56 protein-coding genes (1 of these 56 cut by a window edge) are annotated in these 55,941 nt (G+C 64.7%); 27 read left to right on the top strand and 29 right to left on the bottom strand.

Going from position 1 to position 55,941, the window contains the following annotated elements; translation table 11 throughout:
• A complete protein-coding gene (locus E3O44_RS06590; RefSeq protein ID WP_134533697.1) occupies positions 1-1,413 on the top strand; it encodes an MFS transporter in 1,413 nt (470 codons plus the stop codon).
• A gap of 135 nt (positions 1,414-1,548) precedes the next feature.
• Here the strand turns inward: E3O44_RS06590 and E3O44_RS06585 are convergent, their stop codons facing one another.
• A complete protein-coding gene (locus tag E3O44_RS06585) occupies positions 1,549-2,109 on the bottom strand; it encodes an MMPL family transporter (RefSeq protein ID WP_134533695.1) in 561 nt (186 codons plus the stop codon).
• A gap of 18 nt (positions 2,110-2,127) precedes the next feature.
• Positions 2,128-3,051, bottom strand: coding sequence for a ketopantoate reductase family protein (locus E3O44_RS06580; RefSeq protein ID WP_134533693.1), 924 nt, complete (start codon positions 3,049-3,051; stop codon positions 2,128-2,130).
• Positions 3,052-3,189: 138 nt separating this feature from the next.
• On the opposite strand from E3O44_RS06580, the gene E3O44_RS06575 reads away from it, so the two are divergent.
• Positions 3,190-3,684, top strand: a complete 495-nt coding sequence (locus tag E3O44_RS06575) for a TetR/AcrR family transcriptional regulator (protein ID WP_241976107.1) — start codon at positions 3,190-3,192, stop codon at positions 3,682-3,684.
• 417 nt (positions 3,685-4,101) lie between these two features.
• Here the strand turns inward: E3O44_RS06575 and E3O44_RS06570 are convergent, their stop codons facing one another.
• A complete protein-coding gene (locus E3O44_RS06570; RefSeq protein ID WP_134533689.1) occupies positions 4,102-5,142 on the bottom strand; it encodes a GGDEF domain-containing protein in 1,041 nt (346 codons plus the stop codon).
• A 710-nt stretch (positions 5,143-5,852) separates the two neighbouring features.
• On the opposite strand from E3O44_RS06570, the gene E3O44_RS06565 reads away from it, so the two are divergent.
• Both E3O44_RS06565 and E3O44_RS19170 read left to right on the top strand, forming a co-directional pair.
• Positions 5,853-7,145, top strand: coding sequence for a DUF2252 domain-containing protein (locus E3O44_RS06565; RefSeq protein ID WP_198415879.1), 1,293 nt, complete (start codon positions 5,853-5,855; stop codon positions 7,143-7,145).
• Positions 7,146-7,719: 574 nt separating this feature from the next.
• Complete coding sequence (locus tag E3O44_RS19170) at positions 7,720-7,896, top strand: hypothetical protein (RefSeq protein ID WP_166792568.1); 177 nt, start codon at positions 7,720-7,722, stop codon at positions 7,894-7,896.
• Between the two features lie 628 nt (positions 7,897-8,524).
• Here the strand turns inward: E3O44_RS19170 and E3O44_RS06560 are convergent.
• The gene (locus E3O44_RS06560) at positions 8,525-8,824 is read right to left on the bottom strand and encodes an SHOCT domain-containing protein (protein ID WP_134533685.1); all 300 of its coding nucleotides are present in this window, start codon (positions 8,822-8,824) and stop codon (positions 8,525-8,527) included.
• 69 nt (positions 8,825-8,893) lie between these two features.
• Positions 8,894-9,493 (bottom strand): sulfocyanin-like copper-binding protein, encoded by a 600-nt coding sequence (locus tag E3O44_RS06555; RefSeq protein ID WP_134533683.1) that lies wholly within the window; start codon positions 9,491-9,493, stop codon positions 8,894-8,896.
• Positions 9,494-9,640: 147 nt separating this feature from the next.
• On the opposite strand from E3O44_RS06555, the gene E3O44_RS06550 reads away from it, so the two are divergent.
• On the top strand, positions 9,641-10,330 hold the full coding sequence (locus E3O44_RS06550; protein WP_134533681.1) for a response regulator transcription factor: 690 nt from the start codon (positions 9,641-9,643) through the stop codon (positions 10,328-10,330).
• Entirely contained in the window at positions 10,327-11,691 is a 1,365-nt protein-coding gene (locus tag E3O44_RS06545; RefSeq protein ID WP_134533679.1) for a sensor histidine kinase, read from the top strand. The genes E3O44_RS06550 and E3O44_RS06545 overlap by 4 nt, the downstream gene beginning before the upstream one ends.
• A gap of 6 nt (positions 11,692-11,697) precedes the next feature.
• Here E3O44_RS06545 and E3O44_RS06540 read toward each other — a convergent pair whose 3' ends face one another.
• Entirely contained in the window at positions 11,698-13,791 is a 2,094-nt protein-coding gene (locus tag E3O44_RS06540; RefSeq protein ID WP_134533677.1) for a copper-translocating P-type ATPase, read from the bottom strand.
• On the opposite strand from E3O44_RS06540, the gene E3O44_RS19950 reads away from it, so the two are divergent.
• From E3O44_RS19950 to E3O44_RS06490, 11 genes are all read left to right on the top strand, one after another.
• Positions 13,782-14,486, top strand: a complete 705-nt coding sequence (locus E3O44_RS19950) for a DUF6153 family protein (RefSeq protein WP_420897915.1) — start codon at positions 13,782-13,784, stop codon at positions 14,484-14,486. The genes E3O44_RS06540 and E3O44_RS19950 overlap by 10 nt on opposite strands.
• A gap of 154 nt (positions 14,487-14,640) precedes the next feature.
• On the top strand, positions 14,641-15,234 hold the full coding sequence (locus E3O44_RS06535; protein ID WP_338144726.1) for a DUF305 domain-containing protein: 594 nt from the start codon (positions 14,641-14,643) through the stop codon (positions 15,232-15,234).
• A 139-nt stretch (positions 15,235-15,373) separates the two neighbouring features.
• Complete coding sequence (locus E3O44_RS06530; RefSeq protein ID WP_134533675.1) at positions 15,374-15,739, top strand: BlaI/MecI/CopY family transcriptional regulator; 366 nt, start codon at positions 15,374-15,376, stop codon at positions 15,737-15,739.
• Entirely contained in the window at positions 15,736-16,824 is a 1,089-nt protein-coding gene (locus E3O44_RS06525) for a M56 family metallopeptidase (protein ID WP_134533673.1), read from the top strand. The genes E3O44_RS06530 and E3O44_RS06525 overlap by 4 nt, the downstream gene beginning before the upstream one ends.
• A gap of 110 nt (positions 16,825-16,934) precedes the next feature.
• The gene (locus E3O44_RS06520; RefSeq protein ID WP_134533671.1) at positions 16,935-17,912 is read left to right on the top strand and encodes a cytochrome c biogenesis CcdA family protein; all 978 of its coding nucleotides are present in this window, start codon (positions 16,935-16,937) and stop codon (positions 17,910-17,912) included.
• A complete protein-coding gene (locus E3O44_RS06515) occupies positions 17,909-18,580 on the top strand; it encodes a peroxiredoxin family protein (protein WP_134533669.1) in 672 nt (223 codons plus the stop codon). The genes E3O44_RS06520 and E3O44_RS06515 overlap by 4 nt, the downstream gene beginning before the upstream one ends.
• A complete protein-coding gene (locus E3O44_RS06510; protein ID WP_134533667.1) occupies positions 18,577-18,870 on the top strand; it encodes a thioredoxin domain-containing protein in 294 nt (97 codons plus the stop codon). The genes E3O44_RS06515 and E3O44_RS06510 overlap by 4 nt, the downstream gene beginning before the upstream one ends.
• A gap of 2 nt (positions 18,871-18,872) precedes the next feature.
• Positions 18,873-19,085 (top strand): hypothetical protein, encoded by a 213-nt coding sequence (locus E3O44_RS06505; protein WP_134533665.1) that lies wholly within the window; start codon positions 18,873-18,875, stop codon positions 19,083-19,085.
• Positions 19,086-19,424: 339 nt separating this feature from the next.
• Positions 19,425-20,012, top strand: coding sequence for a DUF3105 domain-containing protein (locus E3O44_RS06500; RefSeq protein WP_241976106.1), 588 nt, complete (start codon positions 19,425-19,427; stop codon positions 20,010-20,012).
• Positions 20,013-20,113: 101 nt separating this feature from the next.
• Complete coding sequence (locus E3O44_RS06495) at positions 20,114-20,317, top strand: SHOCT domain-containing protein (RefSeq protein WP_241976105.1); 204 nt, start codon at positions 20,114-20,116, stop codon at positions 20,315-20,317.
• 13 nt (positions 20,318-20,330) lie between these two features.
• Positions 20,331-20,912: a recombinase family protein gene (locus E3O44_RS06490; protein WP_134533659.1), complete on the top strand. Its 582-nt coding sequence runs from the start codon at positions 20,331-20,333 to the stop codon at positions 20,910-20,912.
• 51 nt (positions 20,913-20,963) lie between these two features.
• On the opposite strand, the gene E3O44_RS06485 is transcribed toward E3O44_RS06490, so the two are convergent.
• From E3O44_RS06485 to pdhA, 6 genes are all read right to left on the bottom strand, one after another.
• Positions 20,964-21,650, bottom strand: coding sequence for a cation efflux transmembrane domain-containing protein (locus E3O44_RS06485; RefSeq protein WP_134533657.1), 687 nt, complete (start codon positions 21,648-21,650; stop codon positions 20,964-20,966).
• Entirely contained in the window at positions 21,647-22,000 is a 354-nt protein-coding gene (gene cmtR, locus E3O44_RS06480; RefSeq protein WP_134533655.1) for a Cd(II)/Pb(II)-sensing metalloregulatory transcriptional regulator CmtR, read from the bottom strand. The genes E3O44_RS06485 and cmtR overlap by 4 nt, the downstream gene beginning before the upstream one ends.
• Before the next feature lie 875 nt (positions 22,001-22,875).
• Positions 22,876-23,661: a (S)-acetoin forming diacetyl reductase gene (locus E3O44_RS06475; RefSeq protein ID WP_134533653.1), complete on the bottom strand. Its 786-nt coding sequence runs from the start codon at positions 23,659-23,661 to the stop codon at positions 22,876-22,878.
• Between the two features lie 70 nt (positions 23,662-23,731).
• Complete coding sequence (locus E3O44_RS06470) at positions 23,732-25,021, bottom strand: dihydrolipoamide acetyltransferase family protein (protein ID WP_134533651.1); 1,290 nt, start codon at positions 25,019-25,021, stop codon at positions 23,732-23,734.
• Positions 25,018-26,034, bottom strand: a complete 1,017-nt coding sequence (locus E3O44_RS06465) for an alpha-ketoacid dehydrogenase subunit beta (protein ID WP_134533649.1) — start codon at positions 26,032-26,034, stop codon at positions 25,018-25,020. Before E3O44_RS06465 ends, E3O44_RS06470 begins: the two co-directional genes overlap by 4 nt.
• Positions 26,031-27,167 (bottom strand): pyruvate dehydrogenase (acetyl-transferring) E1 component subunit alpha, encoded by a 1,137-nt coding sequence (gene pdhA / locus E3O44_RS06460; protein WP_134533647.1) that lies wholly within the window; start codon positions 27,165-27,167, stop codon positions 26,031-26,033. The genes E3O44_RS06465 and pdhA overlap by 4 nt, the downstream gene beginning before the upstream one ends.
• Here pdhA and E3O44_RS06455 point away from each other — a divergent pair.
• The 4 genes from E3O44_RS06455 (at position 27,166) to fdxA (ending at position 30,024) form a co-directional block, all read left to right on the top strand.
• A complete protein-coding gene (locus E3O44_RS06455; protein ID WP_134533645.1) occupies positions 27,166-27,915 on the top strand; it encodes a TetR/AcrR family transcriptional regulator in 750 nt (249 codons plus the stop codon). The two genes, pdhA and E3O44_RS06455, sit on opposite strands and share 2 nt — an antisense overlap.
• A gap of 3 nt (positions 27,916-27,918) precedes the next feature.
• Positions 27,919-28,281 carry a DUF488 domain-containing protein gene (locus E3O44_RS06450; protein ID WP_134533643.1) on the top strand — a complete coding sequence of 121 codons (363 nt, stop codon included), beginning with the start codon at positions 27,919-27,921 and terminating at the stop codon, positions 28,279-28,281.
• A gap of 67 nt (positions 28,282-28,348) precedes the next feature.
• The gene (locus E3O44_RS06445; protein WP_134533641.1) at positions 28,349-29,689 is read left to right on the top strand and encodes an aminotransferase class III-fold pyridoxal phosphate-dependent enzyme; all 1,341 of its coding nucleotides are present in this window, start codon (positions 28,349-28,351) and stop codon (positions 29,687-29,689) included.
• Entirely contained in the window at positions 29,686-30,024 is a 339-nt protein-coding gene (fdxA, locus tag E3O44_RS06440; protein ID WP_134533639.1) for a ferredoxin, read from the top strand. Before E3O44_RS06445 ends, fdxA begins: the two co-directional genes overlap by 4 nt.
• Here the strand turns inward: fdxA and E3O44_RS06435 are convergent.
• The 4 genes from E3O44_RS06435 to E3O44_RS06420 all read right to left on the bottom strand — a co-directional run bounded on the left by E3O44_RS06435 (position 29,950) and on the right by E3O44_RS06420 (position 33,570).
• Positions 29,950-31,923 (bottom strand): heavy metal translocating P-type ATPase, encoded by a 1,974-nt coding sequence (locus E3O44_RS06435; RefSeq protein ID WP_134533637.1) that lies wholly within the window; start codon positions 31,921-31,923, stop codon positions 29,950-29,952. The two genes, fdxA and E3O44_RS06435, sit on opposite strands and share 75 nt — an antisense overlap.
• A gap of 77 nt (positions 31,924-32,000) precedes the next feature.
• Positions 32,001-32,240: a heavy-metal-associated domain-containing protein gene (locus tag E3O44_RS06430; RefSeq protein WP_134533635.1), complete on the bottom strand. Its 240-nt coding sequence runs from the start codon at positions 32,238-32,240 to the stop codon at positions 32,001-32,003.
• 143 nt (positions 32,241-32,383) lie between these two features.
• Positions 32,384-33,208: a Crp/Fnr family transcriptional regulator gene (locus E3O44_RS06425; RefSeq protein ID WP_134533634.1), complete on the bottom strand. Its 825-nt coding sequence runs from the start codon at positions 33,206-33,208 to the stop codon at positions 32,384-32,386.
• Between the two features lie 26 nt (positions 33,209-33,234).
• Positions 33,235-33,570, bottom strand: coding sequence for a DUF2249 domain-containing protein (locus tag E3O44_RS06420; RefSeq protein ID WP_134533632.1), 336 nt, complete (start codon positions 33,568-33,570; stop codon positions 33,235-33,237).
• Positions 33,571-33,698: 128 nt separating this feature from the next.
• Between E3O44_RS06420 and E3O44_RS06415 the strand changes: the two genes are divergently transcribed.
• The gene (locus E3O44_RS06415; RefSeq protein WP_134533630.1) at positions 33,699-34,037 is read left to right on the top strand and encodes a non-heme iron oxygenase ferredoxin subunit; all 339 of its coding nucleotides are present in this window, start codon (positions 33,699-33,701) and stop codon (positions 34,035-34,037) included.
• Positions 34,038-34,083: 46 nt separating this feature from the next.
• Here E3O44_RS06415 and E3O44_RS06410 read toward each other — a convergent pair whose 3' ends face one another.
• Together E3O44_RS06410 and moaA are read right to left on the bottom strand one after the other, a co-directional pair.
• Positions 34,084-34,782 (bottom strand): helix-turn-helix transcriptional regulator, encoded by a 699-nt coding sequence (locus E3O44_RS06410; RefSeq protein WP_134533628.1) that lies wholly within the window; start codon positions 34,780-34,782, stop codon positions 34,084-34,086.
• 44 nt (positions 34,783-34,826) lie between these two features.
• Positions 34,827-35,942 (bottom strand): GTP 3',8-cyclase MoaA, encoded by a 1,116-nt coding sequence (moaA, locus tag E3O44_RS06405; protein ID WP_134533626.1) that lies wholly within the window; start codon positions 35,940-35,942, stop codon positions 34,827-34,829.
• Between the two features lie 401 nt (positions 35,943-36,343).
• Here moaA and E3O44_RS06400 point away from each other — a divergent pair, with 401 nt between their 5' ends.
• From E3O44_RS06400 to E3O44_RS06385, 4 genes are all read left to right on the top strand, one after another.
• Positions 36,344-36,631, top strand: coding sequence for a DUF6457 domain-containing protein (locus E3O44_RS06400; protein WP_174775050.1), 288 nt, complete (start codon positions 36,344-36,346; stop codon positions 36,629-36,631).
• On the top strand, positions 36,631-36,870 hold the full coding sequence (locus E3O44_RS06395) for a MoaD/ThiS family protein (RefSeq protein ID WP_134533624.1): 240 nt from the start codon (positions 36,631-36,633) through the stop codon (positions 36,868-36,870). Before E3O44_RS06400 ends, E3O44_RS06395 begins: the two co-directional genes overlap by 1 nt.
• Positions 36,871-37,007: 137 nt before the next feature.
• Complete coding sequence (locus E3O44_RS06390) at positions 37,008-38,330, top strand: MFS transporter (RefSeq protein WP_134533622.1); 1,323 nt, start codon at positions 37,008-37,010, stop codon at positions 38,328-38,330.
• Between the two features lie 94 nt (positions 38,331-38,424).
• Positions 38,425-38,964: a chlorite dismutase family protein gene (locus E3O44_RS06385; RefSeq protein ID WP_134533620.1), complete on the top strand. Its 540-nt coding sequence runs from the start codon at positions 38,425-38,427 to the stop codon at positions 38,962-38,964.
• A gap of 10 nt (positions 38,965-38,974) precedes the next feature.
• Here E3O44_RS06385 and narI read toward each other — a convergent pair whose 3' ends face one another.
• The 6 genes from narI to E3O44_RS06355 form a co-directional block, all read right to left on the bottom strand.
• Complete coding sequence (gene narI, locus E3O44_RS06380; RefSeq protein ID WP_134533618.1) at positions 38,975-39,748, bottom strand: respiratory nitrate reductase subunit gamma; 774 nt, start codon at positions 39,746-39,748, stop codon at positions 38,975-38,977.
• The gene (gene narJ / locus E3O44_RS06375; protein WP_241976104.1) at positions 39,745-40,362 is read right to left on the bottom strand and encodes a nitrate reductase molybdenum cofactor assembly chaperone; all 618 of its coding nucleotides are present in this window, start codon (positions 40,360-40,362) and stop codon (positions 39,745-39,747) included. Before narJ ends, narI begins: the two co-directional genes overlap by 4 nt.
• Before the next feature lie 71 nt (positions 40,363-40,433).
• On the bottom strand, positions 40,434-42,098 hold the full coding sequence (gene narH / locus E3O44_RS06370) for a nitrate reductase subunit beta (protein WP_134533614.1): 1,665 nt from the start codon (positions 42,096-42,098) through the stop codon (positions 40,434-40,436).
• Positions 42,099-45,821, bottom strand: a complete 3,723-nt coding sequence (locus tag E3O44_RS06365; RefSeq protein WP_241976110.1) for a nitrate reductase subunit alpha — start codon at positions 45,819-45,821, stop codon at positions 42,099-42,101.
• Between the two features lie 144 nt (positions 45,822-45,965).
• The gene (locus tag E3O44_RS06360) at positions 45,966-46,703 is read right to left on the bottom strand and encodes a helix-turn-helix transcriptional regulator (RefSeq protein ID WP_134533610.1); all 738 of its coding nucleotides are present in this window, start codon (positions 46,701-46,703) and stop codon (positions 45,966-45,968) included.
• 4 nt (positions 46,704-46,707) lie between these two features.
• Complete coding sequence (locus E3O44_RS06355; RefSeq protein ID WP_166792566.1) at positions 46,708-47,475, bottom strand: helix-turn-helix transcriptional regulator; 768 nt, start codon at positions 47,473-47,475, stop codon at positions 46,708-46,710.
• 73 nt (positions 47,476-47,548) lie between these two features.
• Between E3O44_RS06355 and E3O44_RS06350 the strand changes: the two genes are divergently transcribed.
• A complete protein-coding gene (locus E3O44_RS06350) occupies positions 47,549-48,712 on the top strand; it encodes a TIGR04053 family radical SAM/SPASM domain-containing protein (protein ID WP_134533606.1) in 1,164 nt (387 codons plus the stop codon).
• Positions 48,713-48,820: 108 nt separating this feature from the next.
• Here the strand turns inward: E3O44_RS06350 and E3O44_RS06345 are convergent, their stop codons facing one another.
• The 5 genes from E3O44_RS06345 to E3O44_RS06325 all read right to left on the bottom strand — a co-directional run.
• Entirely contained in the window at positions 48,821-49,111 is a 291-nt protein-coding gene (locus E3O44_RS06345) for a hypothetical protein (protein ID WP_134533604.1), read from the bottom strand.
• A complete protein-coding gene (locus tag E3O44_RS06340; RefSeq protein WP_134533603.1) occupies positions 49,104-49,940 on the bottom strand; it encodes a slipin family protein in 837 nt (278 codons plus the stop codon). The genes E3O44_RS06345 and E3O44_RS06340 overlap by 8 nt, the downstream gene beginning before the upstream one ends.
• On the bottom strand, positions 49,937-50,596 hold the full coding sequence (locus E3O44_RS06335) for a hypothetical protein (protein WP_134533601.1): 660 nt from the start codon (positions 50,594-50,596) through the stop codon (positions 49,937-49,939). Before E3O44_RS06335 ends, E3O44_RS06340 begins: the two co-directional genes overlap by 4 nt.
• The gene (locus E3O44_RS06330; RefSeq protein ID WP_134533599.1) at positions 50,596-53,031 is read right to left on the bottom strand and encodes a nitric-oxide reductase large subunit; all 2,436 of its coding nucleotides are present in this window, start codon (positions 53,029-53,031) and stop codon (positions 50,596-50,598) included. The genes E3O44_RS06335 and E3O44_RS06330 overlap by 1 nt, the downstream gene beginning before the upstream one ends.
• A 297-nt stretch (positions 53,032-53,328) precedes the next feature.
• Positions 53,329-55,941, bottom strand: partial view of a multicopper oxidase domain-containing protein gene (locus E3O44_RS06325; RefSeq protein ID WP_134533597.1) — the 3' portion only. 63 nt of this gene lie beyond the right edge of the window; only the last 2,613 of its 2,676 coding nucleotides appear in the window; the start codon falls outside the window, past its right edge; it ends in the stop codon at positions 53,329-53,331.

Here is a 55,941-nt window from a genome sequence, read left to right as displayed (position 1 = left end):
ATGCCCCTCGTCGTCGCGATCCTCGCGTCATTCATCGCGTTTCTTGACGGCTCCATCGTGAACGTCGCGCTGGCCTCAATCGAAGACGAGTTCGGCGGCGGCCTAGCTGGTCAACAATGGATCGTGGACGCCTATTTACTCGCCCTGGGCGCACTCATCCTGCTCGCCGGCGCGATCTCTGACCGTGTCGGCCGGGTGCGTTCGTTGCGCATCGGGCTCGTCGTATTCGGATTCGCCTCGCTGATCTGCGCGGTCGCGCCAGGTGTCGGGTGGTTGATCGCTGCGCGCTTTCTACAAGGCGCCGGCGGTGCGCTTCTCGTGCCCAGTTCTCTCGCCCTCATCAACTCCACGTATGTCGGCCCGGTCCGGTCCAAAGCCATCGGCTCCTGGACCGGCTGGACCAGCGTCGCCTTTGTCCTCGGTCCTCTCGTCGGCGGAGTGCTCGTCGACTACATCGGGTGGCGATGGGTGTTCGCCGTCAACCTCCTACCCGTCGTCGTGACGCTGACCCTGATGCGTGCGCTGCGTGACCCGGCCCCTTCCGTTCCGGGTCGCCTCGACATCATCGGAGCGGCGCTGGTTGCTCTGGGACTAGGGGGCATCGTCTTCGCTCTCATCGAGCAACCACGACTGGGCTGGGCGAGCCCACTCTTGTGGTCGACTCTCATCGTGGGCGCCGCGCTCATAGTCGCATTCCTCGTCAGACAAGGCCGAGTCCCGAACCCTCTGCTCCCTCTGAGTCTGCTCCGTGCTCGAAACTTCGCCGCGGGGAACGCCACAACAGCTGCCGTCTACGCCGCCGTGGGCCTCGGAATATGGATTATCACCCTCTTCCTTCTCGAAGTTATTCAGCTGCCCGCCACCATCGCGGGCCTTGCAACACTCCCCGTGGCAGTCGCGTCCATTTTGTTCGCGCGACTTTTCGGAGCGTTGTCAGGCCGCTATGGTCCGCGCTTTTTCATGGCTATCGGCCCCATCATTGCCGCGTCCGGCTTCGCATGTATGCTCACCGCATCGGTCCAATTCAACTTCTGGACGCAACTCCTGCCAGGCATCGTCCTGTACGGATTCGGGCTGACCATCACGGTCGCGCCGCTGACCGCTGCCGTCCTCGGGGCTGTGCCCTCAGCGCAAAGCGGCATCGGGTCCGCCGTAAATAACGCGATCGCGCGCGTTGCGGGCCTGATTGCCGTAGCAATCGCCGGCCCAATCATTGGCAATCAGCTCGATATCGATGGCTTTCACCGACTCGTACTGACAACAGCGGGACTCCTCGCTGTCGGCGGAATTGTCGCGGCCGTCGGTATCCGTAACACCTCACACCGCGCCGTTGAAGCATCACAAGCGGCACAGTGCAGCGACCGCCCGGTTCCCGGAGCTGCGCTCGTAGCCACCGGGGATACCAATCCCTGATCGGTCACCGATGCAATCAGTCACAGCAAGCCACCGTCGTTTCCATGGACCTCAAGTAACGGATAGGTCAGCCTCTTATTTAGTGCTGCGGACAAGCACACTGGCACCTGTGCAGCGGCTATTCAGCAGGACTGTTCATATCTTGGAGCGAACTGCACTTCCCGCTGTGCCCATCAGGCCTAGGAAGCCAATTCCCGTGCTGTTGAGGGCGGCGAGGACGATGATCACGGTGATGCCGGCGAACCGTACCGCCGTGCCCGAAGTCCCGGTCGCGAGTCCAATCGACTGCCGCATCCGTATCCAGGCGCGAAGTTTCTGCCGATGGCGGTAACGGATGAAGAGCGAGTAGTCGATATCGACGGTGAGCCCGAGCATCAGACCGAGGATCGGCGTGGTCTCTGTCTGTTCCACGACGCCGGAGAATGACAAAACTACGAGGGCCCCGACCCCGGCAATGGCCGCGATAAGTGGCAAGCCAGCGGCGATCATCGAACCGAGCCTGATGAACAACATCATGGCAGCTACGACGACGCCGATAACCTCCGAGGCGTTGGAGAAGCGTTGCCATGGGAGTGTCCCGTCCTCTTTCCGAGCTGGAATAACGAGTGCGGACGCGACCGCGGATGTTCGAGGGCCGCGCCGATGCGCCGACCAATCGCCGACCGGTAGCCAACGGATAATCGGGCAGCAGCCCATGGAGATGTTTGCGGAACGTCACCGCTCGAGGCGAGGGGTCGGGATTTTCAGCTGGCGCGCTTCGCTCAGCGTGTCCTCGAGAACAGCAAGTGCCTCTGTGGCCTGCGGATCCGTGTGCGCCGCGAGGCTCCGTCGAGCGATCGGAATCAGCACGGTCGCCCATCCGGACAACGCAGCGACCAGGCCGGGCAGCCGGTACGGCAGCACGGCGTTGCGATGCCGACCGAGGTCGACACCCCGAGCTTCGAGAACGGGCAGCAGTTCGCGAGTGGTCAAGAACGCGGCGTGGAACGCTCGACGGTCTCCGACCATGTCCGCCAGCGACCCGCTCCGTAGGGCCTGGGCGAACATGCCGGCATCGGCGATGAAGTGGAGCCACAGCCAGCCTCGCATGTCCTTCTCCTGACGAACAGCGAGTCCAGCCTGCTGGAAGGCCGTGACCACGTCCTGCTCCCGCGCCGTCGGCATGGGGTCCGTCGTGCCGATGATGACGGACGGCAACATCGCGCCGAGCAGCACTCCGTCTTTCCCGAAACCTCCTCCCGCTTGCGGGAAACCGAAAACGACTCGATCAGCTGGGAGTGGCGCGACCGCGGCGAGCGGTTCCTTCCAGAGATTGCCGAACACCAGCACCGTCGCTGTACCCAGGCGGGGAGCGAGAAACGCGGCTGCCTCGGCGAGACGATGGTGCCCGACGCTGAGCACGATCAGATCGAAACCGTCGCTTGGATCGATCGATTCTCGCAGGCGAGTTCGGAATGATTCGAGCGCCCGACGGCCGAACGGCTTGCGGCGGCCGTCGATCCAGTCCAGGTGCACCTCGTTCCCCTGCTGGGCAGCGCGACCCGGGCGCACGTAGAACTCGACGTCGTGGCCGGCGGCGTGAAACACGCGACCATAAAGTGTCGCAATCACTCCGCGACCAAACATCAGAATGCGCATGACGGGCTCCTTCGATAAGATGGAGCTTGTCTCCACTTACCAATATATGGAGGCAATCTCCACTTGTCAATGAGAGGTCGCATTGTGGCTGAGGTACGAGCGCTCCGATCGGATGCGCGCCGCAACCGGGATGCAATTGTGACAGCCGCCCGTGAGGTGTTCGACCAGAACGAACAGGTACGCTTCGATGACTTCGCGGCGCGTGCCGGCGTGGGAGTCGGGACCCTCTATCGACACTTCCCCACCCGAGAAGCCCTGGCTGCAGCCGTGTACGTGGGTGAGGTGACCGCGCTCTGCGACCGGGCCCGCGACACGACTCGGTCCGCCGGCGAGAACCTCGACGCCTTCCTGCGCGGGTTCGTCGAGTACGTACTTGCCCACACGGGCCTTGCCCGCGCCCTTGCAGCAGTCGCCGACCCCGCAGCGCTAGCCGACGGTGGAATCGAACTCGAGGCCACCGTCGCGGACCTGCTAACTCAGGCCGCCGCCGACGGTGCCATCCGCAGCGACGTGACCGTCGGTGCGGTGATGATCGTGCTGCACGGCATCACGTCAGCAACCGGCCGGCCGCTCTGGGCGTCGGAAGCCCGTGCAGCTGTAGAGCTATTGCTCGCCGGACTACGAACACCCTGACTACTCTCTTCGCGTTTACGCGGGTGCTATCGATCGCGAGCGAGCTTCGCTCGTCCACGTTTTGGTCGTCTCGATAGCCGATTTGAACCGGATACGGTCAGCGCCAAAGCCTACGGGCGCCACTTCCACGAGGCATGGAAGTGGCTACCAGGAGCGTCGATGAAAGCTAAAGGATGCTGAGACGCCCAAGCTGAGACTCATGGGCAACGGGGAATTTTAGCTTCATTGTGCTCGCGATTGAAGCGCCACTAATTTCCACGAGTCCGGTTGGCTGCTGGTCAAGGAGGAACATTGCGGACGTAGCTCCGTCATGTTCGTCCACAGGGAGTATCCTCGCAGCCCTTTTCCACTGTTGACGCATCTGACAGTTGCGGCTGGTCAATGGCACCGGTTGCTGCGTTCAGCCGTGACATTCTGCTATGAACCGAGCCGAACGATATTGCGTCCGGCGGACTTGGCTGCACATAACGCCATGTCTGCAATTCGCAACAGGGCATCAATAGTTTCCGATTCCACGACCGCGCCACAGCTGCCTCCGATACTGGCTGTGACTGGCGGTATCGTGCCTTGATTTTCAATGGCCGCCCGGATGCGTTCGGCGATGATGGCGAGTTGGGCTGGTCCATCGACGATTGCAAAGACCGCGAATTCTTCCCCTCCGATGCGCGCGCACACGTCGCTGGGGCGCAAACAAGTTTTTATGACGGCCGCACATTCTTTCAATATGCCGTCTCCGATGGCATGGCCGTGGACGTCGTTGATCAGTTTGAATCGGTCCAGGTCGATCATCAGGCATCCGAGTTGCTGACCTGTCCTCACTGCCATGGCAGTCACAACAGAAAAGCGGATTTCGAGCCCGCGGCGATTGGAAACACCTGTGAGCGAATCAGTCAGCGACAGAGCGATGGCTTCGTCCCGAGACACCCGAAGGGAGTGACGCAGAAACAAGACGGAAGACGACGCCAACACCACCAACGACACAAAAATGAACACCGCCGCGAAGGGGATCGAGGACCGCGCAACGATGATGACCGAACCGACAATCGCACAAATACTGCTTTCTATCGAAGCCCGGATAGGGTCCTCGAATGTGCACAAAGCAATTGCTATTCCGAGGAGGCCGAAAGACATAATCACGCCCATCGGTGCGGGCTGAATGGTGATGGCGACGATGATGGTGAGACCGATCGCCATCGCAGTCGCAGCTACGCCGCCGATTACCGTCACGCGTTGTGCGTATCGCGCCCGCAATGCGACAATCACCCCCGTGGCCGCGCCAGCGAAAAGGAACCACCGGACAGACGGAGGGTCAAAGGTCGAGATTGACGTCAACACCGCCAAGAGGGCCGACAACATGAGGGCCGTCCACTGGAAGCCCACGAATCTCAGTTCCTCCGGCGGACTCAGGAATGCTCCGCTGATTGGAGGGGCCATTTTGCTCTTAGCGACGGTCATCATCGCCCATCATTGCCACCGGTGCGCTCGGCAATACGCACTCGACACTCGGCATCCAGACTGTCATCCAACGGAGACTCGCCGAAGTGGACGACCGATCTGCATCGGCTGGAGCATCTCGCAAATGCGGCTTCGATACCAGGCTCACGCGAAACACTTGAATTATGTCGACTTCCAGTTGCCCAAGTTCCCTGTAGCGGTCTTTGATGTGCGTGAGTGTTCCCATCTGGTGTTCCGCCTTCATGAAACACAGAATTCTGAGTGCCTCGCTCTTTTAGAATACGGGATTGCCAACGCGCTGACAGCCGAGTTACCTCCGGCCCAGATGCTGGCATCGGCCAATCAGAGAGTCCAGGTTCAGGTCCCGGGCGTCAGACACTCTTCACGGCAGAGCGTTGCGCCCGAGCGGCCCGTGTGAGCTGTCGGTTGGTCGGAAGGCATCGGCTGGCATGATTCGCCCACTGCTTCAGCCGACTTGATGTGTGCCTGTTCGCGACCCGCTCCTACGGCGGATCGCCCCTTGAATTAGAGCTCAACGCCCCTTAGATTGTCGAGCGAACCGGGACGATCGGCAAGCGGAGGGCGAGATGAAAGCTGCGCAGGAACATCCCGGCCAGTTGCCACCCGGTGCTGTGGTCGGACGGCATTTGCGTACTAGCACCCCTCGCTCTCGACATGGAGAATGGCGGGCTCTCGCTACACGGACCGACCCGATGGAGATCCTCCGCGCACAGGAGCACACGCGGGTTGCCGAACTCATCCCCATCCGCCACGAGCGAATGTCCGCATCCGCGTTCGCGTTCTTCCGAGGCGCGGCAGCCATCATGGCCACGGATCTGCTGAACTCACCCTCGACGGGACTGAAAGTGCAACTGTGCGGGGATGCGCACATCGCGAATTTCGGCGCCTTCGCATCGCCCGAGCGAAGGCTGGTCTTTGATCTCAACGACTTCGACGAGACGCTCGCCGGTCCCTGGGAGTGGGACGTCAAAAGGTTCGTGACGAGCGTTGAGGTCGCCGCGCGCGATCGGGGCTTCTCCCCCGAGGAACGGAGAACCGCAGTCCTCGAAGCAGCCAGTGCGTACCGGCAGGCCATGACATCCTTCGCCGACATGACCCCCCTTCAAATCTGGTCCGCATCCTATGACGTCGCGTCGCTGCTCCCGGAAATCCAACGGGAGCTGGGCGACGCGGCCCTGAAGGAAACAGAACGCGTCATCGAGCACGCGGAGGGCAAGGACAGCGCGAGGGCCGCCCGGAAATTGACACACATCGTTGACGGGCGGGTGCGGATACTCAATGATCCGCCCCTGATCGTCCCACTCGACCAGTTACTCCCGGACGTTGAAGCGCACCAGTTGGAGGACGGGATTCGCGAGGCACTCGCGAACTACCGGCTCACGCTCTCGCCCGACCGGCAGATTCTTTTCGACCGCTACGAGTTCGAAGACATCGCCCGCAAGGTTGTGGGCGTCGGCAGCGTTGGGACTCTGAGTTGGATCGTCTTGTTTCTGGGCAAGGAGCACGGTGACCCGCTCGTGCTGCAGCTCAAGCAGGCCGAGAAATCGGTGTTGGAGCCCGTCCTTGAACCGAGCCCTTACGAAAACCACGGCGAACGTGTCGTTGAGGGCCAACGGTTGATCCAGGCGACCAGTGACGTGCTGCTCGGCTGGCTGCGCACGAAGGGGCTCGACGGCGTGGAGCGGGACTTCTACGTTCGTCAACTCTGGGATTGGAAGACCTCTTCCGACCTGGCGTCGTTCGCTGCGCCGGGTCTCACCACCCATGGCCGCCTGTGCGCCTGGACGCTCGCCCGCGCACATGCACGCACGGGCAACCCCGTGGCGATTGCGTCCTACATGGGATCCGGAAGATCCTTCGACAAAGCCCTTGCCGCTTTCGCCGAAGCGTATGCGGACCAGAACGAAAAGGATTTCGACGCATTCACTGCCGCAACCGTCCGCTCCGGAGAACAGCCGACCGACCACCGTCCAAGCTCCCCCTGACCCAGGTATCAGTGAAATGCCCGGGTTGCGTTGTCTGACCGTGGGGAACGTCGATGTCTCGGAAGTCTCGTGAGATCGTTCTCCGACTGGATGATGTATCAGGACATAGGTGACATCAGCAGGACCGTTCCGCGGTTCTCTACCCTCAATCCAGGCGGCCGTGATCAAGTCCGAACCGGCTGGCCGAGGACACGAAGGAAGAGGCGAATCGCAGAGACTCCGAGCACCCTATCCATTTCCGCATCGGGCAATGTGAATACGGGAGAAGCATCACCACCAAACACGGCCGAATGGTCACCCACTTATTGGTGCAGAACTGTCACCGATGTCCTGAGACATAAAACCTCTACGGCGCCTCTCATCTGTCGGGAAACCGTTGACACTTATATATGCATCCGCTCGTTCAGAGCCCACCGACTTCGCGGATTTCAATCCGCCCGCAGTCACGGAGAAACGTTGCCCTCGAATGAGAGGTCACTCTCGTCCCCAAGCAAAGAAACTGATCCGGTGTCACGCGGTCCGCGACCGGCGTCGGATGGCGGGGTATGAGCCGCCCACCGATACACTCCGATCCATGGTCCTGTCACTCATCGGCGCCGGTCTGCTCCTGCTCGGCATCGTCGCCGTGGCGACCGGCGGGTTCCAGTTCCGGGTATCGCCGGGCGTGAGACGCCAGGCGAAGACCGGGATATCCGACCCGTCATTCCACAGGGTGAAGGCGCCGATCTTCTCGATACTGCGCGCAATGTAGGCGAATAAGGGGTGGATAAAAGTGAGCGGCATCTAGTGCCACAGGCCAGAGCTCTAGAAACGTACAGATCAGAGCGCATTTTCGAGGCCACACCTCACTTGAACCCATGACCGTTCGCAGTACCGGGCTCGTCCCCTCCAACCGAGACACATTAAGTGGTGGTCAGACGGTTGTTCTCCTTCCCCTGCGAGACGCCGAGTCGAGTCCTCTTCACTATTTACTCAAGTCTCGTGAGAAACGACCAAACTAAAAATCTTGGTCAAAAGACACTCTTCAGTAGGGCGGCCGGGACTTGAACCCGGGACCGACGGATCCGGTCGGAGTGATACTCGCGTTCGCGATCGACTGGAGCAATATAGATTGTTGTCGTTTCGATCAGGGTTTCTTGTTCTTGCTGGGTTTCATTTATCGCCAGGTCTCGATTGGTCTGGGCCGATCTGGAGTCAATAAACGGTGAATAGACGTGAGCGCATCAAGTCGTCAACAACGCTTTCACCGTAGGTCGGGGGCCTCGGATCCCCCAGCGTCAAGATCGTCGCAGTCGGCCAGTTCGCTGGCGTAGACCACTCGGCGGCGCGACAATATGCAGCCGTCTGAATGCCCACCGAGGGGCGTGGCCTGATTTTGTTTAGCTCTCCCTACTATTGCCGTCGTCAACTCCGCCCGACGGAATGCCGAGCACCTTCAGTTGTGCGCGATATTGTTCTGCGGTCACGTGGCCGGCGGCGAAGCGCTCGTCCAGAATCTGACGAGCCTTGCTCGGCTGCACCACTCCTGCGGGGGATAATGGTGCCACCTGCTGATCGTTGCCCTGTGCCGAGGCGCCAGCAGATCGGACTGCCCAAATGATCAGTAGCACTATGCCAGCGATGACCAGGATTCCAAACGGCCAACCCCACACCATGTTCATTCCGTTGCCCCACATCATTTTGTCTCCTTCGTTTGGTTGGTTTCGATTGCTTGGGAAGTGCTGGGGATCCTGCTGGACCCGTCGCTGTCAGGTCACGGTCAGTTCCCGATACATTCCGGCGGCGTAGTGACCCGGGAGGTTGCAGACGACTTCGTAGCGTCCAGGTGCGAGGTCGAGGGTCACCCAGCCGGCGCTGCCCGCGGCGATACCGGTACCTTCACCGGCGTTGCACGTGGCGGAGGCCTCGCCGAGGCTGGCGGTTTCGTCGACTTTGCTCCCACCGGAGACCGACCGGCTTCCCGCGACCTGCGAAGCCGCGAGCGGAAGGATGACGAGCTCGTGGCTGATGCTGCCGTCGTTGGTGGCGAGGAAGGAGACGGCTCCTGAACTGACGCTCGACCGGTCCAGGCTGAGGCTCATGGCCCCGCGGGGCATCATTCCGTACCCGGTGATGCCGCCCATCATCCCGTTGTCGCCCCCCATCATGGAACCGCCCATGTTCCGCAGCGACACGTTCACGACGGTGCCGCCAAGCTGTGGTGTTGTGCACGACGGTCCGGTCGCCGAACCGAAATCTGGAACGCTGCCGTTCATGGCACTCACGGCACCGACGGACAGCCCGGTGAGACCGATAATCGTCGCGACCGCGCCGGCGATCCCAGTGACGATGAGTGTGCTCCTGCGCATGGTGTTTCTCCTCCATCGAGTCAGCGAGTGGGCTGATGTTCCCCACTCTGCGTGTCCGGTGTGCAGATGGGCTGGCGTGCGTGTGGAGATGGTGTGGAGGTTTGCGGGGACAGAGTCTTGCCTGAAACACGGGCGTTAGGGTGAGGTATGCCCACCGTGCTGGTCGTCGAGGACGAGCGTGACATCCGCGACATCCTCCGCCGTTACCTCGAACGAGCCGGATTCGCGGTGCTCACGGCCATGTCCGGTGCGGAGGCACTGCGCCTCCTGTCCGCGTGCGAGCTGGTGCTCCTCGATCTGGGCCTTCCCGATATCGACGGAACCGACATCCTCCGGGAAATCCACACTCTCGGCACCCTTCCGGTGATCGTTCTCACGGCGCGCAGCACAACGGAGGACCGCATCCAGGGGCTGGACCTCGGCGCCGACGACTATGTGACGAAGCCGTTCAGCCCCCACGAGGTCGTGCTGCGCGTGCAGGCCGTGTTACATCGGTACGGCGGTTCGACGACCACGACGGGACCGACGAGCTTCGGCGGCCGGCGATTGCGAATCGATGACAGTGCCCACCAGGCGTGGCTCGACGGCACCGCGCTCGACCTGACTCCCACCGAATGGGGACTCCTCGCGGCGGTCTCGACCGCTCCTGGGCGGGTGTACTCGCGGTATGAGCTGGTGAACGGGGTGCGCGGCTACGAATACGCCGGGTATGAGCGAACCATTGACTCGCACATCAAGAACCTCCGCCACAAGCTCGGGCCGGGCGGCGCCGATATCATCGAGACGGTCCTCGGCGTCGGCTATCGTCTTGCGCTCCGTCAGGATGAGCCGTCATGAGGGTCCTGGGCCTCGGCTCGCTGGGACGCCGGCTCCTGCTCGCGTTCGCGCTCGTGGCCGTGTCGTCGGTGCTCGTACTCAGCGTCGCCGCCCTGGTCGGCGTGGATCGGGGCGTGCACGTCACGCAGCAGGCCGACCGCCAGCAGATCGCGGACTCCGCGGCCGCAGCAGCCGCCGATGCTTATCTATCGGCCGGAGACTGGGCGACAGCGGACCTGGGCCGCACCCGCGCAATCGGTGATGCCGCATCCGCCGGTCTTACGGTGGTGGACATGACGGGTACGCCGATCCAGTCGAGCGGTGGAATGATGGGCGGCAGCGCCGACGGGCAGGGCCTGGGGATGGGGTCGGCGATGGGCCAGACCGTGGCCTCGGCACCGGTCATGGTCGACGGCGCCCAGGTCGGCACGGTTCGGATGACGTTCTTCATGATGGCCGGGACTACCGTGTTCGACGTCACCTGGTCATGGATCGCCGTCGCCGCCGTCGTCGCCCTCGTGATCGCGCTCGGCGCGAGCTGGTTTGCCACTCGGCTGCTCGTGCGCCCGATCCGGGCCATGACGGATGCCGCCCGGTCGTTCACGACCGGTGACCGGCAGGCTCGGGCCACCGGGCCGGCTCCGGGTGAGCTCGGCGAGCTGGCCTCCGCGTTCAATGGCATGGCCGACGCGGTCGTCCGCTCCGATCGTGATCGGCGCACTCTCACCGCGGATGTGGCCCATGAGTTGCGCACTCCGCTCGCGGCCCTGCAGGCCGGGCTCGAAGAACTGCGCGACGGCCTCGTGGAGCCGACACCCGAAAGCCTCGCGGGGCTGCATGACCAGTCGCTTCGGCTGGGACGCATCGTCGCGGACCTGGCCGAACTGTCGGCCGTCGAGACGGCAGGACTCTCACTGCACCTGGCCACCGTCGACCTCGCCCAAGTCGCCCGCGACGCTCTGGCCGAATGGGAGCCGCGGCTGCGGGCTGCCGGCCTCACTGTCACCCCGGAGCCGTCCGGTTCGGCCTGGGTGCGTGCAGACGCCGACCGGTTGCACCAGGCCGTCGGCAACCTTCTTGCCAACACCGCCCGGTACTGCCGGCCGGGCGATTGCGTGACCGTAGCCGTGGCGATCGACGACGGCCGGGCGGTACTGGCTGTCGGCGATACCGGCCCCGGCATCGCCGCCGACGAGCTCCCGCGCATCTTCGACCGGCTCTGGCGCGGTCGGGACTCGGCACACGTGTCCGGGTCGGGTATCGGCCTCGCCCTGGTCCGCGAACTCGTCACCGGACACGGTGGCACCGTCGATGCGACATCCGTGCCGGGAACGGGGACGACGATCACCATTCGGCTGCCAGGAACGGCCCGACCGCTCTGACTCCGGTCAGTCGCGTGTGACCTCGATGTCTCGTGGCAGGCGAAGGCGCTTCAGCATCAGCGCGTTGACGGCGACGATCACACTGGAGCCGGACATCGAGAGCGCCGCGATCTCGGGGCTGAGCCGGATTCCGAAGGCGGGGAAGAAAACGCCAGCCGCGATCGGCAGGGCGATGGCGTTGTACCCGATCGCCCAGCCGAGGTTCTGCCGCATCTTCCGAACGGTTCCCTTTCCGATGCGCAGCGCGACCGGGACGTCCAACGGATCTGACCGCATCAGCACGACGTCCGCCGTCTCGATGGCGACGTCGGTGCCTGCCCCGATGGCGATCCCCAGATCGGCCCGTGCCAGCGCCGGGGCGTCATTGACACCGTCGCCGACCATGGCCACCCTCTTGCCTGCAACCTGGAGCTCCGTGATCTTCGCGGACTTATCTTCGGGTAGGACCTCCGCGATCACGGTATCGATCCCGAGCTGGGAGGCAATGCGTGCGGCGGTGGCTTCGTTGTCTCCGGTAAGCATGACGACCTGGATTCCCGCGTCATGCATGGCCGCGACGGCTGCCGCCGCAGTCGGGCGCACAGCATCTGCCAAAGCCACGACTCCGGCCACCTTACCGTCCACGGCCAGCAGGACCGCGGTGCGCCCGGTCGACGCCAGGGCCTCACGCTGCGCGGTCGCCGGTTGGATATCGACGCCTTGGGCGAGCATTAATTTGCGGTTGCCGACCAGCACGCGGTGCCCGCTCACGGTGGCGCCGGCCCCGTGCCCGGGTACGTTGTCGAAGTCGACGGCGTCGCCTACGGTCACACCCCGACCAGCGGCGAAGCTGACCACCGCAGCGGCAAGCGGATGTTCCGACTCGCGCTCCACAGCGGCAACGAGTCCGAGCAGCTCGTCTTCGTCCATGCCGATTGCGACGAAGTCAGTGACTTCCGGCTTGCCCTGGGTGAGGGTGCCGGTCTTGTCCATCACGACGGTGTCGATCCGTGCGGCCGTTTCGAGCGCCGTCGCGGTCTTGAACAAGACGCCGCGCTTGGCGCCCAGTCCCGTCCCGACCATGATCGCCGTCGGGGTCGCCAGCCCGAGCGCATCCGGGCACGTGATGACGACAACGGTGATCGCGAACAGCATCGCCGCCGGCACGGTTGCGCCCGCCAGCAGCCACACTGCCAGGGTCACGATTCCGCCGATCAGCGCCACCAGTACCAGCCAGAACGCCGCCCGGTCGGCCAATCGCTGCCCGGGAGCCTTGGAATTCTGCGCCTCCTGCACAAGCGCGACGATCTGGGCCAGTGCGGTGTCCGCGCCCACCTTTGTCGCCCGGACCCGGAGGGTGCCCGTGGTGTTCACGGTCGCGCCGATCACCGTGGAACCGGCCGTCTTGGCCACGGGAAGACTCTCCCCCGTGACCATGGACTCATCGATATCCGAATCACCGGACTCGACCGTGCCGTCGCTGGGGACCTTGGATCCCGGGCGCACGAGCATCAGGTCGCCTGGAACAACGTCTGCCGTGGGAATTTCCACGGGTTCGCCGTCCCGGATCACGAAGGCCTGAGAAGGGGCAAGCTCGAGCAGGGTACGGACGGCGTCATTCGTGCCGCCCCGCGCGCGCATCTCGACCCAGTGCCCGAGCAACACAAAACTGGCCAGCACGGTGGCAGCCTCATAGAAGACGTCGCCCCCTCCGGTCAGGGTGACGACGACGCTATAGAGCCAGCCCGCTCCGACGCCGACGGCCACAAGCACCATCATGTCGAGCGTTCTCGCCCGCAGCGCCCGGTAGGCGCCGTCGAAGAAGATCCATGCGGAGTAGAAGATCACCGGCAGTGACAGGATCAGGGCCGCTATGTCGTCACGGAGCCCAAAGGGTGCCGGAAGCGTGAACCCAATAACTTCGCGGCCGATCGGCGATATAAGAGTGATTGGAACGGACAGGATCGCGGCCACCAGGAACCGGTTGCGCATATCCCGGATCATGGTCCCCATTGTCATGGCGCCATGGCCGCCGCCGCCGTGCCCCATGGCGTCTTGCCTCGTCGTGGTCGTGGCTGCCGCATGCTCATGCATGATCCTGGTCTCAGTCGATGGGCTCATATGAACGATCCTCTCGAGGAAATTGCTGGTGCTCGACACTGTGTTTCTCGATGCCTACATCATCAGCTTATACCCCCCCTAGGTATAAGAGGATGGCGACCTCCGGCTGTTCGTCGTCGAACAAGGTCGGCCCTCTCAGACCGCGCGGAGCATCCGTTGACTACAGTGTGAGCATTGCCGCCTGCGGACGGCAGGGGAAGAAAGGGAACGCCGTGGTGGAAGCTCAGCCGTGCAGTCGCGCGTTCACAGCCGCCGCGCAACTGCGTCGTTCGCTCGTCGGAATCCTCTCTCTTGCAGCCATCGTTTTCGGATTGGTAGCGATGCATGCAGGGACGGCGGCAGAATCCGAAGCCTCGCCGCATTCCCACGCCAGGTCTCACGCGCAGTCGAACATTTCAGTCCTCAGTGCAGGGGGGTCGGAATTCGAACTGCCGTTCGCCTCGATTTCCAGTGCATCTGCGTCAGGAACGTCTCACCTGCCGTCGACTTGTCTCGGCATGTGTGCCGTCGATTGCCTCATGGCAGGGTCCGCGTGTGCTGCCGGACTCATCGCGCACTCCCCGAATCCTGTCGCCCAGCACGCGATTACCCTCGTTCTCCAGCGCACCGCCGTGCGCGCAGCACCCCCTCTCTCGCTGCGCCTCCCTCCACAACGACCGCCCTCGCTGACGGCCCTGTCGATTAGCCGCGTCTGATCAACAACCGGCTGTGAGCCTCCCCGTGGTGCGGCGGACTCTCGCCGTTCCAGCGATTTCCGTGTCTCGCTTCACCCGCGAGCACGCTCGCCGTCTCCGGATCTTCTTCCGCAGACGACAATCACAACCCCTTGTTTGACAGATTGGACTCCCCTTGATTTCCCTTCGCATTCCCCTTCTCACCGCCACCGCACTAGCCGCAGCCATTGCCTTGTCCGCCTGCTCGGCCGGCGCCACCACGGCCGGCGGCGCCAGCGCATCCGCATCCTCCGCCCCCGCCGCATCGACAGCAGTGTTCAACGATGCCGACGTCTCGTTCGCCATGCCGATGGTCGACCACCACCAGCAGGCGATCACGATGGCCCAAACCATGCTCGACAAGACCGGGGTCGATCCACGCGTTACCGCTCTTGCCGAGCAGATCAAGGCGGCCCAAGGGCCGGAGATCACGATGATGAGTTCCTGGGTCACAGCGTGGGGTGCGACCTCCACGAACATGCCCGGAATGGACATGAGCTCCGGTTCCATGACCGATGGGGACATGGCCGCGCTGGACGCTGCGACCGGCCCGGCCGCCGACAAGCTCTTCCTCCAGCAGATGATCCAGCACCACCAGGGCGCCATCGACATGGCCCACGTCGAACTCAAGGACGGGCAGAACCCGGACGCACAGGCCCTCGCGACGAAGATCATCGCCGACCAAACGGCGCAGATCAAGCAGATGCAGGACATCCTCGCCACCCTGTAACCGGCCCGTTGACAGGCCGCGGAGCGTCATCGGCGCTCCGCGGCCCCACTGCGCCTAATTCCCTTAGGTGACTAGGGTTGAGGTGAACTCCCTTTTCCGGTCAGTTCGCGAGGCACGACAATTGTGAAGGGGCTCGACCATGGCTAAGTTCGGTGATCTGGAAAACGCGATCATGAACGAGGTCTGGCAGGCCGAGAATCCGTTGTTGGTGCGGGAGATCCTGGACAGGCTTAATCGTGGGCTTGCCTACAACACCGTGCAGACGGTCACCGAGATCCTCAATCGCAAGGGCTGGCTCAGCAAGGAAAGAGACGGCCGCGCATTCCGCTATGGTCCCGCGGCCACCCGGGACGATTATGTGTCCGGACTCATCCGCGAGGCGCTGTCCTTCGCCGACGACCGGGCGGCAGCACTCGTGGGCTTCGTAGACGAAATGCCCGACGACGAAGCAGCCGAACTCCGCCGTTTACTTTCCGCCGCGCAGGACAACGAGCCGAAGTCATGATTGTCGCAATCACCCTGACCGTGTACGCGATAGCGCTCTCCGCCGCCGTCCCCCGGCTCCTGTTGCGCGCGAACTGGGTCGATCGTGCGCCCCGGCTCGCTATCGCGTCCTGGCAGGCACTGACAGTCGCGGTCGTGGGCTCGCTGGCCCTCGCCGGCCTGTCCTTCGCGATTCCCGTCGCCGGCCTGGGCGGAAAGGGCATCATCGACGTCCTCCAGGCTTGTGCAATGGCGCTGCAACAGCATTATTCGACTCCGACCGGTGCCGCCGTCGGTATTGGTGGGGCGCTACTGGCCTGCTCCGTCATCACTCGCTGCTTCTGGGGCCTGGCCTCAACGGGCGCCCGAATGTCACGGGAGCGCAATGCACATCGTCGAGTTCTGGACATGGTTGGTCGCCCGGACATCGATCGCGACATCGTCATCCTCGATTCCACGGAAGCTGCGGTCTACTGCATGCCCGGAATCCACCGGCGCACTGTCGTGACCACGGCCGCACTTCACGCCCTGACGGACGAAGAGCTCATCGCGGTTTTGGCCCATGAGCGCGCGCACCTCACTGAGCGGCACGACCTCGCCCTGGCATTCTCCGTGGCACTGTCGCAGGCCTTTCACGGGCTCCCGCCTTTCCAGCTGGCTGCGCGGGAGACGGCTCGCCTGGTCGAACTTCGAGCCGACGATGTCGCGGCTGCACGAACTCACCGGCTCACGGTCGCGGCGGCGCTCCTGGCCGTCGCAGCCGTGCCGCCGCGTGCGGTGCCGGCCGTCGCTCTCGGAGCCGCTGGAACCGGGGCCGCGGCCCGCGTCCGCCGGCTCCTCCCTCCACGCCAATCTGTGGGCCGCCTCCCCACGTGCGCTGCAGCGGTCGCGATCGTGCTGCTGCTGATCGCGCCCGGACTCGCCCTCGGCTGGCCGGCCGTGACGAGCGCGGATCATGTGCTGTGCCCCCTCGCGCCGGCAACCAGCCTGTCGTCGTCCCTTTCTCCGACGTCCGGAAGCGCGCCTGCGCCTGCGCCTGCATCTGCATCTGCTGCGCATGCCCCGTGTTCCGTCGACAGCATGGACGACTTTCGCTTCTCCAGCTGACTTTCAGCTTCGGCACGCCAGTTAGACAATCGCATCACGATCACCTAATCTCCTTAGGAGGATAGGTGAATGTCCGCGCACGATGCGGCCCGGGTGAAGGCGAAGAATATATGGAAAATCTACTGTTCGGCGGCACTCTGCTCACCGCCTTTCTGGGCGGTCTGGTTGCCCTGCTCGCGCCCTGTTGCGTGTCGGTGATGTTGCCCGCCTACTTGGCGTCGGGCATGCGGCGGCGTTCCGGCATCGTGGGAGCGACCCTGGTCTTCGCCGCCGGGGTCGCCACGATCATCGTGCCGATCGGGTTGGGAGCAACGGCCTTGATCGGGCTGATCTCCGGCCAACACGCGATCGTCTTCGCGATCGCAGCCACGGCGATGCTGATCGGCGGCATTGCGATGCTGTTCGGTTGGAAGCTGCAGCTTCCGATGCTCGCGCGCCGAGTTCCCGCCGGCCACGGCCTCGCCTCGGTCTACGGACTCGGAGTGTTCTCCGGAGCGGCCAGCTCGTGCTGCGCTCCGGTACTCATCGGCGTAGCGGTCCTCTCCGGCGCAACCGCTTCGTTCCCCGCGGCCCTGGCCGTTGGCCTCACCTATGTGGCCGGAATGGTCGCCCCCCTCGCCATACTGGCGCTGGTCTGGGACCGTAAGGATTGGGGCTCAAGCAAGTGGCTTCAGGGACGCCAGATCACCCTGCGCCTCGGCCGGTTCAGCGGTAGCCTCGCCGTCGGCAGCTTCGCCTCCGCCGTCCTACTCATCGTGATGGCCATCCTCACCTATATCCAGGCCGCCGTCGGACCCGGCATGACCTCCGGCGGCTGGCTGGCCCAGTTCGGTGCTGACCTGCAACACAGTGTCTCCGTGGCGACCAAGGCGCTCGCTTGGCTTCCCGGCTGGGCCGTCGCGATCGTGCTGGTTGCCGGAATCGGCTACTTCGTCTGGCGTGCCACCCACCACACCGAACCGGAACCCCAGGAACCAAGCCCGGCGTCGACCGGCGAGCCGGTTGAACCAACGGAATCTGACTCCAGTTGCTGCAGCAATGCAGCCCTTGAAACCTCCGCACGCACAGGACAGGACACCACCAAATGAGTTCCGCCCCCAAAAACAGGCAACAGTCCCCCAGCATCCGGTCCCGCCGCCCCGGCTGGTTCGGCTGGATCACCGGGCTGCTGATCGCCGGCATCGTCCTCGCCGGGCTATACGGCGTCTTCGCCAGCGCCAACGCCCCCACGACTGCAGCCGCCGGTACGACGATGCAGTCGTCGTACGACGTCGGAACCCCCGGCATCGGTCAGGTCGCACCAGGCTTCACGCTCGCCGACAACTCCGGCGGACAGGTGTCCCTGTCCGACTACTCCGGCAAGAATGTGCTGCTCTTCTTCCAGGAGGGCCTGGCCTGCGAACCCTGCTGGACGCAGATCACCAGCCTGGAAACGGACGCCGCGAAGCTCCAGGCAGCGGGAATCGACGCCGTCGTGTCCATCACAACCGACCCGGCCCAGCAAATCGCTCGGAAAACCACCGACATGGGCCTGAAAACCCCGGTCCTGTCCGACCCCGACCTGGTCACTTCGAAGAAGTACCGGGCCAACGAATTCGGCATGATGGGCACCAGCACCGATGGCCACAGCTTCATCCTCGTGGGTCCCGACGGCACCATCACATGGCGCGCCGACTACGGCGGGGCTCCGAAATACACCATGTTCGTACCCGTCGACCAGCTCCTCCTCGACTTGAAGACCGATACGACGTCATGATCGCCCTGACCCTACTCACTCAAAGCGCCTGCCCCTCCTGTATCGCGGGAAAACGAGTGCTGGCCGAACTGTCCGCCGAATTCCCCCTCCAGATCGACGAGGTCGACGTGAACAGCGATGCCGGCCGTGCGATCGCCCGCGAGCAGCGCCTGGCCTTCACCCCCGGACTCGTCGCCAACGGCCTGCTGATCGCGCACGGGCGTCTGTCCACCCGCGCCCTCCGGCGGAAATTCACCACCATGCTCCAAACCCCCGACTCAACCCAATCCACCCGACCAGAAGGATCCTGACCATGCAGCAATTCCTCTACATCCTCCCCGCCCTGATCTGCCCCGTCGGCATAGGCCTGATGATGTGGTTCATGATGCGCGGACGCGGCCACGGAAAGACCGTCGACGGTCCCGAAGAACAAGAACTCGCCCGCCTGCGCGCCGAAGTGGCCGCCCTCCGCCCACAGGCCGCGGCATTCGACGAACGCCACCCCGGGACCGGACCGACCGCGTGATCCCCATTCTGATCTCCCTGGTCGCGACCGTCGTTGCCGCGGCTCTGACTTGGCGGTTCTGCATGCGCCCTATGCTGCGCATCCGAACCGCCCCGGGTGACGCCGCGTGCTGCGTTAAGCCGGCGACGGACGTCCAAGGGGACATTCAGGCCGCCCGAGCCGAACTCAAGTCGTTACAGGACACCATCGGGTACATTTCACCTGAACCGAAGGACCGCTGACATGGCTCGTGAAACACCCCCACACTCGGACGACCACTCAGCTGGCGGAGGTCACGGAGCCCCGCCGGCCCCCGTTAAGCAGCAACGAGCCGTGCGTCGGGCAGAAAAAGTCGCCTCCTTGAAGCGGGAACAATCCAAAGCGAAACGGAACCGGAAGATCGGAATCGCCGCAGCCTGGTCCGCCGCGGGGATCGTCGTGCTCGTCGTCGTCCTCGTCGTCACAACCACCGGCGCCCCCAAGAACGCGGCAGCACCGACATCCGTTGACGGCGTACAAACCTTCCCGAACCAGACCTCCCAGCACGTCACCGGCACCGTGAAATACAACCCGCTGCCGCCGGTGGGCGGCGACCATTCCGTCACACTCCTGAACTGTGGCGTGTATTCCGACAACGTCCCCAACGAAAACGCAGTGCACTCGCTCGAGCACGGCGCCGTGTGGGTCACCTATGACGCTTCAAAAGTGACGGGTGATCAGCTCGCGGCTCTGCGCAAGGAGATCCCTTCGACATACGCGATCCTGTCTCCGTTCGCCGGTCTCCCATCATCGATCGTCGCATCGGCCTGGGGCACGCAGCTCGACATCAGCGACCCGGCCGATCCCCGACTCGCGGCATTCATCGCCAAGTACCGCGGGGCCGCAACTGCTCCAGAACCCGGCTCCCCCTGCACCGGAGGCCTGGACGGACCCGGCAAGGTGTCCTGACCTGCAGCTCCGACAGAGAACACCAATTCCACGAATGAACGACAAGAGAATGTGAGCACACCATGATGGGGTGCGGCGGGATGGGCTGGACAGGTCCATGGATGATCTTCGCGTGGATATTCGCCATCGGGGGCATCGTTGCCCTGGCGTTTGTCTTCTACCGGCTCTTCCACGGAGATCGCCCTCAGCAGGACAATAGCGCCGCACCCGGCTCGGCCAGAACGATCCTCGACGAACGTTTCGCACGCGGTGAAATCGATGAGAACGAGTATCGGCAGCGCCGCGAAATCCTCAACGGCAGGTAGCGAAGGTCCGAACGTGGGCACACTGCTCGGGTACGCCCGAGTTTCACCGCAGGCCCTGGACGCCGACCACCAAGTACGGGACCTCGCCGATGCGGGCGTCCGGCCAGACGACATCTATGTCGACCAAGGCGTCAGTGGCAGTCGCACCGATCCCTCTCTCCTGGAGCGCGCCATCGGCACACTTCGGGAGGGCGACACTCTCGTCATCACCACGCTGGCCAGCTTGGGACGCTCCACCTCCGACCTCTTAGCGCTGACTGGGACGCTCCGCGCAAACGGGGCAGCACCCCGAGTCCTCGACATCAGCGAGTCCACAGACAACTCCGGCGCCTCGGGACGGAACACAGTCCTCACGGTTCTGGCTGCCGTCGCCGGCATGGAATTAGAGGTGGCCCGGGACCGCATCCGCGAAAGCGTCTTCAAACGACGTTCCTCGAGCACACACCGCGGCGGTCGACGGAAGACCTTCACCGAGCACCAGATCCGCAACGCTCTCCAACTCATCGAATCCGGCGAACAACCCTCACAGGTGGCCCGTCATCTTGGCATGTCCCGCACCACGCTCTACCGCCGCATCAACGACATCCAACCGTGACACGGATTGTGCCTTAGTCCGTCCGGTGACTTCCGCTTCCAGAGTCGCTGGCTAGCAGCAGTGGTCGTCCTCGATGACGCGTTCCCCGGTAAGTGCGCTGATCGGGACCGCGCAACTCTCACCCTTCCACGCTTCGAGGCCTTCACGAATAGCGAAGGCCGCAATCACGAGAGCGGCTACGGAGTCGGCCCACGCCCAACCCAGCAGCGAATTGAGCACCAGGCCCATCAAGAGAGCGGCGGAGAGGTAGCTGCAGATAAGGGTCTGTTTCGAATCGGCGATCGCCGACGCGGACCCCAGTTCGCGGCCGGTTCGACGTTCGAACCAACTCAGGAAGGGCATGACGGCGAGACTGACAGCGGCGAGGACGATGCCCACCGGGCTTTGCGCGGCTTCCCGAAGCCCGAAGATGGACAAGCCGGCCTCGATGATGACATAAGCCGCCAGGGCAAAGAATGCGTACGCGATCACGCGCAGAGCGACCTTTTCCCGTTTCTCAGGATCCGGAGCGGCGAACTGCCAGGCGATCGCCACCGCGGACAGCACTTCCACAATCGAGTCGAGCCCGAAGCCGATGAGTGCGGCAGAGGACGCCACGTTCCCTGCAGCGATAGCGATGACCGCCTCTAGGACGTTGTAGGTGATCGTTATGCCGACGATGATTCGAATGCGACGCTGGAGGACCAGTTTCCGCACAGAATCTAGGACGGCGCCTGAACCATTCGTCGGGGCGGTCACACGGGCGTCCCACAGCAGAGCGGCTGGTCACAGTTCTCGTCTACGCAGGCCGTGCCATCATCGACCGCGAGGACAACGTCGAACAGAGACTGAAGCGCCCGGGTCAGGTGCCTGTCGGCGATCTCATACCGGGTCTGTCGCCCTTCGGGCACGGCGACAACAAGGCCGCAGCCGCGAAGACAACTGAGATGGTTCGAAACGTTCGAGCGGGTGAGTTCCAATTCTCGGGCGAGCTTCGCCGGGTAACCAGGTTCCTCGAGCAGGCTCAACAGGATTTTGGATCGGGTCGGATCGGCCATCGCGCGCCCGATCCGGTTCATCACGCCCAGACGCGAGGAAATCGTCAGCATGTAGTGACTATACAGTCCAGGATGACCATTGTTGATTGTGCCCACAAAGCAACGGCGGAGACAACTATGACAGAGCACGACCACGCCCCTCAGAATCAGTGGAACCACCTGGCTGCGAGGCTCATGACCACGTCACCTGGCCTCCCGTCTACGCTTGTTGAAAATTTGGCCGTGCGAAACTGTCGGCGCTACTGGCCTACTTTTCGAAGAGCGCTGGCAAGACCCACGCCACCCGACACGCACCGACTCAACAACTACGGCAAATCTCCTCATCGGACAGACGAATTTCACCAGCCGACGACGCGTTCCGAGCGAATAAGTGGTGAATAAAAGTGCGCGGCACCAAGTGCCACATGCCAGAGCTAAAGAAACGTGCAGATCAGCGCGCATTCTCGAGACCAGGCGTCGCTAGAACCCATGACCGTTCGCAGCAATCGCCTCGTCACCGACAAAACAGAAGAATATAAGTGCTGGTCAGGCTGTTGTTCTGTTCCACCCGCGCGACGCTGACCCGAATCCTCTTGACTATTCACTCAAATCTCATGAGAAATGACCAAACTAAAATTCCTGATCAGAAGAGATTTTTCGGTAGGGCGGCCGGGACTTGAACCCGGGACCGACGGATTGCGACGGGCCCTTCCTGGCCAAGCGACTCTTCTTCCGAGACCTAGACGCATCTGGACTGATCTCGATCTGATCCACAGTTCCTTGCGATGTTTCGAAAAATGATATCGCAACCCCTCGGCCCGCCTCGGCCCGTCTCGAGGCAATAAACGTTGAATAAACGTGCACGCATCAATACCCAAGTTCTCTCAGGCTGTCGCTGAAAATCGTGCGGCTGCCCGATCGTGCACGGGGCAGAGATTTTTACCTGACTAGTTGAAGACCATTCCACCGTCGACCAGAATCGACTGTCCGGTGATGTAGTTGGAGTCGGGTCCGGCCAGGAAAGAGACGACGCCTGCGACGTCGGCGACCTCGGCAAGTCGGTTCAGGGCGATGCCCTTGGTGAACTGCTCCCATCCCCACGCTTCCGGCTTGTCGTTGTCGGCGGCCAACTTTTTCGCCAAGTTCTCCATCAGGGGTGTCCGCACGATGCCTGGGGCGAAGGTGTTGACCGTGATACCCAGTGGGGCCAGGTCGCGAGCGGCGGTCTGGGACAGACCGCGAATCGCGAACTTCGTCGACGAGTACAACGCCAGGCCGGGATTGCCGATGTGACCGGCCTGCGATGCGGCACTGATGATCTTCCCACCGTGACCGAGCTCCTTGAACGCCTTCGTGGCGGCCTGAATACCCCAGATCACGCTGTTGTAGTTGATGGAGAAGATCTTGGCAATGCTCTCCTCGGTGATCTCCGCGAGAGGAGAGGTAGGGGCGATGCCGGCGTTATTGACGATCACATCGAAGCCGCCGAAATCGGTCACGGTCTGTGCAACGGCGGCGAACACGCTCCCTCTGTCGGCAACATTCATGTGCATCGCGAGTGCACCGCCGTCCAGTCCGCCCAGCGACTCGGCAACGGCGCCCGCGGTCTCGAGGTTGAGGTCGGCGATTGCCACCCTAAAGCCGTCAGCGTGGAGTCGCTCGGCGACTCCTTGCCCGATTCCCTGTCCCCCACCGGTGATGAGTGCGACTTTTCCGTTTTCTGTGCGTGCCATTGTGGTGCGTCCTATCTTCTACGTTCGTGAGTGTGGGTCGAGCGAGGCTGGTGGAGCGGGGGCACCCGCTTCAGGCCAGGATGGTCCACGGATTCTCAATGAGGCGGGTGAGTGTCTGCAGGAACTGAGCGGCCAAAGCCCCGTCAATGATCCGATGATCCGCGGAGAGGGTGTACGTCATACGGTGGCGGGGCAGGATCTCCTCCCCCACGACAACAGCCTCGAGGGACATGCCGCCGACGGCGAGGATCGCCCCTTCGGGCGGGTTGATGATGGCGGTGAACTGGTCGACGCCGAACATGCCGAGGTTGCTGATCGTGAAGGTTCCACCAGACATCTGCGCCGCCGTGAGTTTCTTGGTATTGGCTAGTGCCACCAAGGCCTTGGCCTCGGTGCCGAGTTGGCTGACCGTCTTCTGGTCCGCATCCTCGATCACCGGAACCACCAGTCCCACGGCCCCGGCGACGGCGACACCCACGTTGATGCGGTGATGCACGAGCATCTCGCCGCTCGCATCGTCGATGTACGAGGCGTTCACCAGCGGATGTTCTCGCAGCGCCAGCGCACTCGCGCGAATGAGCAAGTCGTTGACACTGACCTTTGGGCGATCGGCCGCCACCAGCTGAACGTTGAGGTCGGTGCGCAGCAGCACAAGGTTTTCGGCATCCGCTGTTGCTGTCACGTAGAAGTGCGGGATGGTGCGGGCGCTCTCGCCGAGGCGGCGCGCGATGATGCGCCGCATGCTGCTCAGCGCCACTGCCTCCGAACCACGCTTGTCCTCTGTAGCTGCGACGGCGCCGGTCGCTGCGGCCGCGGGCACCGGAGCCGCGACCGCACGGCTGGCCGGGGCGACGACGGTGACCGGCTCTTGTTCAAGCAGGCCCACGGTGTCAGCACGGATGATCCGACCGCCGGGGCCGGTCCCGTGGACCTGGCTCAGGTCGAGGTGGTTCTCCCTGGCAAGCTTCCGCACGAGCGGGGAGGCAAATAGGCGGGCACCTTCTTCGGTGACGGGCGAGGCCGGCGCCGGGGCGCCTTTCGCCGGAGCAAGGTCAGCTGCGGGCGCAGCGGCAATTGGCACCGCGCCAAGAGAAGCCACGGCCGGCTCGGGCACGAGGGTCGCCCTACCGTCGTCCAGCAGGGCGATGGGGGCGCCGATCAGAACCTGCTCCCCCTCTGACACCAGCTGCTTCGAGAGGGTGCCGGCGTCATAGGCCTCGTAATCCATCGTGGCCTTGTCAGTCTCGATTTCCACGAGAATGTCGCCCACCTCGACCCGATCGCCGGGCTGCTTGTGCCACACCGCGATCGCACCTTCGGTCATGGTGTCAGACAGGCGCGGCATTGTGATTTCGATCATGACTTGTTCTCCATCGGGTTGCGGCTGCGGCCGACCGCGTCGAGTGTCTGCCGGATGGCGCCGATGACGTCGTCCGCCGATGGCAACGCGGCAGTCTCCAGTGGTTTTGAGTACGGCATCGGCACCTCGGCCATGGCAACGCGACGAACCGGTGCGTCCAGGTAGTCGAAGGCACCGTCGGAGATCGTCGCGGCGATTTCGGCGCCGATCCCATAGGTGAGCCAGTCGTCCTCGAGAATGACGGCGGCGTGTGTTTTCTTCACGGACTCCACCACGGTCCCGCGGTCGAGGGGGCGCAGGCTCCGCAGATCGATAACCTCGATGTCGAGGCCGTCGGACTCGGCGAGCTGCTCGGCTACCTGGGCCGCCACGTACGCCATCCGCGAGTAGCCGATCAGGGTGATGTCGCTGCCGCTACGGGTGATGGCGGCCTTGCCGATCTCGGCTGGGACATCGTCGTCGGGAACCTCGCCCTTGGTGTTGTACAGCGAGAGGTTCTCGAGGAAGAGAACCGGATCGTCGTCGCGGATGGCCGCGAGCATCATGGCCTTAGCGTCGGCGGGGGTGCTGGGGGCCAGGACCTTCATGCCTGGCACGAAAGCGTAGAACAGTTCGATGTTCTGCGAGTGCGTGGCGCCGAGTTGTTGGCCGCCGCCGCCCGGGGTGCGGATGACGAGAGGCACGCGGGCCTGCCCGCCGAACATGCCGTAGATCTTGGCGGCGTGGTTCACGATCTGGTCGAGAGCGAGGAGGCTGAAATTGATCGTCATGATCTCCACGACCGGGCGAAGCCCCAGCATCGCGGCACCGATGGCAGCTCCGGTGAAGCCTTCTTCGGCGATCGCGGTGTCGCGCACCCGCTTCTCGCCGAATTCGTCGAGCATGCCCTCGGTGATCTTGTATGCGCCGTCGAAGAGGCCGATTTCCTCGCCCATCAAGAAGACGTCGGGATCGCGGTGCATCTCGGAGCGCAGAGTGTCGTGCAGTGCCTGCCGATAGGTCATGATGCTCATCGGGCGGCCTCGTGCTCGGGGTACGGAGCCGGCTCGAAGAGGGGTTGCCCGGGCAACCTGTGCGAGTCGTTTGCCACGGGTGTGGCGTAGGTGTAGTCGAACAGGGTCGACACGTCGGGGAACGGGCTCGCCTCGGCGAAGACCGCGGCGGCCGTGGCTTGCGCGATGGCAGCATCGTTGATGGCTGCGATCTCCTGCTCCGTGAGCAGACCCGTCTCGACGAGGTGGGCGGCGAAGGTGACCAGAGGGTCACGCTCCTTGGTGAGTGCGATCTCCTCGGCACTCCGGTACTTGCCGGGGTCGACCACGGAGTGCCCGCGCATCCGTTCGGTCATCACCTCGAGCAGGAACGGCTTTCCGCCGCGCGCGACTGCCGCGGCCCGCTGGGCTGCCTCGAACACGGCGACGGGATCAAGCCCGTCGACCCGTTCTGACGCCATCCGGTAAGAGGAAGCCCGCTTGTACAGTTCGGGCTCTGCCGAGGACTTGTCCACTGTTGTTGCCATTCCGAGCCGGTTGTTGATGACGACATAGACGATGGGCAAGTTCCAGAGCGCCGCGATATTGAGCGACTCGTGAAATGCGCCTATGTTCGTCGTTCCGTCACCCATGGTGCACATGACGATCTCATCCACACCGCGGTAGTCGATGGCGAGGGCCGCACCGGTAGCCAATGGGATCTGGCCGCCAACGATTCCGTAACCGCCCAGCATCCGTTTTTCGAGGTCGAACATGTGCATCGAGCCGCCCCAACCCTTGGAGACTCCGTCTGAGCGGCCGAAGAGCTCGGCCATCACCCGGTTGGGGTCAATGCCCCGGGTCAGCGCGTAGCCATGTTCGCGGTAGTTGGTGAAGAGGTAGTCAGTGGGCCGCAGTGCCGCCATGAGGCCGACGACGGCGGCTTCTTCGCCGAGGTTGAGGTGGCAATAGCCGCCGATCAACGCCTGGGTGTACGCCCGAGCGGCCCGTTCTTCGAACCGGCGAATGAAGACCATCTGTCGATAGAAGTCGGTCGAACGTTTCGCGCCGGCGGTGTCACTCGGGGCCGTCTGATGCATCACAGCAGTGGGATTGGCGTTCTGGTGCGTGCCGGGCTTCGGCGGTGCCACCGCAGTTCGCTGTCGAGTAGACATGTCTGAACTCCTTTTCGGCCTTCGTGAGGTCGCGGTTGAGGAGTCGAATCGAATTAATGATACGACGTCGTATCATTCTACAACGACGAGTACCGTGGATGTACAGCGTTACCCACAATCCGAAGGGCACCCCGTGCAACCCGCGAACCTAGATCCGCTCGAACGAAAGCGTGGCCGCCCCACCGAGGCCGGTCGCATCGAGCGGCAGGAGCAGATTCTCGACGCCGCCCTGGCGAACTTTCTCGAATACGGCTTCGGGAACGCCACGGTGGACCGCATCGCCGCCGACGCCCGGGTAACCAAGCGCACCATATACAGCTATTTCGGCAACAAAGACGGCGTTTTCACCGAGATGCAGGGCCGCCTCGCCGAGACCGTCAGTGGCGACAGCCAGAACCGCGACACCCTGGAATCCCTGGCCACCCGGATCGTCTTCCGCCTGCACTCCGCCCAGATGATCGGGCTGCACAGGCTCGTGATCGCCGAGTCATTGCGCTTTCCCGATCTGGCCCGCACGCTGCACGACAACGGCGACATGCGCCACGTCGCCCGACTCGCCGAGCACATCGACGCCGAACGAGGACAGGTTGCCACCGACCGTGCCGAGGTGCTCTACGCGCTGCTGCTGGGCGAAGATTACCGCCGACGGCTGCTTGGGCTGCTCGAGCCGATCACGGCTGAGGCTGCCGCAGACTACGCCCATGCCGCCTTGGTCCACCTCGGACTCACCGACGCGCCGGAAAGGTAGGCCGTGAACATCCGGATCAAGCGCATCTACGATGACGTGGCCGACGGCGACGGATGCCGGGTGCTGGTCGACCGGCTCTGGCCGCGGGGCGTCTCCAAGGAGCGGGCCCGTCTCGATGCCTGGCTCAAGCAGGTGGCCCCTTCTCCGGAACTGCGCACCTGGTGGAATCACGATCCGGAGCGACTGGACGACTTCGCCATCCGCTATCGCGCCGAACTCGACGGCGACCCGGTGACAATGCGGGCCGTGACCGAACTGCGCGAGCTCGTAGCACAGGCCGCCGGACCAACAACCCTGCTCTATGGCGCGAGAGACCCCGCGGTCAATCACGCGCTAATTTTGGCCGCGTACTTGGACGCCAATTAAATAACCTTTTTCATTTTAATTTGCGATTCCCGGGCGTGGGAGCGGATCCCGGCCGTAGGGTGGCGTCATGACGTACAGCGTGCCGCAACACCGCAACCTCCTCACCGCCCTGCCCGGACCTCGGTCCCTCGCCCTGCAGAAACGCCGAACCCAGAGCGTGTCCGCCGGCGCCGGCACCCTGGCCGCCATCTACATGGACCACGGATCAGGCGCGATCCTGGTGGACGTGGACGGCAACCAGCTCGTCGACCTGGGCTCAGGTATCGGCGTCACCTCCTTCGGCCACGCATTGCCCGAGGTGGCCGCGGCCGCCGCCGCGCAGGCCGCCAAGCTCACGCACACCCTCTTCACTGTCACACCGTACGAGAACTACGTTCGGGTGGCCGAGAAGCTCAATGCGATCACCCCGGGCGACTTCGAGAAGCGCTCCATCCTGGTGAACACCGGTGCCGAAGCGGTGGAGAACGCAGTGAAGATCGCACGCAAGTTCACCGGTCGCCGCGCGATCGTGGTGCTCGACCATGCCTTCCACGGCCGGACCAACCTCACCATGGCGATGACTTACCGACCGTGGCCGGAGCGTGCCGGAATGGGGCCGTTCCCCGGAGAGATTTACAGCGCCCCCGTGAGCTTCCCATACCGTGACGGCCTGTCCGGACCCGAGGCCGCTGAACGCACCATCGACTACATCGTCACGCACATCGGCGCGAGCGAGGTGGCCGCCTTCGTCGTCGAGCCAATCCAGGGTGACGGCGGCATCAATATCCCCGCCCCCGGCTACTTTCAGCGAATGAGCGAGTTCTGCACAGAACACGGCATCGTCTTCATCGCCGATGAGATCCAGGCCGGCCTCGGCCGCACCGGCACCTGGTTCTCGATCGAGCATCACGGTGTGGTACCAGATCTGGTCACCACGGCCAAGGCCATCGCCGGCGGCTTTCCGCTCGCGGCGGTCACCGGCCGCGCCGAGATCATGGATTCGGTGCAGCCCGGTGGGATCGGCGGAACCTTCGGCGGCAACCCGGTGTCCACCGCGGCGGCCTTGGCAGTGTTCGACCTGATCGAACGTGACGACCTGATCGCACGCGCCCGGGAGGTCGAACGGATGTTGTGGGCCCGCATCGCCCACTGGCCCAGCACCTACGACGTGGTCGGCGACGTGCGCGGCCAGGGTGCCATGTTCGGCGTCGAGCTCGTTGTTCCCGGCACGACCACCCCAAACCCGGCGGCGCTGCGGACGATAATCGACCACGCCACCAGCCACGGTGTCATCGTGCTGGACGCCGGCTCGTGGGATTCGGTGCTCCGCTTACTACCCTCGGTGGTGATCAGCGCCGAACTCATCGACGACGCGGCCACCGTGATCGAGGAGACCCTTGCCCTCCTGTCGACGGCGGTACCCAAATGACCTACGTGATCGGCTCCCCCTGCATCGACGTGAAGGACCGGGCGTGCGTGGACGAGTGCCCCGTGGACTGCATCTATGAGGGCAAACGCACCCTCTACATCCAGCCGGATGAGTGCATCGACTGCGGTGCCTGCGAACCGGTCTGTCCGGTCGAGGCCATCTACTACGAAGCCGACCTGCCCGACGAGGAACAACCGTACCTCGCCGACAACGAGAGGTTCTTCGCCAACATTCTCGAGGGTCGGGACGCCCCGGTGGGATCACCGGGTGGCGCTTCGAAGATCCCCGTCATCGGCATGGACACCAGGTTCGTCAAGGCCCACCCTGCGGCCTAACCCGCCCAAGGCGGGCGGGTGCGCCTCGCTGTGCCGTTCATGCCGACGCAAGAGGCGCATGGCGTTGACAATCACGATCAGCACAGACGCTTCGTGCACGAGCATTCCGATCGTCATCGTCACTCCGCCCAGGAGCACGCCGAGCAGGAGCACGGTCACGGTGATGAGCGCGATGGTGATGTTCTGTCGCATGGTGTTCACCGTGCGGCGGGCGAGCGATATGGCCTCGGGGAGCTTGAGCAGATTGTCGCCCATCAGCGCGATGTCTGCAGTTTCGACCGCGACGGCCGACCCGGCGGCTCCCATCGCCACCCCGATATTCGCCGCGGCGAGGGCGGGAGCGTCGTTGACACCGTCACCGACCATGGCCACGACGTAGCCCTCGGCCTGCAGGCAGGTCACGACAGCGAGCTTGTCCTCCGGGAGGAGCGATGCACGCACCTCGTCCACACCGGTGACGGACGCGACGGCATGCGCGACCACCGGAGTGTCGCCGGTCAGCATAATGACGAGCTTCACTCCGGCGGCGTGCAGCTCAGCCACCATCCGGGCGGCGTCGGCACGCACCTCATCCGCGACCCCGACGACACCGGCGACGGTCCCGTCGAGCACGACGATCATGGGCGTGCGGCCGGCCTGGGCCAGCTCGGTGGCCGCCTGAGTCGCGGCATCCGTGTCGAGGATCGAGTACTGCGCCAGCAGTGCCGGGTTGCCGATCAGCACGCGGCGGCCTTGTGTGGAGACCACGATGCCCTTACCCGGAACCGGCTCGGTTGACTCCGGTAGGCCCGCGACGTCCACGCCCTCGCTCCTGGCGGCATCCAGAATCGCACGGGACAGCGGATGCTCGGAGCCGGTTTCGGCGCGCCCAGCCCAGCCCAGCACGTCGGCGCGAGTCAGAGCGGGATTCAGCACGACAACTTCAGTGACGCGCGGGCGACCGATCGTGAGTGTGCCGGTCTTGTCGACGGCAACCGCGGTGATCTTCGCAGAGGTCTCCAGGAATTCCCCACCCTTGATCAGGATGCCGTCCTTCGCAGCCCGGCCGATGCCGGCGACGATGGACACCGGGATCGAGATGACGAGCGCTCCCGGACAGCCGATGACCAGCAGCGTGAGCGCCAGCACGATGTCCTGGGTGACCAGCCCGACGACGATTGCGAGAACCAGGATTACAGGGGTGTACCAGGCGGAGAACTGGTCCATGAACACCTGGGTTTTGGCTTTGGCGTCCTGCGCCTCCTCGACCCGGTGGATGATCCTGGCCAGGGTGGTGTCGGCGCCGACGCCGGTGGCGCGCACCTGCAGGAACCCGCTCCGTGCGACGGTACCGGCGAACACGCGGTCCCCCGCCATCTTCTCCGCAGGCATGGACTCACCGGTGATCGACGCTTCGTCGAGGGCACCGGCACCGCCGATGACCTCGCCGTCGACGGGAACCTTGGCGCCGTTCTTGATCAGCACCGTCTCGCCGAGGATCACGGCGGTGGCGGGCACTTCCACCTGCTCACCGTCGCGAAGGGTGATGGCGATATCGGGGGCGACCGCAACGAGTTCGGCCAGCGCAGATCGGGTCTTGTTCAGCGTCGCGGTCTCGAGGGCGTGACCGATGGCGAAGAGGAACGTCACCGCGGCCGCTTCCCAGTACTGCCCGATGATGACCGCGCCGATGGCGGCGACGGCGACCAACAGGTCGATTCCGATGACCCTCGCCCACAGCGCCCGCGCGGCGGTGATCACGATGTGGGTGCCGGCGACGATGGCCGCAGCCACCATCAGGATGTTTCCGACGATGTCGGTGCGGGCGATCTGAAGGATCACCAGCGCGGCGACGATCAGCGCGCCGGAGACGGCAGGGACCGCCCACCGGTTCGTCATCCAGGTCCGGATGGTTTCCATGGCATGTACCTTTCTGAGCTTCGGTGTGCGTGGGCTCGGTGCTCCGGCCGACTCGCCGGCAGGAGCACCCGCCGAGGTCAGAAGGCGGCCAGGCGCGCGCTGTAGCCGGCCTTGGCGACGACCGCGATCAACTCCTCGACGCTCACAATGGATGCGTCGTGCTCGATTTCGATGCGGGCCGAGGCGAACTTCACCGTGACGGCGGTGACCCCGGGTACGCGGCCGACCTGCTTCTCGATCTTGGCCACGCAGGACGGGCAGGAGAACCCCTCAGCGCGCAGGCTGGTGTGGGTGATGGTTGGCGCGATGGCGCTCATGGTGTGGCCTTTCGATGGGAACAGCCCCGGAATTCCGGGGTGATTACGACGCTACGTCGCCCTCTGTGAGGGGACCATGACGGCGGTCACTTGTCCGCAGGTAACCGCCGAGAGGCTGCTGCGGATGCGGGTGAGCCGGAGGGTCATTTCGCCGCGAGCAGGCCATCCCCGTCGAGGACCGCGGTCCAGCGGCGTCCGGTGTCGATCAGGCCATTACGGCGGAGCCGACTCATCGCGCGGGACGCCGATTCCGCGCTGGTACCGGCCATGGCGGCCAGGTCAGCCCGGCTCAGCGGTAGCTGGATCAAGGTCGTTCCGGGTGCGTCGCCCGGTACCCCGAAGGTGTCGGCGAGGCGCAGCAGGCCGGTTGCCACCCGTTTTGTGACTGTGGCTGAGGCTTGTTCCTGTTCGGCGGAGCGGGCGCGGGCGAGGCGACCGGACACGACATCAAGTACGCCGAGCGCCACCGACGGATGCGCGAACATCACTTCGCGGAAGGCTCCGGCGTCGATCTGCAGGGCACAGGTCGTGACCAGGGCGAGGGCCGTCTCGGTGTAGCCGCTGCCGCCCGCCCAGGTGAGGCCGCCGAGCACGTCGCCAGGGCCGAAGAAGTCCAAACTGGTGCGCTGCCCGGTTGCGGTAGTGCGGAAGGCCTTCACCTGGCCGGCTGCGAGCAGGTAGACGTGCTCGGCGGGCTCGCCCGCGCTAAACAGGGCCTCGCCCGCGGACCAGGCCAGCGACTCCATCCGCGCGCCGATCGGCGCGAGCTCATCGCCGGACAGGCCCTGGAACAGGCCGATCTGCTCGAGGATGCGCCGTTGCATGGCCGGAGGGCACGGGTGCGGTCGCCCACAGGTGCTGCGGAGCGGCACCGCGCGCAAAGGCAGCGCACGCAGGTGCGGCTTGGGTAGGTGCGGGGCGTGCCGCGTCACCGCGGCCTGCGTCACGGTGTTCGGCTTCTCACTCATGGCAGCACGTCGAGGATACAGTGGGGTCAGTTGGCGCGGGTGAGGCGGATCATCCAGGTTTCGGGCCCGTTCTCGAGGTAGGAGATCAGGAATTGGCCGGGGCGGCTGCTTTCGAGCTGACCGAGCAGCGGCAGCGGGTTGTGTGAGGCGATCAGGTCCAGGGCGAAGCCCGGTTGGATGGCGCCGAGAGCTCCGAAGATCGTGGCGTGCCGGATGGCGTGCGGGATGGTGCGCGAGTCCAGGACGATCCTCTCGGTGTCTTCATGCCCACAGGCGCAGGCGTGCGCTTCGGGCCGTGCTTCATGGTCGGCCGGTTCGGCGCCGAGGCGGCTCGATGACAGGATGATCGGTTCGGCGGTCATGGTTTTCTCCTTCAGGCCGGGTCGAATGACCTAGAGTTCCATTATAGAGGACGAGTATCCTTTTAATCGGGATGTTCGTCCCGACAACAGCGCTGGAATGTGATTGAACCGGCAGAATTGAGGAGCAGGTGGCCACCAGGGTGTGCGCAGAATCGGAACTTGAGCTCGGTGAAGCGATTAAAGTGATCGTCGACGGCGTCGCAGTAGCCCTGGTGAAGGACAGCGCCGGCAACTGCTTCGCGCTCGGCGACATGTGCTCGCATGCCGACATCTCGCTCTCCGAGGGCTTCGTCGAGGGCGACGACCTGGAGTGCTGGGCCCACGGCGGCCGCTTCGAACTGTCGACCGGACGGGCACGCACGCTGCCTGCCTCTGAACCGGTTCCGGTCTACCCCCTCACCATCGTCGACGGCGACGTCTACGTGGATGTCACAACCTTGGTCGACGTCGCCGCCTACGTCGCCTGACACGTGTGAATGGCGAGGGAAGCGCCAGCCCGTATCCCGTGTCCTCTTAGGCCGAAGGGGTGGTGGCGGGCAGGTGCACCATGCAGAGGGTGGGCTGTACGAAAGGCTCCAGTCGAATGCTCGCTGCGTCATGACCGAAGGTGCGCACGAGACCCTGCATGAGGCCGAGGTGTACCGAACAGACCACATCGGGGTTGGCCCGCGCCTCGGCACGGAACGGACAGGCGGTCAGGGCGATCGCTGCCTCGGTGTCGCGCAGTTCGGGCTCGAAGCCAATCTCGGTGAACACTCGCAGCAGCGAGGGTACGACGTCGGCGGTGGGAACGCCGGCCGCCGGACCGTCGGATTCCACTGCATCCGCCCCTGCCGCGTACTGCGCTGACCAGCGCTCTCCGGCGCGAACCGCGCGGGCGCGGCCACCGTCGTCGTCTTCGCCGATCACAGCGGCGAGGCTCTGGGCGAGCTGCTGCAGGGCCGAATCCACCGGCAGCGGGGCCGCTACCGCACTGAATAGCACACGGGGTCTGCCGCGCTGGCCGACGCGGGCCACCTGGTGCTCGATGAGTCCGGCGGCTTCGAGCTGGTCCAAGTGAAAACGCGCGGTGGTGATGTGCAGGCCGAGAGCGTCGGCGACGGGGCCCACACCCAGCGGTACGGCGGATTCACTGATCAGGGCCAGCGCGCGACGTCGCGGCTCGCTGGCCAGAGCGGCATGCCGAGCGTCGTTCTGAGTGGTGGCGACCATGCATTCAGAGTATCAGGATGCGGTTAAACCGTCGCGGACACGGGTCATCCGCCGATGTAGGACATCTCGATCCTCTTGCCACCTGGTGAGCGGACCGCACCGGTCTGGGCGCTGCGTAGCTGGGAGGCGCGGTCGGTTCGCTGACGCCAGACGGCGCCCATCGCAGCGGAGATCTCCTCGTCGCTACTGCCGTTGCGCAGCAGCTCGCGCAGGTCGTGGCCCTCGCTGGCGAAGAGGCAGGTGAAGAGCTTGCCGTCAGTGGAGACCCGGGCCCGGGAACATGTGTTGCAGAACGACTGGGTGACGCTGGATATCAGGCCGATCTCACCCCCGCCATCCTGGTAGCGCCAGCGCCGGCTGGTCTCGCCGGTGTAGTTGGGGGCCATTTCTTCCAGCGGCAGTTCGGCGTGAATGCGATCGCGCACCTCGCTGGACGGCAGCACGGCACCCATGTCCCAGCCGTTGCTTGTGCCCACGTCCATGAACTCGATGAAGCGCAGAATGTAGGGTGTGCCTTTGAAATGCCGGGCCATGTTGACGATGTCCTGGTCGTTCTGGCCGCGCTTCACCACCATATTGATCTTGATCGGGCCTAAGCCCACCGCGTGCGCGGCCTCGAGGCCCGCCAGGATGCGGGCGACCGGGAAATTGACATCGTTCATGGCACGGAATGTGGCGTCGTCGAGGGAGTCGAGGGATACCGTCACCCGCTTGAGGCCGGCGTCCTTGAGCGCCTGGGCCTTCAATGACAGACCGGAGCCGTTGGTGGTGAGAGCGATGTCGACGGGCCGGCCGGCGGGAGTGCGGAGTGCCGCGAGCATCTCAATGAGTTCCTCGAGGCCCTTGCGCAGCAGCGGTTCGCCGCCGGTGAGCCGAATCTTTTCCACCCCGTGCGCCACCGAAATTCGAGCCAGCCGGGTCATCTCTTCAAAACTGAGCATCTCGTCTCGCGGCATGAACGCGAAGTCCTTGCCGAAGACCTCCTTGGGCATGCAGTACACGCAGCGGAAGTTGCACCGGTCAGTGACAGACAGCCGGAGGTCATGCAGCGGACGATCGAAGGTGTCCACAAGGCGGGTCTCCGGCGTCGGGGCAGGTGCGACCTGCACTGCACCGGCCAAGGGCTCGATGGGGTGCACGGGGATCAGTGCGCCGGACATACACCGACCCTAACCCCGCACAGCTGGGATCCACCGCACCGATGCCGCCCGCCGATGCCTGGCCAACGCCGCATCCGTAGTCGTCGACCCTGTCGGGCGTGCCGCGAGCGCTCCACGAGCGCCCCTTCCTGTGGCAAATACGGCGGCGCGATGCGAACTGCAGGACGTTCCGTTGCAGCACAGTGACGACAAAAACGTCCGGACCACGAAAGGCCGGCGGATCGGGCAGGAACTCCGTGTGGAGGTGACCTGGACCGCCGGGACCCATCACCGCCGACTCTGCTCACGCGGACCCGGACGCCTCACTGGGCAGAGGGAGCGACAAGGGCGGGTGGCAAGATATCGGGTGGAGCACTGTGCTCCGGGACACCGCGCACCATCCTGCCGAGGAGCGAAAAACAATGACCAACTCCACCCCTTTACCGCCCGAAGCCCTGAACGAATGGCTTGCCGCCCTTGCCGCCGGACTCGACCTCGACCCGGCGGACGTACCGGTCGGCGCCATCCTCGACATTGCCAAGGACGTGGCCCATGGCGTGGCACGCCCAGCGGCGCCCCTGAGCACTTTCCTCGTCGGACTCTCCGCGGCCAAGGCCGGGGGCACTGCAGCCGACATCGAGAAGGCATGCGCGACCGCCACCAGGCTCGCCCTGGAATGGGCGCACGCGAACCCGGCCGAGAAGCGCTGATGGCCGTTGTCCGCTTCTTCGCTGGGGCGGCAGAAGCTGCCGGAACCGCGACGGCGACCCTCGACGCGGCTTGTATTGGTGACCTGCGTTCACTCCTCGGCGAGCGGCACGGCGCAGGTTTCTCTCTGATCCTGTCTCGGTGTTCCCTGCTGGTGAACGGCATCAGGGCGGCGGACGATGAGGTGCCGCTCTCTGCCCTGGATACCATCGACGTGCTGCCGCCATTCGCCGGCGGCTGAACCGATCCCCGCGATTCGATCTGAACACGGTGGATTCATTTTTCACGGCGTTCCGCGATTGTCGCCGTCGGTCGCCGAGGTCAGGGTGGTAATTACGCGGGCGCTTCCGCCCGAAACCACCTAGTCCGAGGAAGCACATGTCAGGCTCTTCCACACTCCTTTCGTCGAAACTCAAACCCGATCTCTCCAACTGGGATCCGGAGAAGGAAGAAACCTGGGATTCCAAGCTCGCCTGGCGCACTCTGTGGATCACGACGTACACGCTCACCCTGAGCTTCGCCGCCTGGTATCTCGTCAGCGCCATCGCACCGCGGCTCAATGACATCGGTTACACCCTGACTCCAGGTCAGCTGTATTGGCTCGTTGCCGTGCCCGGGCTTGCCGGCGGACTCCTACGCCTCGTCTTCATGTTTCTGCCCCCGATTATGGGCACCCGCGCGCTCGTCGCGATGTCCTCTGCCCTGCTCGTGCTCCCGATGCTCGGCTGGACGCTCGCGGCCCGCGACACGTCCACCCCGTATTGGGTACTCCTCGCCCTCGCTTTCGCAGCAGGGATCGGCGGTGGAACCTTCTCCGGTTTCATGGCCTCCACGAGCTATTTCTTCCCCAAGCGTCTCGCCGGCACCGCGCTCGGCCTGCAGGCGGGGATCGGAAACTTCGGCATCGGGCTGATCCAGCTTCTGCTGCCCTGGGTTGTCGGCTTCGGCCTGCTCGGTACTGCAGCACTGACCCCGCAGAGTAGCGCGAAGGGCCAGCTGGTCTGGCTGCACAACGGTGGACTCGTCCTGATCCCGTGGGCGCTTCTTGGAGTCGTGATGGCGATTGTCTTCCTGCGCCGGGTGCCCGTGACGGCCAACTTCCGCCAGCAGATGGACATCTTCCGTATCAAGCACACCTGGCTCATGACGGCGATCTACCTCATGAGCTTCGGGCTGTACAGTGGCCTCGCTGCGCAGATGGGCCTGATCATCCTGAACGTCTATGGCCACTTCCCGCACGCGCCGAACCCGCTTGCCTTCGCCTTTATCGGTCCGCTCGTCGGCGCCGCTGTCCGCGCGGCGTGCGGCCCTCTCTGTGACAAATGGGGTGGCGCGATCTTCACTCTCATTGGCGCCGTCGGCATGGTCGCCGGCACTGTGTTCACGTCATTCTTCCTGGCACCCACAAGCGTTGACCAGTTCTGGGGCTTTCTCAGCGGGATGATCGCGATCTTCTTCTTTGCTGGCTTCGCCAATGCGGGCACCTTCAAGCAGATGCCGATGATCTTCCCGAAGCGTCAAGCCGGCGGCGCCATCGCCTGGACGTCCGCGATCGCAGCTTTCGGTCCATTCATCGTGGGTATCGCCCTGACCCTGGTCAGCCCGACCTCGTTCTTCGTCGGCTGTGCGGTCTTCTGCGTCTTCTGCACCTGGCTGACGTGGCATTTCTACGCACGACCGGGCGCTCCCTTCCCCGGTTGACCTGAGCAGTCTGATCCGAGCGAACTAAACCTCGGAGAGCAGGCCCGCCGTTCTGGCCCATCGGGCCGCGCGGCGGGCCTGCTAACGTCAAAGCATGGCGCTCACGCAATTCACCGCAGGCGCCACTGGCACCTGGCAGATCGATCGCATTCTCGCTGTCACGGGTTCCACGCTTGCCCTGGCCGAACGCCTTGAGGTATCGGCGCTGCCGCGGACCGCACGCCCAGATGCCGTGTGGATACTGAGCGGCGCCACGAGCTACAAGCGCTATACCGAGCGCGCCGAGCAGGCAGCTCTCGATGCAGTCCAGCCTGCACTCGGCCGATCAGACGCCCGGTGCGCCTCGCTCATCCCAATCACGAAGACTGCCCGTTGGTGGGATCTCCCCCAGGATGAACGGAGGGCGGTATTCGAGGAGACGAGCCACCACATCGCGATCGGGCTCGAATACCTGCCTGCGATTGCTCGGCAGCTCTACCACAGCCGTGATCTGGGTGAACCCTTCGACTTCCTAACCTGGTTCGAGTATGCGCCCCGTGACGCACCGGCGTTCGAGGAGCTCCTGGCACGGCTGCGCACGAGTCGTGAATGGGACTACGTCGAACGTGAGGTCGACATTCGCCTCAGGCGTTAGATCCGCCGATTCAGCGGCGGGCGGCATCCTTGTCCCGGGCGGATGTCGGCAGCACGCTCTTCTCCCACCCGCGTCGGGCCTTACGCGCCCCGGATCCCCGATGGGTGTCCCGCGAGCGATAGACGATGTACGGTCGCACAAAATAGCCGATCGGCGCCGAGAAGACGTGCACAAGTCTGGTGAAGGGCCACAGCAGGAACAGCAGTGTCGCGCTGAGCACGTGCAGCTGGAAGAAGAATGGCACGTTGGACATCAGTGCAGGGTCGGGCTGGGCTGAGAGCAGGCCGCGCACCCATGGCGAAATCGTGCCCCGGTAGTCATATCCGGCACCGAGTACCTGGAAGAGAACCGTCGCTGTCGTCCCAAACAGCAGCGTCGCCCCCAGGAGGGCGTACATAACCTTGTCCATCACCGTGGTCGCGAGCAGCACCCGGGTGTTGAGCCTGCGCCGATAGATCAGGATGGCGAGCCCTGCGAGCGTGAGCACGGCCGCGATACTGCCGAGCCAGGTGGCGCCTATGTGGTAGATCTCATTGGAGACGCCGACGAACTCGAGCCATTCCTTGGGCACGAGCAGGCCGACCACGTGGCCGCCCAGCACCATGAGGATGCCGTAGTGGAACATCGGTGATCCCCAGCGCAGTAGCCGGTTTTCGTAGACCTGGCTCGAACGGGAGGTCCAGCCGAACTGGTCGTGCCGATAGCGGAAAATGTGGCCGACCACGAAAACGGCCATGGCCGCGTAGGGGAACGCCACCCACAATAGAAAGTCGATCGGGTTCATACCCTGAGTTCCTCACTCGCAATGCCGGACGGCGAAAATGGTTTGAGGTTGCCGAGGAAGGTCATACCGACCGTTTCGGTCGGCGGGCCCTCGTTGACGAGGTTGAGATATCGCTGCCGAGTTTCCTCATCGATGGCAGGAAGCGAAAGCGACACGGCCTCGACGACGTGCGCGTAGGGGCTCTCGATGGTTTCGAGTGCGCTGCGGAGCACTTCGATGCCGTCCCGATGAGCCGCGAGCAACTCCTGCGCGATGGGCGAATCGCTCAGCGCCGAGAATTCGAGGACCATGGGCAGGTAGTCGGGTAGTTCGTCCGCCGCAACCTCCCAGCCGGCAGCATGGTACGCCTCGATAAAACGCACGAGGGCCATGCCGCGACGGCGCGTATCGCCGGCCGCGTAGTACGAGAGATACGGGCAGCATTTGCGTTTGAGGTCGAAGGTCGCCGTGAAATGCACCTCAAGCTCCTGCTGGCCCATCTCCCCCGCGGCGGTCAAGAACTCCTCGAAGGCGGTCCGAAGCGGATGCGGAAGAAGTGTGACAGACTCCGCGACCGCGCCGAAGCGCGCACGACGCGTAGTGGTCGGATAGTCAAGCAGGATCGACGCGGCCATGTGTGCAATGGCCCCGTCCTCGGCACTGAGCGGGATTGCCGTGACTTTACGGGGCGGAAGCTTCGGGAGCCTCATGCGGGGCTCCCGGCGTCCGCTACGGGCGGGAACAAGCCGTCCGGTCGCCCACCGCCGTTCCAGTTCAGGAGGTTAATCCGGCCAGGCGTTGTCGGTTTGGTTTTCTCTCCGCCTTTGCCAATCATCTCGTTGTAGTTGTCGACGGTGGCGTTGAACGGCATCCCCGGAGTCTTGCCGTACGGTCCCGCGGTCGAGGTCGGACCGCCCATGCCTGGTCCCCCGTCCGTGTCAAGCGAACATGCCAGCTCTTCGAGCTCGCGGGCGGTCTCCACGTGCGCCTTGGGAATGACGTAACGATCCTCGTACTTGGCGATCGCGAGGAGCCGGTACATCGCTTCGATCTCGGTGCCGGTCATGCCGACCGCCGCGGGAATCGACTCGTCGCGGTCCTTGCCGAGGTTGATGTCGCGCATGTACGAACGCATCGCGGCGAGCTTACGCAGCGAGGACTCGACCGGGACGACATCGCCGGCTGAAAACAATCCGGCGAGGTATTCGACGGGAATTCGCAGCTTGTCGATGGCCGCGAACAGAGTACGGGCGTCCTCGCCGTCGTTGTTCGTCGTCGAGATGACGTCGACGACCGGGGACAGCGGCGGGATGTACCAGACCATCGGCATCGTGCGGTACTCGGGGTGCAGCGGCAGCGCCACCTTGTACTCGGAGATGAGCTTGTAGATCGGGCTGTTCTGGGCCGCGAGGATCCAGTCGTCCTCCATGCCTTCCGCCTTCGCCGCGGCGATGACCTCGGGGTCGAAGGGGTCGAGGAATACCCCGCGCTGGGCCTCGAGCAGGTCCTGGTCGTTCTCGATCGCGGCGGCGGCGAGCACGGCGTCGGCGTCGTAGAGCATCAGGCCGAGGTAACGCAGCCTGCCGACGCAGGTCTCCGAGCAGATGGTCGGCTTGCCCTGTTCGATCAGCGGATAGCAGAGCGTGCACTTCTCCGCCTTACCGGTCTTGTGGTTGAAGTAGACCTTCTTGTACGGGCAGGCCGAGACGCACATCCGCCAGCCGCGGCAGGCATCCTCGTCGACGAGGACGATACCGTCCTCCTCGCGCTTGTACATCGCACCGGATGGGCACGCCGCGACGCAGGCCGGATTCAGGCAGTGCTCGCAGATTCTCGGGAGGTAGAACATGAAGGTGTTTTCGAATTCCATCTTCACGTGCTCGCTCATCGTCGCGAGGATGGGGTCGTCAGCTGCGGTCTCCTGGGAGCCGCCGAGGTTGTCGTCCCAGTTGCCGGACCATTTGATGTCCATGTTCTCACCGGTGAGGAGGGACTTGGGCCGGGCAACGGGGCTCTCCGTGCTGAGCGGCGCCTTCGTGAGCATGTCGTAGTCGTAGGTCCACGGCTCGTAGTAGTCGTCGATGACGGGCAGGTCGGGGTTGTTGAAGATCGTGGCGAGTCGCTTGAGACGGCCGCCGGAGCGCAGTTTCAGGCGTCCGCGCTTGTTGCGCACCCAGCCGCCGTTCCACTTCTCCTGATCCTCGTACCGTTTCGGGTAACCGAGGCCGGGCCGGGTCTCGACGTTGTTGAACCAGACGTATTCAACGCCGGTGCGGTTGGTCCAGACCTGCTTGCAGGTGACGGAGCAGGTGTGGCAGCCGATGCACTTGTCGAGATTCATGATCATCGACATTTGGGCCATTACGCGCATTTAGTACTCAACCTCCTGGCTGCGTCGACGGATCACGGTGACCTCATCGCGTTGGTTCCCGGTCGGGCCGAGGTAGTTGAAGGCGAACGACAGCTGGGCATAGCCGCCGATCAGGTGACTGGGCTTGAGCAGGATTCGGGTCAGCGAGTTGTTTGTCCCGCCGCGCATGCCGCTCGTTTCAGCGATCGGCACGTTGATCGTGCGGTCCTTCGCGTGATACATGTACACGGTGCCTTCCGGCATCCGGTGCGACACAATCGCCCGCGCGACGACAACTCCGTTGCGGTTGTACGACTCGATCCACTCGTTGTCGCGCACGCCGATCTTGTCGGCGTCCTGCGGGGACATCCAGATGGTCGGGCCTCCACGGGACAACGAAAGCATCATCAGATTGTCCTGGTATTCGGAGTGGATCGACCATTTCGAGTGCGGCGTCAGGTAGCGCACGGCTACCTCCGCCCGACCCTTCGACCCGGTAGAACCGGTCGCCGCCGTCGAGCCGACGATCGAGTCGTCAAAGAGACGGTGCATGTCGAGAGGCGGCCGGAAAATCGGCAACTGCTCCCCAAGCTCGATCATCCAGTCGTGGTCCAGGTAGAAGTGTTGCCGCCCGGTGAGTGTGTGCCACGGCTTCAGCCGCTCGACGTTGATCGTGAAGGCACTGTAGCGACGGCCGCCGTGCTCACTCCCCGACCACTCCGGGGACGTGAGAACGGGGACCGGTGCACCCTGGACATCCGAGTAGGTGAACCGGCGGCCCTCATTGTCGCTCGCGAGGTCGGCGAGCTTCATACCCGTGCGCTCCTCCAACTGACGGAAACCCTGAGTACCCAGGCGCCCGTTGGTCGTGCCGGAGAGCGCAAGCACCATCTCGCAGGCATGGCTCGCGGTCGTCAGGCGCGGGCGACCGGCGGCCGGGCCACTCTCGACCAAGCCGTTCTTCTTGCCGAGATAGTCGACCTCGACATCGGGGTTGAACTTGACGCCCTTGGTCACCATGCCAAGCTTCGCCGTGAGCGGTCCGAGAGCACCCAGCATGTCGGCGAATGCCGGATAGTCGCGCTCGACGACGACGAGCTTGGGCATCGTGATCCCGGGCACCAGTGGCTGGCCGTATTGCACGGTTCCGTGCGGGGTCGCCATCGCGTCAGGGGTGTCGTGACTCAGGGGAACTGCTACGAGGTCTTTACGCACACCGAGATGTTCGACCGAGAATTCGGAAATCTTCTTCGCCAAGATGTGGAAGATGTCGAAGTCGGTCTTCGCCTGCCACGGCGGGGCGATCGCGGGGTTGAACGAGTGAATGAACGGATGCATGTCCGTCGTTGACAGGTCATTCTTCTCGTACCAGGTGGCCGGCGGCAGCACCACGTCGCTGAAGATAGTCGTCGAGGTCATCCGGAAGTCGCTTGTGACGAGCAGGTCCAGCTTGCCCTCTGGCGCGGATTCGTGCCATTTCATCGTCTTCGGGCGCTTTTCGGACGGGGACTCCGGCGCGCGCACGGCACTCGTGGTGCCGAGCAGGTGCTTCAGAAAGTATTCATTGCCCTTGCCGGAAGAGCCGAGTACGTTCGCCCGCCAGACCACCATCACGCGCGGGAAGTTCTCCGGGGCGTCCGGGTCCTCGACGGAGTAGGCGAGGCTGCCGTCCTCCAGCGACTCGACGACGTACTGGGCCGGGTCAACCCCGGCCGCGACTGCGTCGTCGACAAGGTCAAGCGAGTTGCGGTTGAACGTCGGGTAGCTGGGCATCCAGCCGCGCTTTGCCGACTCCACGAGGCAGTCCGCCGTCGTACGGTCCGCGAACGTGCCGACCCCGAGCGGGCTCGAGAGCGTGTCGGCGGAGAGGCCGTCGTAACGCCATTGGTCGGTGGCGAGGTAGAAGAACCCTGTGCCAATCATCTGGCGGGGAGGACGCACCCAGTCCAGTCCGAACGCATACTGGCCGTAGCCCGTGAGGGGGCGGACCTTCTCCTGCCCGACGTAGTGAGCCCAGCCGCCGCCGTTGACGCCCTGGCAGCCGGTCATAGTCGTGAGCGCGAGGAAGGCGCGGTAGATGGTGTCGGAGTGGAACCAGTGGTTCGTGCCTGCCCCCATCAGGATCATTGAGCGGCCGCCCGATTCCTCGGCGTTCTGCGCGAACTCACGCCCGATGCGTTCTGCAGCCTGCATCGGTACGGAGGTGATGCCTTCCTGCCAGGCGGGGGTGCCTGGGGACGTTTCATCGTCGTAGCCGGTCGGCCAGACACCGGGGAGCCCGTCCCTGCCGACGCCGTACTGGGCGAGGAGAAGGTCGAAGACGGTTGTCACGAGCTCTCCGGCGACGCTCCGCACGGGCACACCGCGGCGGATGATGCCTGCGCCACCGGCCTGCTGTTCGCCGGCCTCGTCTGTCATGGGCGAAATGTCGAAGCGGGGCATGTCGACGGCAGCGGATGCACCGTCGTAGTCGGGCGCGTCCATGATCGAGAGCAGCGGGTCGACGCCCTCGAGATCGAGGTTCCATTTGCCGACGTCTGTTTCGGAGAAGCGGTGCCCGATGGATCCGTTCGGGATGACGGTGCGGCCGTCCTGGTCGAGCAGGATCGGCTTGAACGCCGCGCTCGCGACCGTCGGCTCGGTGTCGGGGAGGGCATCCGCCGTCATGAACTTGCCGGGCACCCAGGCGTCGCCGCGTTTCGTGAGCGTGATCAGGTAGGCGGAATCGCTGTAGCGCTTCATGTAGTCGACGAAACGCGGGGTGCGCCGGTCGACGAGGAACTCCTTGAGAATGACGTGGCCCATCGCGATCGCGAGGGCGCCATCGGTGCCGGGGTGCACGGCGAGCCATTCATCGGCGAACTTGGAGTTGTCGGCGTAGTCGGGCGAGACCGTGATGACCTTTTGGCCGCGGTACCGGGCCTCGACCATGAAGTGCGCGTCAGGGGTGCGGGTGACCGGCACGTTCGAACCCCACATGATCAGGTACGACGAATTCCACCAGTCGGCGGATTCCGGGACGTCCGTCTGGTCGCCGAAAACCTGCGGGCTGGCGACGGGGAGGTCGGCGTACCAGTCGTAGAAGGACAGCATCGTGCCGCCGAGCATGGAGATGAAGCGGTTACCGACGCCCTGCGAGACGATCGACATCGCCGGGATCGGCGAGAAACCGGCGATCCGGTCCGGCCCGTAGGTCTTGATGGTGTGCACGTGTGCGGCGGCGACGATCTCCGCGGCCTCGTCCCAGCTGGCGCGCACGAGGCCGCCCTTGCCGCGAGCGCTCTTGTACGCCTTGGCAGACTCGGGGTTACCGGTGACGTCTGCCCACGCGCGTACGGGGTCGCCGAGGCGTGCCTTCGCCTCACGGTAGAGGTTGAGCAGCACGCCGCGAACGTAGGGGTACCGCACCCGGGTCGGCGAGTAGGTGTACCAGCTGAATGCTGCGCCGCGCGGGCAGCCGCGGGGTTCGTACTCCGGCGAGTCCGGGCCGACGGAGGGGTAGTCGGTCTGCTGGGTCTCCCAGGTGATGATGCCGTCCTTGACGTACACCTTCCACGAGCAGGAGCCGGTGCAGTTCACGCCGTGGGTGGACCGCACCTCCTTGTCGTGGGTCCAGCGGTCGCGATAGAAGCTGTCGGCATCTCGGCCGCCCTCGAGGAACAGAGACCGCAGATCCGGCGAGGTCTCCCCTCGGCGCAGGAACCGACCGAGGTTGAGGATACTGTCCGCAATCGGACTGTCGATACCCGGCTTCGTGCCCGGCTTGCCCGCACTCCGCTTGGAAAAGCTCGAGTCCTTGAGAGTTTTCACGACGTACCCCTTGCACTCCCGGGCATCACCGCAATCAGCAACAGCCTCGCTACTGAGTCTCACGGCCACCCGAACGGGCTACAAGCGGAAAACACCGTGAAAAATAACCGCCTGTGAGCCGGAGGGCACATCATCGATACCGACCGCAACGTCGACGCTCTGCCGCGCCGCGTCGTCTCCCTCGATTTCCTCACACTCTGCGCCCTGATGTGACCAGTTCAGGTCCAGCGTGCAGGTGTTCGGTTCGGTAAGCGGATGCAACGCATCGGCCGTGAGCGGACCGCCGGCCTGTTGCAGGATCCCTTGGACCAGACCGAGGTGAACCCGGCATACCTCAGGGTGGTCCTTGACCATCTCGCTGTACGGACACTCGTGCAGAGTGAGGTGACGTCCATCCGCATCAATCCTTGCCTCGAAACCGGTCTGGTCGAGGTGGTCGTCGAGGGCATCCAACTGACGCTGGAGAGGTGAGTCGATCGCGGCCGTGAGTGGCAGCATCCGCCTCACCTGGTCGCCCCGGCGTTCGGCGGCCTCGACCTTCGCGACCCGGATGGAACCTTCCCGGTGATCGATACCTGCGGCCGCGCTGTAGAGCATCTTCGGGCGTCCCTTGACGTCCCGTTCCTCGGGTTCGCTCGTAACGAAACCATCGCTGATCAGTCGTTGCAAATGTTCCCGCGTGGTGTTGTGGTGCAACCCGGTCGCGTCTGAGAGGTCGCCGACCGTCATCGTTCCGCGCTGCTGGAGGAAGTACAGCAGCTTGATCCTGCTGAACGACGCAAGCGTCCGGTAGCTCGACGGCGGGCGGGAAGACATGGGTCTACTCTCCACTCTTTATTCGGAAACCGATATCCCTACCCGCGTTTGGTGGGTAAACCACATGTGCGACGCAGACGCCCGGCCGCACGAACGGTTCGAGGCGGATGCCGATGGCCGGTGCGTGCATCCGGTCCAGGGCTCCCTGCATCAGGCCCCGATGCACCGAGCACACGATGGCGCTGTTCTCTTTCGCGACATCCAGGAACGGACACCGATGCAATTCGATCGCGGTGCGATCCTCCGAGACAGCGGGGGCGAATCCGACGACGTCGAGGATCTCGACCACCCGATCGATCGCTCCAGCCGGATCGATCGGACCGGGAGCGCGCTCGTCGCTGGGCACGAACTCTTCCGACCAGCGCCGTCCGGCGTCGCCGGCCCGTTCGCTGCCCGCGCGCGCGTCGGGGGCGCCTGCGGCGAGGCTGTCCGCAAGAAGGCCAGCGAGGAGCCTATAGGAGCCCTCGGAGGCAGCGGATTCTGTCGTCGGAGCGGCCCCAGGCCCGGCAGGGTCGCTCTCGGGCGGAATCGAGGCATAGAGCAGGCGGGGACGGCCGGGCCGTGTCCGCGCCTCGACGGCCTCGGTCACGAGGCCGACCTCGAGGAGCCGGTCGAGGTGCGAGCGAACGGTGTTCGGGTGCAGGCCGACCGCCGCCGCGAGCGCGGGAATGTCCAGGGGCATCCGGTGGGTGCGCAGCACCTCGAGGACAGCTACGCGGCTCACGCCGGAGAGGGCGCGGTGGGTACGGGCGTCGAGGTCGGGGGCAGGCACACCCCTAGTTTTCACTATAAGTGTGGTAAAAACAACTGAGGTGCGCATTAGAGCGGGACCGGACCAGGATTTCATGACTGACACCGCAACGCGCGCCGTTCGGCACCTGCACCACGATGCCGGCGAGCGTCCCTTCATCGTGATCTGGGAGGTGACGCGGGCCTGCCAGCTCGTCTGCACGCATTGCCGTGCGGACGCAATTCGCACCCGCAATCCCTTCGAGCTGTCGACCGACCAGGGCAAAAAGCTCCTGGACGATCTCGCGTCGTTCGGCACGCCGCGCCCGCTCGTCGTCCTCACCGGCGGCGACCCCTTCGAACGCCCCGACCTCCCCGAACTCGTGGCCCATGGCACGAGCATCGGCCTCAGCATGGCCCTCTCGCCCTCCGTAACCCCACGCCTCACCCGGGAAGTTCTCGTCGAGTTGCACGACGCCGGAGCGAAGGCAGTGTCGCTCTCCCTTGACGGGGCATCCGCCGCGACCCACGATGCCTTCCGCGGTGTCAACGGGGTCTTCGACGACACGATGGTCGCCGCACGGATGGTGCGCGACGTCGGCTACCGCCTGCAGATCAACACGACCGTGACCCGCGACACCGTGCACGAGCTCCCTGCGATCCTGAAGACGGTCCTCGATCTCGGCACGACGCTCTGGAGCGTGTTCTTCCTCGTCCCGACCGGGCGCGGCAAGCTTCTCAACGCGCTGACCGCCGCCGACGCCGAGGAAGTGCTGCACTGGCTGCACGATGTCTCCGAACTCGTCGCGATCAAGACCACGGAGGCGCCGCACTACCGCCGGATCGCGATGCAGCGCGCCGGTATCGCCGATCTCGATGCGGCGTTCCCCGTCGGCCCGCTGCGTGCCCGGTTGCGGCGCGACACCGCGGAACTGCTGACCGGGGACGAGCCCAGGCGCCGCGCGCCGCGCGCCCCGATCGATGTCAACTCCGGCCGCGGCTTCGCCTTCGTCGACCACGTCGGCGCGGTCTACCCGAGCGGGTTCCTGCCCGTGTCCGTCGGTTCGGTGCGTGAGCAGTCGTTCCCCAAGATCTACCGGGAGGCGCGGCTACTCCAGGAGTTGCGCACCCCGGATTCCTTCGGCGGTCGATGCGGCGCCTGCGAGTTCCGCACGGTCTGCGGTGGCTCCCGTTCGCACGCGTACGCGGTCACCGGCGATCCTCTCGCCGAGGATCCGAGCTGCGCATACCAGCCTGTCACCCCCGTCCCGGTCCCCTAACCCATTCGACGGACTCTTGGGTAACCCATTCGACGGACTCTTGGGGTTTCAGCACCTGGGCGGGTGGTGATCCGAATGGCACGAACGCCGTCAAATTGGTTCGGGACGCTATTCGAGGTGGTGGTTGCCGCGGACCCAGCGCAGGGCACCGATGATGCCGACCGCGACGCCGGCCCCTCCGACGAGCATGCCGACGAAGAGCCAGACGAACAGCGGTTCGAGGCCGGCGACGGTGTGGTCGGCGCTAACGATCGTGCCCGCGAGGAAGCCGCCGATGGGACCGAACAGCCCGACGAGCACCCCGATCAGCATCAGGCGGATGCTGACGCCCTTGTCTTGCGCCGAGCCGACCTTCGGCAGGCGCGTGCCTTGCTCCGTGTGCGGTGTTGTCTCAGCCATGGTCTGTCACATCCGTCTTCTGTTCGTCTCCGTGAGCCTGGCTTGGACGGCCGGACTCGGTTGGGTCGAGCCACTGCGGCACTTTTTTCAGGAACGGGCCGATGATGTCCATCGGGAGCGGGAACACCACGGTCGAGTTGTGGTCCGCACCGAGCTCGAGCAGGGTCTGCAGGTAGCGCAGTTGGAGTGAGGCCGGATTGCGGCTGAGGATCTCCGCGGCCTGGCCCAACTCTTCTGAAGCCTGCAGTTCGCCGTGGGCGTTGATGATCTTCGCCCTCCTGTCCCGCTCGGCCTCCGCCTCGCGGGCCATGGCGCGCTGCATCGCCTGGGGGATCTCGACGTCCTTGATCTCGACGACCTTGACCTGGACTCCCCAGGGTTCAGTCTGGGCGTTGATACTCCTGGCGAGATCCTCGTTGAGGTCGGCGCGGTGCGCGAGAAGGGTGTCGAGGTCGGCGCGGCCGACGACCGAGCGCAGGGTCGTCTGCGCCATCTGCGAGGTCGCGAGGGCGTGATTCTCGACCGCCATCACGGATCGGACCGGGTCGGTGACCTGGAAGAGCACGACCGCATTGACCCTGGCGGGCACGTTGTCCTTGGTAATGACGTCCTGTGGCGGAATCGTGAGCGTGACGATACGCAGATCGACCCTCACCATCTTGTCGAGGCCCGGAAAAATCATCTGCACGCCCGGTTCCCGGAGCGGCCGCAGACGGCCGAACCGGAAGGCGACGCCTCGTTCGTACTCATGCAGGACCGTGAACGCGACGATCAGCCAGACCGCCACAAGGAGAAAGACGACCCCGATCGTCACGAGAATTCCCGTCATCGGGCGTCCTTTCCGGGGACCGCACGCGGTCCGGTCTTGCGGATGCTGCCGTAGCCGCTCCGCCTGGCGAGCTCGCTCGCCGAGATGGCGGCCCGCTGGTCCTCGTTGTCCTCGAGGCCGAGGGCGGTGAGGTGATCGGGGAAACGTGCGGGAGCCCTTCGGAGGTGCGACCAGAGAGGCCAGCTCCCCGCGGCGATAATGGCGGACGATACACCCAGGATCGCCAGCTCGAGGCCGGTGCGACCCTGGAACATGACGGCGATGGGCCAGACGACTCCGAGGACCACGACCGCACAAGCGATCCCCCGGTGGAATCGTTCTGCCTCGGAGCTTGGCCAGGAATCGATGTTCCGCACGACCTCCCGGCCGGCGTGGGACGGAGTGCAGTTGTCCTTGACCGGGCACGGATTGCAGACCGTCGGCGACGCCCGGTACCGGGTCACCCTGTTCTCGGGGTCGAAGGAAATCGGCCAGAGCCACTGGTCCTCGGAGCAGGTCCACGCGTCGTGTCCCTCGTGGTACTCGAAGCCCCCCGATCGCGCGCTCGTCGTCGCCGCGGCCGTGCGCCGAGCGAGCACGTCCAGGACATGCGCCACAAGAAGCAGGAAACCGCCGTAGGCGAGCGCGAACCAGACGTCGAGACTGACCGGCTCCATCACGCGCCGCCGTCCGGCCGGTTCTCACCGTCCGGCCCCGTCGCCCGGCTGCGGTAGCCCGCGCCGTAGCGTGACTCCGGCAGGGCGCCGTCGGCCTCGGAACCGAATACGGACCCTGCGGCGCTCCCGGCCTCCACGTGCTGCGCCTCGACGAACAGGGCCTCCATCGGGACGTCCTGGGTGGTTCCCTTGATGCGATACCGCACACCCAGCCAGGCGATCCAGACGAAGGGCACGACTCCGCCGAAGATGAAGACAAGGTCGCCGGGCATCCGCAGCCATTCCAAGACCGTGTTTCCGGTTCCGGTGATGAAGTTCATGCTGCGGGCCTCGAAGTAGCCATCGCTGACGGAGTGCCACAACTGCAGCACGCCGAGCGGCAGGAGCGTTGCGAAGGTCATCCAGGCCAGGCCGATGTTGAGCGACCAGAACGAGATCTTGGCGAGCCGGTCCGGCCAGCGGTTGGCCGGGATGAGATAACGAAGGGCGAAGAGGGACAATCCGACGCCCATCATTCCGTACACACCCATCATCGACGCGTGGGCATGGTTCGCGGTGAGGGCCGTACCGATCTCGTAGTACGACACGATCGGCAGGTTGATCAGGAAGCCGAAGACGCCGGCGCCGAGGAAGTTCCAGAAGCCCACGGCCACGAGGAACATCACCGACCAGCGATGCGGGAAGGGGGCGGCGCTTCGGGATTGCTGGCGGGCCCCGAGTTGCAGGAAGCTCCACGCCTCGACCGTGAGGAAGGTCAGCGGGATCACCTCGAGCGCGGAGAAGAACGCACCCAGCGCCATGTGCTCGACGGGTGTTCCCGAGAAGTAGAGGTGGTGCATGGTCCCCAGGATTCCGCCCGCGGAATACAGGATCACGTCGAGCAGGATGATCTGCATCGCGATCCGGCGGTGCACGACGCCGAGCATCACGAAGATGTAGGCGACCATGACGGTCGTGAACAGCTCGAGGAAGTCCTCCACCCAGAGGTGCACGACCCAGAAGCGCCAGAATTCGGCCACGCTCAGCGTCACTTCGCTGCCCGCGAGCATGCCGACGGCGTAGAAGGCGGGGATGGAGAGACCCGAATAGAAGAACAGCCACGGCAGGTTGAAACGGTGTTCAGACTTCAGCCGGGCCCGGATACCGCGATAGATGATCGCGATCCAGATGAACATCCCGACGGTCAGCAGACCCTGCCAGAACTTCGGCAAGTCGATGTACTCCCACTGCATCCCCCAGAACGGCGAGTCCTTGGCCGCGGTCACGCCGAAGATGCTGAGGGCTTCTCCCGCGAGGGAGCCGGCAACGACGAGGGCGAGGGCGCCGAGGAGGATGTATGCGAGCCAGTGCTGCCGCTTCGGCTCGTGCCCGGAGATATACGGCGCGAGAAAGATTCCCGCCGCGAGGAACGAGGCTGCGGTCCAGAGCAGGGAGAGTTGCACGTGCCAGGTCCTGGCGAGGTTGATCGGCAGCAGCTGGGCGAGGTCGATCCCGAAGAAACTCGTCAGGTCGACCCGGTAGTGCTCGACGGCGGCGCCGAGGAATGCCTGCGCGAGGAACATCAGCGCGACCACGAAGAAGAACCAGGCGGTCGCAGACTGGGCGGGGGTGACCGCGACCTCGCCCGGTTGACGGAAGGACAGCGGCGGGGTCTCTTCTCCGTGCTGCCAGCCCATCCGCTTGCTCCAGCGCCCGTACAGGGCGAACAACGCACCGAGGGCGACCATGAGGGAAATGAGCGACAGGCCGCTCCACACGATGATGTCCGCCGTTGGCCCGTTGTCGACGAGCTTCTCTGCCGGCCAGTTGTTGGTGTACGAGTAGTTGTGCCCCGGCCGTTCGGCCGCGGCGCCCCACGACGTCCAGGCGAAGAACGCGGTGAGTTCGTGGATCTCGGCCGGATCGGTGATCACGCGCGGGATCAGCCCGTTCTGCGTCGTCGGCGTGCCGAAGAAGTCGGCGTAGTGCTTTTGGACGGACTCGAAGGCACTGATCTGCAGATCCGTGAAGACGAGGTTTCCCGTTGCGGGGTCGTACCGGTTGGTCCGCGCCATCGTGACGAGCGCTCCGTGTGGGTCCTGCACGCCGGAGGCCGTCAGGGCGTCGAGGACGAAGGTCGAGGACCGCCGGAGGTAATCCGCCGTGTAGTCGGGTCCAAGGTAGCCGCCGTGACCGACGATCGAGCCGTATTCCTGCAGGCCGCGCTGGACGAAGATCTTCTGGCCGGCGGTGATCTCGTCGCCCGTGAAGACGACGGCTCCTTGTTCGTCCACGACCTGTTTGGGTTGGGGCATCGAATCGGTGTAGGTCATCACGGCGAGGAATCCCATCACCGCGAAGCCGAAGATCATCACGAGGGCGACGCCCTGCAACCAGCCCTTGGATACCATCAGCTCGGAACGAAGTCTTCCGTCCCCGGATTTCAGTTGGACCATGTCGGCCCCTCTCGCTGTTGCCTGGTTCAAGGTCGTTGGGCGCGCCCGCAAACACGGCAGCCGCAGATCCTCCCCCGAATGGGTCACGCGAGGTGGGAAAAAACTACCACTCATTAAACCTTATCAATTTCATTTTAATTAGGATTCTCGCCGCCGGACGGAAGTCCGTGGGACATAAATTCCTGATCAAACGGCGATATCGCGGAATCTGACCGCCGCGAAACAACGCCGAAACAAATTCACAGCTGAGCTACGACACGCCGCATGGGGCATCTTCCCGGTGTTTTCAGATCAGGTTCACGGCGTGACGGCAAAGACCCCGCGGGCACCCTTCTCCGCGTCCGACATCACGTGACTGACGAACGAGTAGTGCCCGGCCTCGGGGAAGGTGAGTTCGACGAAGCCGCCCTGCGCCGCGGCGAGGTCGAGCACCTGCGCCCCGCCCGTCCCGGTGCTGCCGCCGTCGCGGAGCAGATAGTCACCCTCCTTGAAAACTGAGTCGAACTGCCCGCCCACCACGTGGAAGGAACTGCCGACGTTGGGTCCGGCGTCCAGAACCCAGATGCGCACCGTCTCCCCCGCGCGCGCGGTGAGGGGTCGGTCCGCATACTGGTTGGCGTACCCGTTGAAGGCCAGCAGGTCGGGGAGTTGGGTCGTCACCCGCGCCGCGTCGACCTCCCCGCCCTCCGGCCCGAGGTAGAACTCGGACTGGACCAGAACGTACTCCGCGGAAACGGGCTCGAGCCCAGGCGGATCGATGATCACCGCCCCGAACATGCCGTTCGCGATATGGGCGGACATCGGCATCGTCGAGCAGTGATAGAGCCAGATCCCCGACCGGGTCGCGGTGAAGCGGTAGGTCAGGCTCTCCCCCGGCATGATCGTGCGCATTGGCTTGTCGGGGGCGAGGGCGCCGGCATGAAAGTCGATCGAATGGTCGATGGTTCCGACATTAACGAAAGTGATCTCGAAGATATCACCGACGTGACCGTGCAGGGTCGGCCCCGGCGCGGTCCCGTTGTACGTCCACAGAGTCTGCCGGACTCCCGGCGACACCTCCGTCTCGACGTTCTGAACGGTGAGGGTGAGCTTGTGCACGGTGTCGGCGGATGCCGGTGCGAGCCGGGCATCACGGGCGGCAAAGTCCCCCGCGGGTTGCTTCATCAGGTCCACGTCCTCTGCGGCGGACGGCGCACCACTCGCACCGGCATCTGCGCCCGTTCCCATGTCCATCCCGCCCATGCCTGTCCCGCTCGAGCCTGTCCCACTCGAGCTTGTTCCGCCCGCGCCACCGGCGACCGTGACGGAGAAGACCATCCCGAGCTGCTTGTGGCCGGCGATCGAGCACCAGCCGGCGATCGCTGCGCCGACGACGCCTGCCTCAATGACGGTCGTCGTCCCCGGGTTGACCGAACCGGAGGTGATACCGGTGTCGAGGACCAGGTTATGCACCCGGTCGTCGGCATTGGTGAGGTTGATGACGAGAGTGTCTCCGGCGGGCACCGAGACGGAGTCGGGACTGAACCGCATCCCCGCCATGGTCACATCGACCGTCGTGGTGTGCCCGGTCGCGGGGACCGAAACGACAGAGAGGCCCCCGGTCACGCCGAGCGCCGCCGGGTCCATCGCAACGCCGACGGTCACAGCGAGCAGAAGGGCACCGGCCGCGACGACGACGGAGCCGGTGCGCCGCGGACGCGGCGCCGGCACGGCAGGCTGCGCTGCGGGCGGCACGGTGGGACGGGAGCCGGGAACCGGGGCGGCGGCATCCGCCGGTCTGCGCACCACGCGGTTGGTCTTCAGCGCCCGAGTCATCAGCACCAGGAAGGACGCCAAGGCGGCCACGACGAGGAGCGAAAGGGCGACCTTCACCAGGCTCGGGACAGGCAGGAGGTACAGTGCGAGGCCGCCGTTCACGACGATGACGCGGAAGAGTCCACCGCGCTCGAGTTCGCGGCTCGTGGCCTTGACGACCCGCTGGCCACCGCCGAGTACGACCGGCAGTAGATAGGTCAGCGCGCCGAGTAGAATCTGCGCGGCGAAGCCGACCAGGAAGGCCGGAACGAGTTGTTCGAGCCCGTCGGCAGCGGCGGTCCAGGTGGGGGCGACGGTGACGGAGGCGGCGAATCCGAGGGTGCAGAGGCCGAACCAGGCCAGGGCGCTGCCGATGCTCCACCCGGCGAAGGTTACGGCGGGCGCTGAGCGACCCTGGCGGATGACGTCGGCGAACACCAGGCACAGCCCGGCGAGATAGCCGAGCATGCCGAGACCGGCAATGACGCGTTCCCCGAGCAGGCAGCCGAGGCCGAGCACGGTCAGGCCCGCGAGGAAGAGGGGCAGGGTCCAGCGCGCTGCCGCGCGGGTGCCGTCGGTGACCCGCACGTGCAGGATGGTCGGCCAGAGCAGGGCGACTGTCCCGACCACGGTCAGGCCGATCCAGCCGAGCAGGTTGAGTCCGATGTGGGCGATGAAGAGGCGCGCGTACGTGTCTTCCGAGTCGTCCATGCGCGCCATCAGGATTCCGAGGGTGACCCCGATGGCCAGGGCGGCGCCGGCCGCGACGTAGTAGCGGACAAGCGGTGCGAACCGAGAGGGTAGCGCGCCGCGGGACTGCACGGCGAGGATAGTCGCGTGGGCGAGCGCGTTCGCGCCGACGAGGATGCCGCCGACGAGGACGACCAGCCACCAGCCACCGATTATGCCGGTGATCACGAGGATGGCTCCCACGGTGTGGGTCGCGAGGCGCCAGCCGAGAGAGACTCGACCGCCGGGCGCCGGGTGTCGGAGGAGGGTGTCGGCGAAGTGCTGGCTCCAGATCAGGACCGCGCTGCTGACCGCGCCGAGGAGCAGCAGGTGCACCATGAGCCAGGGTGCGACCGGAAGGAACCGATGCACGATGACCACGACGAG

The sequence above is a fragment of the Cryobacterium algoricola genome (assembly GCF_004402485.1).
Taxonomy (GTDB): Bacteria; Actinomycetota; Actinomycetes; order Actinomycetales; family Microbacteriaceae; genus Cryobacterium; species Cryobacterium algoricola.
Note: the sequence above shows the minus strand (reverse complement) of the source record. Positions and strands in the feature narration are given on the sequence as shown.

Excerpts from the sequence above, each read along its gene's own strand:
- E3O44_RS06590 (WP_134533697.1), top strand. The coding sequence starts at position 1 with ATGCCCCTCGTCGTCGCGATCCTCGCGTCATTCATCGCGTTTCTTGAC.
- E3O44_RS06585 (WP_134533695.1), bottom strand. The coding sequence starts at position 2,109 with ATGGGCTGCTGCCCGATTATCCGTTGGCTACCGGTCGGCGATTGGTCG.
- E3O44_RS06580 (WP_134533693.1), bottom strand. The coding sequence starts at position 3,051 with ATGCGCATTCTGATGTTTGGTCGCGGAGTGATTGCGACACTTTATGGT.
- E3O44_RS06570 (WP_134533689.1), bottom strand. The coding sequence starts at position 5,142 with ATGATGACCGTCGCTAAGAGCAAAATGGCCCCTCCAATCAGCGGAGCA.
- E3O44_RS06565 (WP_198415879.1), top strand. The coding sequence starts at position 5,853 with ATGGAGATCCTCCGCGCACAGGAGCACACGCGGGTTGCCGAACTCATC.
- E3O44_RS19170 (WP_166792568.1), top strand. The coding sequence starts at position 7,720 with ATGGTCCTGTCACTCATCGGCGCCGGTCTGCTCCTGCTCGGCATCGTC.
- E3O44_RS06560 (WP_134533685.1), bottom strand. The coding sequence starts at position 8,824 with ATGATGTGGGGCAACGGAATGAACATGGTGTGGGGTTGGCCGTTTGGA.
- E3O44_RS06555 (WP_134533683.1), bottom strand. The coding sequence starts at position 9,493 with ATGCGCAGGAGCACACTCATCGTCACTGGGATCGCCGGCGCGGTCGCG.
- E3O44_RS06550 (WP_134533681.1), top strand. The coding sequence starts at position 9,641 with ATGCCCACCGTGCTGGTCGTCGAGGACGAGCGTGACATCCGCGACATC.
- E3O44_RS06545 (WP_134533679.1), top strand. The coding sequence starts at position 10,327 with ATGAGGGTCCTGGGCCTCGGCTCGCTGGGACGCCGGCTCCTGCTCGCG.
- E3O44_RS19950 (WP_420897915.1), top strand. The coding sequence starts at position 13,782 with ATGGGCTCATATGAACGATCCTCTCGAGGAAATTGCTGGTGCTCGACA.
- E3O44_RS06540 (WP_134533677.1), bottom strand. The coding sequence starts at position 13,791 with ATGAGCCCATCGACTGAGACCAGGATCATGCATGAGCATGCGGCAGCC.
- E3O44_RS06530 (WP_134533675.1), top strand. The coding sequence starts at position 15,374 with ATGGCTAAGTTCGGTGATCTGGAAAACGCGATCATGAACGAGGTCTGG.
- E3O44_RS06525 (WP_134533673.1), top strand. The coding sequence starts at position 15,736 with ATGATTGTCGCAATCACCCTGACCGTGTACGCGATAGCGCTCTCCGCC.
- E3O44_RS06520 (WP_134533671.1), top strand. The coding sequence starts at position 16,935 with ATGGAAAATCTACTGTTCGGCGGCACTCTGCTCACCGCCTTTCTGGGC.
- E3O44_RS06515 (WP_134533669.1), top strand. The coding sequence starts at position 17,909 with ATGAGTTCCGCCCCCAAAAACAGGCAACAGTCCCCCAGCATCCGGTCC.
- E3O44_RS06510 (WP_134533667.1), top strand. The coding sequence starts at position 18,577 with ATGATCGCCCTGACCCTACTCACTCAAAGCGCCTGCCCCTCCTGTATC.
- E3O44_RS06505 (WP_134533665.1), top strand. The coding sequence starts at position 18,873 with ATGCAGCAATTCCTCTACATCCTCCCCGCCCTGATCTGCCCCGTCGGC.
- E3O44_RS06495 (WP_241976105.1), top strand. The coding sequence starts at position 20,114 with ATGATCTTCGCGTGGATATTCGCCATCGGGGGCATCGTTGCCCTGGCG.
- cmtR (WP_134533655.1), bottom strand. The coding sequence starts at position 22,000 with ATGCTGACGATTTCCTCGCGTCTGGGCGTGATGAACCGGATCGGGCGC.
- E3O44_RS06475 (WP_134533653.1), bottom strand. The coding sequence starts at position 23,661 with ATGGCACGCACAGAAAACGGAAAAGTCGCACTCATCACCGGTGGGGGA.
- E3O44_RS06470 (WP_134533651.1), bottom strand. The coding sequence starts at position 25,021 with ATGATCGAAATCACAATGCCGCGCCTGTCTGACACCATGACCGAAGGT.
- E3O44_RS06465 (WP_134533649.1), bottom strand. The coding sequence starts at position 26,034 with ATGAGCATCATGACCTATCGGCAGGCACTGCACGACACTCTGCGCTCC.
- E3O44_RS06455 (WP_134533645.1), top strand. The coding sequence starts at position 27,166 with ATGTCTGAACTCCTTTTCGGCCTTCGTGAGGTCGCGGTTGAGGAGTCG.
- pdhA (WP_134533647.1), bottom strand. The coding sequence starts at position 27,167 with ATGTCTACTCGACAGCGAACTGCGGTGGCACCGCCGAAGCCCGGCACG.
- E3O44_RS06445 (WP_134533641.1), top strand. The coding sequence starts at position 28,349 with ATGACGTACAGCGTGCCGCAACACCGCAACCTCCTCACCGCCCTGCCC.
- fdxA (WP_134533639.1), top strand. The coding sequence starts at position 29,686 with ATGACCTACGTGATCGGCTCCCCCTGCATCGACGTGAAGGACCGGGCG.
- E3O44_RS06435 (WP_134533637.1), bottom strand. The coding sequence starts at position 31,923 with ATGGAAACCATCCGGACCTGGATGACGAACCGGTGGGCGGTCCCTGCC.
- E3O44_RS06430 (WP_134533635.1), bottom strand. The coding sequence starts at position 32,240 with ATGAGCGCCATCGCGCCAACCATCACCCACACCAGCCTGCGCGCTGAG.
- E3O44_RS06425 (WP_134533634.1), bottom strand. The coding sequence starts at position 33,208 with ATGAGTGAGAAGCCGAACACCGTGACGCAGGCCGCGGTGACGCGGCAC.
- E3O44_RS06420 (WP_134533632.1), bottom strand. The coding sequence starts at position 33,570 with ATGACCGCCGAACCGATCATCCTGTCATCGAGCCGCCTCGGCGCCGAA.
- E3O44_RS06410 (WP_134533628.1), bottom strand. The coding sequence starts at position 34,782 with ATGGTCGCCACCACTCAGAACGACGCTCGGCATGCCGCTCTGGCCAGC.
- moaA (WP_134533626.1), bottom strand. The coding sequence starts at position 35,942 with ATGTCCGGCGCACTGATCCCCGTGCACCCCATCGAGCCCTTGGCCGGT.
- E3O44_RS06400 (WP_174775050.1), top strand. The coding sequence starts at position 36,344 with ATGACCAACTCCACCCCTTTACCGCCCGAAGCCCTGAACGAATGGCTT.
- E3O44_RS06395 (WP_134533624.1), top strand. The coding sequence starts at position 36,631 with ATGGCCGTTGTCCGCTTCTTCGCTGGGGCGGCAGAAGCTGCCGGAACC.
- E3O44_RS06390 (WP_134533622.1), top strand. The coding sequence starts at position 37,008 with ATGTCAGGCTCTTCCACACTCCTTTCGTCGAAACTCAAACCCGATCTC.
- E3O44_RS06385 (WP_134533620.1), top strand. The coding sequence starts at position 38,425 with ATGGCGCTCACGCAATTCACCGCAGGCGCCACTGGCACCTGGCAGATC.
- narI (WP_134533618.1), bottom strand. The coding sequence starts at position 39,748 with ATGAACCCGATCGACTTTCTATTGTGGGTGGCGTTCCCCTACGCGGCC.
- narJ (WP_241976104.1), bottom strand. The coding sequence starts at position 40,362 with ATGGCCGCGTCGATCCTGCTTGACTATCCGACCACTACGCGTCGTGCG.
- narH (WP_134533614.1), bottom strand. The coding sequence starts at position 42,098 with ATGCGCGTAATGGCCCAAATGTCGATGATCATGAATCTCGACAAGTGC.
- E3O44_RS06360 (WP_134533610.1), bottom strand. The coding sequence starts at position 46,703 with ATGTCTTCCCGCCCGCCGTCGAGCTACCGGACGCTTGCGTCGTTCAGC.
- E3O44_RS06350 (WP_134533606.1), top strand. The coding sequence starts at position 47,549 with ATGACTGACACCGCAACGCGCGCCGTTCGGCACCTGCACCACGATGCC.
- E3O44_RS06345 (WP_134533604.1), bottom strand. The coding sequence starts at position 49,111 with ATGGCTGAGACAACACCGCACACGGAGCAAGGCACGCGCCTGCCGAAG.
- E3O44_RS06340 (WP_134533603.1), bottom strand. The coding sequence starts at position 49,940 with ATGACGGGAATTCTCGTGACGATCGGGGTCGTCTTTCTCCTTGTGGCG.
- E3O44_RS06335 (WP_134533601.1), bottom strand. The coding sequence starts at position 50,596 with ATGGAGCCGGTCAGTCTCGACGTCTGGTTCGCGCTCGCCTACGGCGGT.
- E3O44_RS06330 (WP_134533599.1), bottom strand. The coding sequence starts at position 53,031 with ATGGTCCAACTGAAATCCGGGGACGGAAGACTTCGTTCCGAGCTGATG.